Source organism: Acinetobacter sp. YH12201, from assembly GCF_013418145.1.
GTDB lineage: Bacteria > Pseudomonadota > Gammaproteobacteria > Pseudomonadales > Moraxellaceae > Acinetobacter.
This window is the reverse complement of record NZ_VPCP01000001.1, coordinates 1-57,671: the sequence shown is the minus strand read 5'-3', so window position 1 is coordinate 57,671 and position 57,671 is coordinate 1. Positions and strand designations below refer to the sequence as shown.

Here is a 57,671-nt window from a genome sequence, read left to right as displayed (position 1 = left end):
CTGATTTTACATTTTATAAAGATAATGATTGTGCGAGAGAGTGAGATGCAAGGGAAACGATATCAAGTGAAGCAGTCTGGCTTTACCCTCATTGAAGTGATGGTGGTGATTGTAATTTTAGGTGTATTGGCTGCACTGATTGTTCCTAATGTGATGGGGCGTGGTGAAAAGGCCAAGGTTGATACCACTTCCATTACCTTAAAAGGCGTTGCTGGTGCTTTAGATCAATATAAACTGGATAATGGTAAATATCCGTCTATGCAAGATGGCGGCTTGGATGCACTGGTGAATCAGCCTGCTTCGGCTAAAAACTGGATGCCGGGCGGATATGTTAAAGGTGGCTATCCCAAAGACAGCTGGGACAATGATATTCAATATGTGATTCCAGGCGCTGAAGGCCGCCCATTTGATTTATATTCTTTTGGTGCTGATGGCAAAGAGGGTGGTGAAGATACGGATGCCGATATTTATTATCAGCCTTAATTAGAAATCACTATTTATTTTAATTTATCGAATATATCACTTCACTTCATATGAATATTCAATAGAAGCTGAAGTGATAATAAATCTTAATTATAAATTATGTGTTAATTTTTTGAATTTTAACAATATTATATAATAATGACTATTTGGTGTTTATAATGATAATTATTCCCATATTTATTCATTAAAATAATTTTAAAATATGAATAAATATCGTCTTTTTATTTAATTAAAATAGAGCATAATATTCTTGAAGGCATTTTTAGCCAAGGAGAATGGAATGAAAGCATTCATAATATCGGATGAAATTAACCAGTTTCATTGGGCAATGCTCAAGTCTGTTCTTTTAGTTTTGAGCTTACTTCCCATCAGTCAGGGCATTCTAAGCTTATGGAATGCGACGGAAGGCAGTAGCCAGATTATGGTTGGCTTTTTTGCCGTCAGTTTATTCAGTGCCCTGTTTGTATTGTGCTTTTGGTCTGCATTAAACGCAACTGTATTAAACTTAAAACAAGGTCATGCTTCAACCTTAGAGCACAGTATTGTAAAAATTTATCGTTATATTCCCATGCTATTTCTAACGGGGATGATGTCTTATTTGGTGACTCAGCTATAAATTCAATTCAATAAAAAACCGAGGCATTGACCTCGGTTTTTTAGTGCCTTTTTATTCCTTCTCCCTCTGGGATGAGGAATATATTCCGCAAGAGGATGAGGGCGATTAATCATAAACAATTTACCTCTCCCTAGCCCTCTCCTAGAAGGAGAGGGAACACTTAAAGCTAACGCCGTGATTTAAATGAAACATCCACCTTACGTGGACGGAAGCGCCAACCCAGTAGTAATAGCAATAATGACACAATCAATACTGGCCAATCACTTAAGCGCATATACAAGGTTTCGCCCTGCATCGCAGGTAGTTCACCACGAAGAATCGCGGTGTGATCGGTCGGTGCCTGTTTGACAATATGTCCGTGATGATCAATAAATGCCGTCACCCCGGTATTGGTGGCACGAATAAACCAGCGTCCATTTTCCTTGGCCCGCATCTGTACCATCTGCAAATGTTGCCAAGGCCCCGCTGTACCGGTAAACCAGGCATCATTAGAAACAGTGACCAAATAATCGCTTTGACTGGCATTGCGACGGGTCAGATTAGGATAAGCCACTTCATAGCAAATGGCCGCACCCAGCGCATGATTTTTCACATTTAACGGTTTCTGGTCGCGTGCTCCGCGAGAAAAACCGCTCATAGACGGATCATTTTGTAATGCAGGCAGTACCCAGCTGAGCCAGCCAGATAAAGGTACATATTCGCCAAATGGAACCAGACGCTGTTTTTTATACAGACCATGCGACTCATCACCACTTGCCATAATGCTGTTGTAGTACATCGGACGTTGTTCAACTTGTGATTCTTTTAAATCCCAGTAGGGGATACCCGTCACCCAGGCTGTCCCAGTTTTATTGGCCTGAACTTTCATGGCATCTAAAAACGGTTCAATATCAGTCTGGAACATTGGAATGGATGATTCCGGCCAGACGATCAGATCCCGTCCCCATTCAGTCCGGCTTAAACTGGCGTAGATCATCAAGGTTTTGACCTGGTATTCGGTCAGCCATTTCAAGTCTTGCGGAATATTGCCCTGAATCAGGGAAACCGAAAGCGGTTTCTCATCTTTTTTTTCAACAAATTGAAGATAAGAAGCACCCCATGCACCCAGCAGTAAGATCGCCGAAGGCACGACCCAGAATATACGCTTATTCAGGATTTCCACCAGTGCACAGGCCAGTATAATCACCAAAAACGAAACACCGAAAATCCCGAATAAAGGCGCATAGTTATCGAGGAAACGTTCGGTAAAAGCATAACCGACAAATAGCCATGGGAAACCGGTAAATACCCAGGTTTTGGCCCATTCAAAGAATACCCACAGCGGTGCAAAAGTCAGGGGTGTTTCCGGGAAGAAGCGGCGATAGATCCAGGTTTGCAGCGCGGTAAATAGTCCCATCACCAAGGCCATAAAGGCAATCATCAGTATGCTTAAGAAAGCACTGGTATCGCCATAGACATGGATGGAGGTATACAGCCAGAAGGCACCGACAAACCACAAGCCAAAGCCATAAGCCCAGCCAATGAAAAAAGCCTGTGGAGCAGAGCGTTTACGCAGTGAAGCATAGAGCAAAGCTGGAGACAATATGGCCAGCCACCAGTAATAATAAGGTGCCAGTGCAAAACTGAATAAGGCACCTGAAAAAAGCGAAATGAAAAAGGGATAAATAAAAGGGAGCTGCTTGTGTTGTTGAGATGAATTTAACAGCTTATCAAAGTAAGTTCTCATTTACGGACAGCTCGAATCAGATGAATAGTACGTGCATCTGCTTCTAAAATGGTAAATTCCCAATTCTCAAGTTCAATTACTTGACCTTGTAAATCGCTGACTAGACCCATTTCTTGAAGCAATAAACCGCCGACAGTTTCTACTTCATCATCGGAAAAATCAGCATCTAAAACATTGTTAAAGTGTTCAATTGGTGTAAGTGCCTGAACTAGCCAGGTATTCGCCGTGTGTGGATCGTTATCGGGAATAATGTACTGGGCTTCTTCATCGACCTTGTCGTGTTCATCTTCAATTTCACCGACAATTTCTTCCAGAATGTCTTCTAAAGTGACCAGACCTGAAGTGGTGCCATATTCATCAATCACCACTGCAATATGGGTCTGGGTGTTTTTCAACATCCGCATAACCTGATCGGAACGCGCACTTTCCGGTACAAACAGCGGTTGGCGCATGAGTGCGCGGATATCTACTTTAGATGTGGGTTCGGTCAAAAAAGGCAGCAAGTCTTTGGCCAATAAAATGCCGACCACATTATCCGGTTGATCAGATGAAAAAACAGGAAAACGTGAATGGGCAGATTCCACCAGAACATGCAGAATATCGAGCAGCTGATCATCTTCTTGCAAGCTGATCATGGCGGTTCGTGGGGTCATGACCTCGCGAATTTTTGTTGCCGGAAGGTCAAGTACGCCTTCAAGCATGGCAACAGTATCGGGTTCTAAAAAACGACGTGAATCTTGTACTAATTTTAACAGTTCGTCGCGAGTTTCGGGTGCTGTACCCAGCCATTTGCGTAAGCCGCGCATGCCCCACGACGGGCCTGATTCCTCGTGCATGATCTTTCCTAAAGACGCTTAATATCTAAAAAATGTAATTTTAATCATACCGTAGAAAATACAGTTGTCTATCGCTAATCTTCATCTAAATCACAGGCAATTGAGTCAGAAAACCAGGCTATCTCCTTCATTTTACTGTATATCACCGGACCTGTATGTTTATGCTAAAATAACCGCAGCTTTTAAACCTGAGTTTTCTGATGTCTGAACCCTCTGTTACGCCAAGCATTCAATTAAATACCCGTGGACTACGTTGCCCGGAACCGGTGATGATGCTGCATCAGGCCATTCGTAAATCCAAGTCTGGTGATGTGGTGGAAGTATTCGCAACGGATAATTCAACTTCTTGGGATATTCCAAAATTCTGTATGCATTTGGGGCATGAGCTGTTATTACAAGAAGAACGTTTAGATGAAAATGGCAATAAAGAGTTTCATTATCTGGTACAGAAGGGTTAATGATTTTTTATTTAAAACACGTGATTAGAGATGTGTGATTGAAAGATTGATTCATCACTTACGACTTAAATTTTAAGTTGTTTTAATCTCTCAAAAATAAACCCGCTTTTTAGCGGGTTTATTTTTATCTTATATGAGGATTACATATTCGGGTAATTAGGACCACCGCCACCTTCTGGTGTTACCCAAGTGATGTTCTGTGAAGGATCCTTGATGTCGCAGGTCTTGCAGTGTACACAGTTGGCTGCATTGATCTGGAAGCGTTTAGAACCGTCATCATTTTCCATGATTTCGTATACACCCGCAGGGCAGTAGCGCTGCGCCGGTTCATCCCATTTTGGCAGGTTCACATTCACTGGAATTGAAGCATCGGTCAGTTTTAGGTGAGCAGGCTGGTTTTCTTCATGCACGGTGTTGGATACAAACACCGAAGACAAACGGTCAAAGGTCAGCTTGCCATCCGGTTTTGGATAGTTCGGTTTAAAGTTCACTGCATCCACGGTTTTCAAGGCACTGAAGTCTGTCACCAGGTCGTGCAGGGTAAACGGTACTTTAAATACGTTCTGGTCGATAAAGTTAAACGCACCACCGATCCACTGGCCAAACTTGTGCATCGCTGGGCCAAAGTTCCGCGAGTTATACAGCTCTTCTTTCAGCCAGCTGTTGTTGAACTTGTCGGTATAAGCAGTCAGTTCTTTGGCAAATAAATCTTCACCTTCAGTCACACGCGCAACCGCCAAGTCACCGCCTTTTGCTACACCGGCAGCAATTGCTTCAAATACCGCTTCACCACACAGCATGCCGGATTTCATCGCGGTATGTGAGCCCTTGATTTTGGCAAAGTTCAGGAAGCCGGCATCATCACCAATCAGCGATCCGCCCGGGAAGGTAAATTTCGGTAGCGAGTTAAAGCCGCCTTTGGTCACGGCACGCGCACCATAAGAAATACGTTTGCCACCTTCCAGGTACTGCTTGATTAAAGGATGGGTTTTCCAGCGCTGCATTTCCATAAACGGATACATATGCGGGTTGGTATAGGACAGATCGACAATCATGCCCAAAGTCACCTGATTGTTTTCCGCATGATACAACCACCAGCCGCCTGAAGAACCGGTTTCAGACAATGGCCAGCCGGCACCGTGCATCACCAGACCAGGCTTGTGTTTTGCTGGGTCGATTTCCCACAGCTCTTTGATCCCGATACCGTAATGTTGTGGATCTGAATCTTTATCGAGGTTGTATTTGGCAATCAGGCGTTTACCCAAGTGACCACGGCAGCCTTCAGCAAACAGGGTGTATTTGGCATGCAGTTCATAACCCGGGGTAAAGTTATGAGTTGGTTCGCCATCCTTGCCAATGCCCATGTCACCGGTTTGAATGCCTTTCACCGAACCATCGGCATGGTACAGAATTTCAGCAGCGGCAAAACCTGGGAAGATCGATACTTCCAGCTCTTCCGCTTTTTGACCCAACCAGCGCACTACGTTGCCGAGCGAGATGACATAGTTGCCATCATTATGCATGGTTTTAGGCACCATCCAGTGTGGCGCTTCTTGTGATTTTTCATCCGAGAGCAGGAAATAGGTCTTGTCTTCGGTCACTGGAACATTTAAAGGTGCACCTTCTTCCTTCCAGTTCGGGAACAGCTCATTCATGGCACGTGGTTCCAGTACCGCACCGGACAAGATGTGCGCACCGACTTCAGAGCCTTTTTCCACCACACAAACCGACAGATCGTTCAGGTTATTTTCAATTGCAAGTTGACGGATCTTGATCGCTGCAGAAAGACCGGCCGGTCCTGCACCTACGATGACGACGTCAAACTCCATCGATTCACGTTCGATGTGTTCCATGTAGGATTCCTCATATCATTAGAAGGTGGCGACCGTCATTATTCCGGTGCTGCCATGAGTGTTCTGTATGCCCAGACACAATTTTAGTATCGTGCCTTTTATATTGTGGGCTAGTATAGTTTTAAACCTTGATCTAGCCAATTGGCTGAATCATATTATTTTTCCGTCAGCAGGGTCTTTAGTCATGATTAATCAAAATAATTCACCAAATCCGACGAAAAAAGTAGCTATTGGCGATGATAAAAATTTAAAAGACATTGCACAATACTTAAAAGATGCACAGGCCGGTCACAAAAGGTCAATCCCGCCTCTGGATCAATTTAACCCAAAGCATTGTGGGACAATGGATTTAAAGGTAAAAGCCAATGGAGAATGGTGGCACGAAGGTCAATTGATCAAACGACAAGCCCTGATTGACCTGTTCTCAACCGTGCTCTGGAAAGAACAGGGCAAATTCTACTTAAAAACCCCGGTTGAGCAGGTTGAGATTGAGGTGGAAGATGAGCCTTTATTTGTCAATCAGGTCGACCAGGTCGAGATTGATGGAAAGACTTATATTCAATTCACTACGACCACCCAGGATATAGTGATTGTCGATCAGGAGCATGCAGTTTTTATGCGTGAATATGAAAGTGAATTACGTCCTTATGTACACGTGCGTTTCGGGATTAACGCCTTAATTCAACGCTCGGTTTTTTTTCATTTAATTGAAATGGGAGAGCTGCTTGAAAATGAGAAAAATGAAACCATTTTAAGCTTACAAAGTGGCGATTTTTACTTGCAATTAGGCACCTGAGGTTTAAGCTTTGATCTTCCGATTTCTTGAACTGCTGAAAGTGAAACCATGACAGCCATTCATCCTGTTTATCCTTTAATCGATCCAATGCCCAAGGCACAAGCTGATGCACCCATCGGGATTTTTGATTCTGGAATAGGTGGCTTGTCTGTAGCACAAGAAATTGCCAGACATTTACCCAAAGAACGTATTGTTTATTATGCCGATACTGCACATGTGCCGTATGGGCCGCGAAAAGATCAGGAAATTCGTGAGCTTACGGCGCATGCGATTGAATGGCTGTATCGGAAAGGATGTAAAGTCGCAGTGGTAGCCTGCAATACTGCTTCTGCATTCAGTCTGGATTATTTACGTGATCATTATGGAGAAAATTTTCCAATTATCGGTCTGGTACCAGCACTGAAACCGGCCGTTTTGCAAACTAAATCCAAAACCGTGGCGGTGCTTGCCACGCCTGCAACCTTTCGTGGTCAGCTGATTAAAGACGTCATCCAGCGTTTCGCAATTCCTGCTAATGTGAAGGTTATTCCTGTCACCTGTCTGGATTTGGTGCCCTTTGTGGAAAGTGGTGCACAGATGAGCCAGGCATGTTTAACGACCTTAAAAGAAATTTTGCAACCGGTGGTCGATCAGGGGGCCGATTATTTAGTTTTGGGGTGTACACATTATCCCTTCCTAAAACCTGCAATTCAGTCTATATTTGGTCAGAAACTGACATTAATTGACTCTGGGCTGGCAGTTGCGCGACAAACCGCCCGTATTTTGATTAAAAATCAATTGTTATTTGAGCAAGATCGAAATAATGGCTTAGCTATTGAGTGCTATGTGAGTGGCAATAATGCAGAACATTTAAAAACCGTGTTGCAGTTCCTCATTCCAGAAGATTTAACCTGGAATTTGAGCAATATGGGTGTTGAATAAGTAAAGAAATACAGCTAGTGTTCTGAAATATATTAGAAAAATATTTATATTGGGGTGTTGAATTATATTGTGATTGCTCAGAGATGAGTCTGTCAGGATATAATAAGCAATTGGAAGAGGATAACCAATGCTCGATAAGCGTTATCAGGTTTTTATTACCACTTCTGGCAGTGAAATGCAGCCGGAACGAATTGTTTTAGCTCAAACTTTAGTAGGCATGGGGTTCTTTTCCTGGGGCTTAGAACAACGGACACCTTTAAGCACCGCGTTTGCACGGCGTCAGATTGATGATTGTGACTATGTGATCCTGCTGCTGGGCAGTCAATATGGTGAACAGTCTGTGTCAGGTGTAGGTTATATGCATCTGGAATATATTTATGCAGTCACCAAACAGAAACCGATTATTGTGTTTATGCATGAAGATCCTGCCTCACGTGATGAGTCCTTGCATGACCAAAAACCTGAATTGCGCGAAAAATTTTTAGAATTCCGCAAATTATTACAGCAAGAAGTGGATCAGGTTTTTACTTACCGTAGCCTGCGTGATCTGGAAATGGCCGTGCGTTTGAACATGCCACAAATGCTGGAGCGTTATCCGGTATCGGGATGGGTTAGACCGCAAAACACCCAGGCTTTACATGATGAGATTGACCAACTGAAAGCTAAAATTGAGCAGCTTGAAACCGAAGTCGGAAAACGGGAAGTCGACCCGTTCCTGTCTTTGCCTAAAGTGTCCATGCAAGAAGTATTTTCTTTTGAATATCGTATGCATGCCTATCAAGATGGTAATTTTAAGGAACTGAAAGTTCAGAAGAAGCTCACTTGGGCTCAGCTCCTGTCTATTTTGGGCAGCATGTTTGTCAATCCAACACCAGAAGAATATTTTTCCAAATGTATCAATGATTACTTGAATGATACGGGGCTGGCCGATGCCCGGGTAGAAATGCCACGTGCCCATGCCGTTGCCCGTGCACAAATTAATATTCGTGCCTTACACAGTATTAAACTGCAAATGCGTCAAAATGACTGGATTGTCCCGTCAGGCCGTGATGACCGTCAACGGATGCTCTGGCAATTGACCCTCAAGGGACAAAAGCTACTTGAAAGTAATTTGCTTGATAATGATCGCGTTTTCCAATTTAAATCTGCATTTTAATCCATATAAAGAAAGTGCAGAAAGCTGTTAAAGTAAAGCAGTTCATTTCTATTGGAAAAAGGTCTGATGTCTTCTGCAGCTAAAACAAAAGTCACGATTATTTTGGCCAATTTGGGTACGCCGGATCAGCCCACGGCCCCTGCAGTTCGTCGTTTTTTGAAGCAGTTTCTGTCCGACCAGCGTGTCATTGAAATCCCCAAGCCAATCTGGCAAATCATTTTACGGCTGTTTATTTTACCTTTTCGTCCCAAGCGTGTGGCCCATGCCTATGAAATGGTGTGGCAGAACGATTCTCCCATGCGTGAAATCTTGTTGGACCAAGTCATTGAGGTAAAAAAAACATTAACCGAACAATATCCTGAATTTGAACTCAATGTTATTCCAGCCATGACCTATGGCAATCCGGGCATTGATTCTGCCTTGAATCGCTTGTCACAGGATATTCCAGATCACATTATTTTATTGCCTTTATTTCCACAGTATTCGGCCACCTCAACAGCACCTTTGTATGATGCGCTTGCAAAATGGATGTTGACGCAGCGTAATTTGCCCGGTCTGTCCATTATTCGTGATTATTATCAGCATCCTGCATTTATTCAGGCACTGGCACAAAGTGTCCGGGACTATCAGGCCGTACACGGCCAGCCAGAAAAACTGTTGATGTCATTCCACGGCATCCCTCAGCCTTATGCGGATAAAGGCGATCCTTATGCCGATCGTTGCCGTATCACGGCACAATTATTGGCAGATGCATTGGGCTTATCCGAGGAGCAATGGGCCATCAGTTTCCAGTCGCGTTTTGGAAAACAGGAGTGGGTGAAACCCTATACCGATGCCTTGCTGGAAGAATGGGGTAAGCAAGGGGTGAAATCGGTTCAGGTGATGAGTCCGGCTTTCTCCGCAGATTGTCTGGAAACCCTGGAAGAATTAGCGCTGCAAAATGCTGAAATGTTCCAGTCGGCAGGTGGTGGAGAATATGCTTATATTCCGGCATTAAATTGTCGTCCAGATCATATCGCCTTGCTCAGCACCCTGCTTCAGGCTAATCTTGATGGATTAAAGCATACATTCGCTCACTAATTTTTCCGAGGTTTCATTCTTATGCTGCAAGTCAAAATTGTGCCGGTCACCGCATTTCAGCAAAACTGTTCAATTGTTTGGGATGCAGAAAGCAAAGAAGCCATTTTGATTGATGCTGGTGGTGAAGCGGAAAAATTAACAGCCGAGGTGGAAGCTTTGGGGCTAAAGGTAAAGGCCTTATGGTTGACGCATGGGCATCTGGATCATGCCGGTGCAGTGGGGGCTTTAAGCAAGGCTTGGAATGTACCGGTGATTGGTCCGCACAAGGAAGATGCCTTTTGGCTCGACATGATTCAGGAAGTATCGCAACGTTATGGTTTTCCTGTTCCTGAAAAGGTAGATGTGACTCAATGGCTTGAAGGCGGAGAAGTGTTAATGCTGGGAGAGGAAAAGTTTGAAGTTCGTTTTGCTCCAGGTCATACGCCGGGTCATGTGATGTTCTATAACAAAAACTATGGCCTGCTATGGACAGGAGACGTATTGTTTAAAGGGTCCATTGGCCGTACCGATTTCCCGCGTGGTAACCACCAGCAGCTGCTTGATTCGATTCAACGTGAATGTTTTAGTTTGCCGGATGAAACCCAATTTATTTCCGGTCATGGTCCCTTAAGTACTATTGGTTTTGAAAAACAGCATAATCCTTTTGTAGCAGGTAAAGCAGGTTAATTTTTCCTGTAAAAGATTGATGAATTCATTTCATTAATCTCGATGAAAGGGTCCACTGCGCAGCTGTTTTAATTCCAAGGCAATAATAATGGCTGCAAGCATGAATAAAATGCCAATTGCAATAATAATGCCATCATAAGTATAAATTCCAAAAATCAGCCCCACAATACTGAAGCTGACAAACAGAAAAAATAGAATTTTTAAGCACCAAAGACCCATGGGGCTCTCCTTTTTATAGCTTTTAAAATTTATTGTTGTTCGTTTTTATCGTGATGAGGCTGTTATAGCCCAACTGTACTGTTTTTAAGTTTAGTTTTAAGTGTTCAATTAAGAAAAATTTTATTGCTATTCTTGTAGAAGGATTATAGTTTAAAAAGTGAGTACAGGTTATTCTTTTTATCGGTAAACGATATGAATTTAACAGTTGTAAAAAACTGTTTTTAAGTTGTTTTTGTGGGTAAATTTGAATTACGTAATGAAGAAAATAAGAAACAAATTTATAGGCACATGAACATTTCTCTATAAAAGGCTGACTTGTATCACGTGATTTATGGTTTATTATTTTGAGGGATGAATTGTGAAGCGACTATTGATAAAAATAGCCCTGTTTATATTTACTATTCTCATGTTGGCATGTTTGGGTTTGGGGATTTATAGTCAGGATTTACTCATCACGGCGATTGGTATCCTTCTGATTTTTTGTATTATTCTTTTGGTTTTAGAATATAAAAACATGCTTTCCAATCCATTTGACTAAGGTGGATCAATCCATTTTATCCACCTTTAGACGAGTTTTCCTGCGGATCACGCAAGACGATTAAAATTCATCTTGTTCGCCACTATTATCTGCTTGGGGTGCATCCTGAGTCGGCAGTTTATATTCATCACTGGCCCAGGCTCCCAGATCAATCATTTTGCAACGTTCTGAACAAAAAGGACGAAATTCATTGCCTTCCCAAGTGGATGGTTTGCCACAGCGTGGACATGGAAAAGTACGCGGCATATTCTTCTCCGAAGAAAAATAAGGATTCAATTAGGCAAATACAGTTGCTCTTGCTAGACTTGAGCGGATTTTTGTTAGTTTGATCTGATTATGCCAATTCGTCAATTTCAAGCACAGCGTATGCATGCGCCTCGTGATTTTCAAATGATTCGCCTAGATCCTGTTTGTGTGGAAATTGGTGCCGGTAAAGGTAAACATGCCTTGCTGTTTTCAGCTCAAAATCCTGAAAAAAAATTGATAGCCATTGAGCGCACACGTGAAAAATACCTGGCCATGCAGAAACAGCATGCTCTGGAAGGACAAACGAATTTACAGGCGGTTCATGCCGATGCCATGCCGTGGATTGTGCATGCCTTATTGCCTGCTCAAGTGCAGCAGTTTTTTATTCTCTATCCGAATCCGGAACCGCATAATCCGGCACAACGCTGGTTAAACATGCCATTTTTTGAGTTTCTGCTGTCACGCTTACAGCCGGGTGGTACCGTCACATTGGCCAGTAATATTCCTGAATATATTGCAGAAGCACAGCAGCAGTTAATTGAGGTCTGGAAATTGCCTTTTGTTAAAGAAGTGATTCCAGCCACATCGGCGCGTACCCATTTTGAAATTAAGTATCTGGAACGTGGTGAGTTGTGCCAGCAACTGATCATCAGCAAACCTGAAAGCTACCCGACACGTTTTGATGAGTTTATGCCTTTACAAGGACAAAATTCGGTTCAAGCGGTAGCAGCAGAAGCTGATATTAAAAGCGCTGAATGAGTTGGTTATGAAAAAGCGTGTTGCAATTATTGGAGCAGGCCCCGCCGGGTTAATGGCTGCGGAACTGTTAAGCCAATATGATTACGAAATTCATGTTTATGAACAAAAGCCGTCTGCTGCACGTAAGTTTTTGATGGCGGGTAAAACTGGGTTGAATATTTCCCATGCCGAGCCAATCGAGCAATTTATTCAGCGCTACGATCAGGCAGAATGGCTCGCCCCTTGGGTAAAAAAATGGGATGCCCACTGGATTCAGCAATGGATGAAGGGTTTGGGGATTGAATCCTATATCGGCTCATCAGGACGGGTGTTTCCGGTAGAAATGAAGGCGGCACCTTTACTTCGTGCCTGGTTGAAACGTCTGGCTGAACAGGGTGTGATATTTCATTATCGCCATCAGGTGTTGAATTTAAAGGCTCAGCAATTGTGTATCCGGGATTTAACTACCCAGCAAGACAGCGAACAGGGTTTTGATGCCATCATTATGGCTTGTGGGGCTGTATCTTGGTCGCAACTAGGCAGTGACGGTGCCTGGCAGCAATGGCTGCCCGCGCAGGACATTGAAGCCTTTCAGGCCAGTAATGCCGGTGTGGAGCGTACCTGGTCCAAGTTTATGCAGCCGGTCTTTGGCCAGCCTTTAAAACGTGTCGACGCCTGGGTAGAAGGTCAAGCCAAAAGCATGGGGGATATCGTGATTACCCATTATGGTCTGGAAAGTGGCTTGGTTTATAAGCAGGGACGGGCATTACGCCAACAAGTGAAAAATGGTCAGGCCATGCAGCTGTATCTGAATTTAATCCCCGAGCAAAGCATGGAACAATTGGCGAAAAAATTACAACTGAGTAAAAAGCAGTCCTTAAGCAATGTCTGGCGTAAGGCGGGACTGGATGTAGCCAAGGCCAATTTGGTGCGTGAACTGGTTAAAAAAGACGTATGGAACGATCCACTGGCTTTAGCTCAACAGATCAAACACCTGCCGGTTGCTTTAACAGGATTTCGTCCGATCGAAGAAGCCATTAGCTGTGCGGGTGGGGTAAAACGCGATGTGTTGTCGGAACAGTTGCAATTGAAGTTCAATCCGCATGTGTTTTGTTGTGGCGAAATGCTGGACTGGGATGCACCGACCGGAGGCTATTTGCTTACTGCGTGTTTTGCCACAGGTCGTGCTGCAGGCGAGGGTGTACATGCCTATCTGGCTGCACAAAAATAACAGTGCATTATGCGGCCGATTTTGAACTATGATTTAAAGCATGCTAAGTTGCAGATTCAATCTTTATAAAAAATGCAGCCATTATGTCTGAACAAAAGCGATATACAGGAAGTTGTTTGTGTGGCGGTTTGCGGTATGAAATTCGAGGCGAAATTGGCGACATCGTGCAATGTCATTGCCAACGTTGCCGTAAGGCCAATGGGACGGCCTTTGCCACCAACGCTCCAATTCAAAAAGCCGATTTTCTCATTGTGCAAGGTGAACATTTACTGAAAAAATTTCAGTCCACCGAAACGACCCAGCGTTGTTTCTGTAGCGATTGTGGCTCGCCGATTATCAGCATTAAAACCGATACGCCCGATCTGTATCGTTTAAGAATAGGCACGCTCGATACACCGTTGCAGCAAAAGCCGACGCAACATATTTTTGTGGCATCCAAAGCGGAGTGGGATAGCATTTGTGATGGCCTGCCACAGCATGACGAGCGGCCTTAGTCATGCTGAAGCCTGAGATTAAAAGATAAAGGGATCAAATGATCAGTGCTGTTCCATAATTTGAATTTTATTTCAGTAATGAATCAACATGATGACCTGTTATTTTTAAGTATTTGATATTTATTTTTTACAGCCTTGTCTTTTCTTTATGAGTTTAAGTCGCTTTGTGTAGGCTGAACCCTACTTTTGACAAACCAAAAGTAGGCAAAAGTCTTTATTCCCCATACACGACATCCTGTCGTGATGGGGAATGTGTGGCATCCCTGCCACACTCGCGAATCTAACACCTGGACTTTAATTATGGGACAGTAGTGATCAAATGATCCTTTTTTTATGTACCCGATTTTAGTAGCCAGATTCAGTTGTCTCGGATTTGGCTATGTCAGCTTTTTTTGTTTCGGCTTTGTTCATGTCCGGATATTGTGATTGCCAGTGTTCCAGCTGTTCCTGAGCATGTAAAAATTCACCCAGGCCTTTGGTTTGATCTGCTGAATTTTTAATCGGTTCTGCTTTTTTATCTTTGTACTCATCATAAAGTTTGGCTTGAGCTTGCCAGTATTCCGCCATCAGCCCCTGAATATAGCGTCCCTGTTGCGTTTTTAAATTCAGTTGTTTGAGCATGTTCAGGGCAGACTGGATATTGTCACGTTTACGATTGTAGGCAAATTCCTCTGTTAGTGAACCGTTCTCCTGCATTTTCACCAGCTCATCTTCCATTTCATCGCTCATTTGGGTAAAACGCGTGTCAAAGTCAGTCAGCATGGCGATATCATGCGGATCATCCGGGGTTTTTTCAAAGGCTTTCACCGGTTCAGTAATCAGCTCCTGCATCACTTTATCTTCAGATTGAACTTTATCATTTGGAGATGGAGTACCGTCACGGTCATTACAGGCCGTCATCAGTACACTTGAGCACAGTAAAACAGGAAGAGCAAAATGTTTGAATTGACGTTGCATCATGATGGTTCCTTTATTTCTGATCGAGTGTTTTAAAGTCATAGGCATAGGTCACATAGGGGAATGCGATTTCATCTTGAGGATGCTTGCCTGTATACTCTAAAACGATCTGTTCAAATTCAGCTTTTAACTGCTGCTGTTCATGTGCTGACATGGCGGCAATAAAACTGGTAGAGAGCAGGCGTTTAGACACCACCTGTTCCACAGTGCCGACATGTTGCTGCTGAAACGTTGTGGTATTTTCTAATTGAAACAGCGCTTGCTGTTCAAAGACCTTTTTCCATTGACCGTTATGATAACGTGGCGTATTGCCCTCCAACGGCTCAATACGGTCTGCCAGTGCTTTGACCCAGTCGACTTGAACATCGCGCTGATTCCAGATCAGTGCCAGATGTCCGGACGGTTTGAGCGCTTGATGAATTTGTGTTAATGATTCAAGATTGGCAAACCAGTGAAAGGATTGTGCACAGACCACAGCATCTATACTATGGGCGGTTAAAGGCAGAGATTCACTCGACGCCTGTAGCGTTTTAATGTCGGGATAGGCGTGTTGCAATTGTGTCAGCATGGCCTGAATCGGCTCAATGGCAATGATGTGTGAGGTCAGCTGTTTTAAGTAAGGTAAGAATTTGCCAGTACCTGCACCCAGATCAACCACCTGCGACTGTTCACCCAGTTGGAGCTGATCACGTAGCCAATTGACGATGTCTTGTGGATAACTCGGACGAACTTGTTGATAAAGTTCAGCGGCAGAACTGAAGCCTTTTTGAGCAGCAGGATGAAGTGATTGTGTCATATTTTGCGCTTTTTAATCTTCATGGCATCTATAAAATACCATAGTCGCTTTTCGTAAATAGGCAAGGTGTCTATTTGTAGCATTGATTCTGATAAAGGGCCGATTTGCTTCGGTGTGGAAATGGATAAACACATTATTTTTGAAGACGAACAAATTCGTGCAATCTTTCTGAAAGGCTCATCGGATGAACTGATTTTTTCTTTTGGCGATTTAATTACCCGCGCTAAAGGACTGTCGATTAATGCGGAAAAATCACTGCATAAGTATAACTTTAACGTGATTGGCATTATGCCGAAGCAGAAATCCTGGTTTCCTGAAAGTTCGATGCGCGAGATGTTTGCCCAGATTCAGGAACTGATTGCACCGTTTAAAACCCGGATTGGCTATGGTGGTTCCATGGGCGGGTATGCGGTCATCAAGTATTCCAACCTGCTGGATTTAAAGCGCGTAGTGGCGCTGGTGCCGCAGTATTCCATTAATCCTGAAGAAGTCGAAGACCCGCGCTATAACATGTTCTTTCATCCTGAACAGAATGCCCATATGCGCATTCAGCCTCAGGATGTTGCAGCGGAACGTGAATATATTGTGGTCTATGACCCTTATTGTCCGGAAGACCGTGCGCATTATTTAAAACTTGAACAGGTGCTGCCAAAAATTCAGACCCTGAACCTGCCTTTTACCGGACACGATGCCATTGCGGTACTGGCCAATTCAGAACTGCTGCATGACTTTTTATTGCATGAGTTTGATGCCAGCTATTTTTATCGCAAAATCCGTCAGGTGAAAAAGAACAGCAAGTTTTACTATCGTAAAGTCATTGAAAACCTGTTGCCCCGACACCGCAATGCCTTGGGTTCCATTCTGGTCAATAATGATTTGCAGCTGGACAGCCAGTTTTTTGATGCCAAGTTAAAGAATAATTTACTCAGGGAATTGCTGCGCAATAAACAGGTCAGTCAGCAAGATTTACTGAAATTGGGCATACAGGTCAATTTGCCGCAGGAAAATCGCAGTCAGTTACTGGACTGTTTTGGTCATGGTCTGGTATTTAATGTGATTAGCCAGAAGATTGAAAGCTATGCGGCCAGTGCCATCGCCCTGAATCATAAATTTCTGATGCCGATCTTTGCCAAGGGCAGTGGACTGGTACACATTTCAATGAATGACGAACGTTTTATCGTGGCCATGAATGACCGGCAAGTGATGAAACTGTTCAGGGAACAGGAAGCTTTAGCCGCTGGGATGCATCCCTTGGTCATTAAAAAATATAGTGATTTTTATCTGCTCAGTTATAAGCATTTAAACTTGAGCAATAACGAATATGGCAGTCATGAGTTTGTGGAAGATGCTCCTGAAACTGCACAATTTGTGACCCAGCCTGACCCGTTATCTGTGCTATAGCCTATAGATTCAGGGTTGAGCATTCACCCCAATTTGTTTTAATTTTGATCACTTGCTTTATCTTTAAATCGGTCTAAGATAGAACGGTAAGGCAAGTTCTTATGACTCAAAATTAAACAATAAATAACGGGTGCTTCAGGATGAAACGTGATTTTATACCGGCTGTACTTTTAACCCTCATCTCTATATTCATACCTTGCTATGCTTTTGCAGACAGTCTAGATCCGACTTATATCATTATGGGCGGGGGAATGCTTGTGTGGTGTTTGCCCTGGCAATTTATGTATTTTATGAAATCTACAAGTCAATTCAGCTGCATATCAACAAACCCACTAAATAGTGGGTTTTGTATTTTTCATCTCTAAATTTGGTTGAAAAAGAATGTAAAACTGGCTTTTAATGTCTGGGCAATAATTTTTAGATATTCATCAAACTCAGCCAAGGGAAGCAGCATGAAAGCCGTATTTTTAGATTATGAATCGCTGGATAAAAATGATCTGGATTTCAGTCAGCTTGAAGCTGTATTTGATGAGCTGAAACTTTTTCCAACGACGACCCAGGCACAGCTGCTCGAACGTGTACAAGAGGCAGAGGTCATTATCAGTAATAAAGTCGTGGTCGATGCTGCTACCTTGCAACAATGTCCACAGTTAAAACTGATTTTAATTTCCGCAACGGGCACCAATAATATTGATCTGGTTCAGGCACGTAAACAAGGCATTGTGGTATGCAACTGTCAGGGGTATGGCACTGCGGCAGTGGCACAGCATACTTTAAGCTTAATGCTGGCCTTAGCAACATCATTATTCAAATACGACCGTGCCGTAAAGCAAGGCGAGTGGAATAAGGCTTCACAGTTCTGCCTGCTGGATTTCCCGATTATTGAGTTGTCAGGCAAAACGCTGGGTATTGTCGGTTATGGTGAATTGGGTCAGGCTGTGGCAAAGCTGGCTGAAGCTTTTGGCATGACGGTTTTGGTCTGCTCATTGCCGAACCGTCCTGGTGATGCGAGCCGTGTACCTTTTGCCGAACTGTTGCCGCAAGTCGATTTTTTAACTTTACATTGTCCCTTAACTGACGATACCCGTGATTTAATTGATGCCCAGGCTTTCGATGCCATGAAACCAAGCGCATTTTTAATTAACTGCGCACGCGGTGGAATCGTCAATGAAGCCGCGCTTGCTGATGCCTTGCGTCAGGGCAAAATTGCTGGGGCTGCCACCGATGTGCTCATGGTTGAGCCGCCTAAACAAGGTAATGTGCTGTTAGCTGATGATATTCCCAACCTGATCATTACTCCGCATAGTGCATGGGGTAGTGTCGATGCACGGCAACGGATTGTGCAGCAAATGCAGCAGAACGTACTGGCCTTTAAAGCAGGACAGCCGATTCGGCAGGTCAATTAATTTATCTTTTCAATCAGCCTCTCACACAGAGGCTGATTGCTTATAGTCAGCTTGATTTATAAATCGGCGTTGGTTTTCCTATACAGCTTGTACTTGAGCAGCCAGTCATATGTAGGTGCAAATTAATTACTGGTTGAAGATTCACTGAGCGGATGCGAAATAATCGGTGCAGGCTGATCATTTGGACTGCCGATAATATGATCCTTAGTTTCAGTTATTTTCTGATTGACCGTGGCTGCTGCGTGTTGTGACTTTTCTTTGGCAATGGCTGATTTTTCAGTGGCAAAATCCTTGGTGTCTTCCCAGGCATTTTCGACTTTGGGTTTGACTTTGGCTACCCCTTTTTGCGCCGCGGTATCCACCTTTTCCGCTGTGTTCTGAACCTTCTGCTGGGCCTTATGGCCGAGCACTTTAAAGATATTGGGATTATCCCCATAAGGTGCAGGGTGGCTGTGTGCTGGAGCTGTGGTACTGGTTTGAGCCAAAACAGAGGTGGATGCCAAAATGGCACTTGTAATCAATACCGTTTTCATCATTTTCATTGTAAGGATAATTCCTGTTCGAGTAATGGCTGCAATCTAATTCAATTTTCTATTGGATTTTATTCTAAGAGTAAATTGAGGGGGAAATGTGAAATGTGGCGAAATTAATACAGATTCATTACATTTAAGCTCAATCTTCCGATTGTTTTATCGAAGAAAAAAAGCTCGTGAAAATGAGCTTTTTATACAGTCATTTAAAAAGATACCTTATTTTTCAATTTCCTGAGTGGGATCGGCTGAAGCTGCTTTTTCAGAATATGGATTCAGTTCCGCATGGGTTTGACCGTTAATATCCATATTGCTGGGATGTGAATGATTGCTATTTTTACTTGGAGGAGCATTTTCAGCGGCAAAGTTCTGGATGTTTTCTGGGGAGTCTGGCTTTGCAGTTCGAGTTTTACTCATCCCTTTTTGACTGCCATGCACGTGGTCAGCAGTATTTTGATCACTGTGTTTAACTTTTAGCTCTGAAGTTGCTTTGGTGTCCGGGTTAGCAAAAAGGGAAGTACAAGCTAAAAGTGCTGTGCTCATCACCATTATTCTGATTGTTTTCATAGCCCGATTTATCCTTGCATGATAAAACTCGAGTGTTTACCGAGTTATAAGAGCACCATCATAACCAGTTTAATGGAGGAGTTCGGAATCAGAGATTAAATTCACACGTTTTTGCAACACCGAATAACAATCTGACTCAATATGTGAAAATAATTTACAAATTAAATTATATAAGTTTTTGATTTTTAATATTTTATAAGAGTCATGCTGCTTTAAGCCATACACTTGGAAGTTTGGTTTCTCTATCTCTTTGACTGTATAAAGAAAGAATCACCAAGTCCCAATAGATTCAGTGATTCTGGGGGAGAGTTAGTTACATTGGGCTAAGGCATCTTTATGGAAATGATTGCGCAGGGCAAGGAAGTTTTTTTGTACTTCTGGGCTATGCAGGTCAAAATTATTGGCGGTGCTTGAACCATCTTGTGCAAAGGTGGTTGCGCCACCTGAAATCAGGGTATTGCCTTTAAATGACCAGTGTTCTATGGATTTCCCTGCTTTGAGGTTGCCAGTAAATTCAATCACGCATTTATCAATAAATTTAGTCAGTTTGGCTTTGTTATCCACTGTGTCTGGGTAGACTTCCAGATTCTGAACTTCTTGTAATACGCCGTTTTCAAGTTGTGGGATTTTAGGTGCAGTCGTACACGCCGTAACAGCAATACCCGCAAGACCAGTCAAAATAAGCATTTTCAATTTCATATGATTCTTTCTTGTTGAGTGTTGTTAGTTTGAGTATAGGGAATATATAGGGATATGCCTATAGTGTTTATTTTTATATTCCTTTTAAGTAAATAGAAAATAAATTAAAAATTTGATTAAGAAATATTTTTGAGTAAATTATGAACTAAAATGTAATAAGTTTTTGATATTTAAAAGAAGCTTTGTATTGATGGACTTATTTACTCCTATTGTTGAAGAACAAAAGCAAAATATGATTTTTAAAACTTTAAGTCATCCAAATTTATATGCTGAACGAGAGGTTCTTGATAAATGGGCTACAGGATTCACTGATAGAGATAATAAATTTGTACAAGAGTTTCAGAGCACATTTGAATCATCTTTTTGGGAGTTGTATCTGAATGCTGTCTTAAATGGAAATAATGTAAATGTTGATTATTCCTATTATGCTCCAGATTTTGTCTGTGAAAAAAATGGACTTAAGTTCTGTATAGAAGCAACAATTGCTAATCCTGAACAAGATGGATTACCTGCTTATGGATTCGATAATGCTCATCAAAACTTTGATATAGATTTTAAGGAATTTAACAGGAAGTCAATTATTAGAATTGCTAATTCAATTGTTTCAAAAAATAAAAAATTTGATAAATCATATAAAAATCATTCTCATGTAATTGGTAAGCCATTTATTCTTGGACTCAACTCATTTGATAGACCTCATGCCCACTTTATAGGACATAGAGGGATTATCGCAGTACTGTACGGTATTTACTTAAATGAGGAAAAAGCACTAAGTCAGAATTTAAATTATATTCCTAAAGATAAAATGGATTTTATTACAAAAGAAAATGGTGCGGAAATTCCGCTAGGTTTTTTTACTACTCCAGAATATGAAAATATCAGTGCTGTTATTTACAACCCTTTAGCTACTTGGGGGAAAGTTAGAGCTTTAGCACAGATAAATGATTTTAATAAAGGATGCTTTTTCACAACCTTACATACTAATGAAGACCCTGACAGTATGATTCCTGAAACTAATATGGGAATTAAAAAAGAGATTTATATGGAGTCTTTAATAGATGGCACCTATATTTTTTATAATCCTTTTGCTAAATATCCCTTAGATTATGAATTATTTGATCAAAAAGGCATTGCGCATATAACTATAAATGAAGCGGGTAATCTAGAAGAATTTATACCTAGAAGATTTCTATTAAGTAGAACCTTAATATCGACAGATGGAAATACACTTCCTAAGAAGTAATAAAAAACCCGCTCTAAAGCGGGTTTTTTATTACATCAGAACTTAGTGTTGAAGCACCGAAATATCTGCAACCTTAGTGAATAATTCACGAAGCTGAGCAAGCATACGTAAACGGTTTGCTTTCAGGTTCGCATCATCAGCCATCACCATCACGCCATCAAAGAACGCGTCCACTGGCGCACGAAGGGCAGCTAAAGCAGACAATGCAGCAGTGTAGTCTTTGGCAGCAAATAACGGCTCAACCACAGGTGTGATTTTCGCAAGTTCAGCGAATAATGCTTTTTCAGCATCTTCAACCAGGTTTGCTTCAATGACGCTTCCTTCAGGTGCAGCTTCTTTTGCAAGAATGTTGGCAACACGTTTGTTTGCAGCAGCAAGTGCAGCAGCTTCAGGCAACGCGCGGAAGTGATTTACTGCATTTACACGCTTGTCAAAATCAAGTGGAGATTTTGGCGACAATGCTTGAACAGCTTGAATCACATCAACAGCCACGCCCTGGTCTTCGTATTTCGCACGGTAACGACCTTCAAGGAATGCAACTGCATCTGCCAAAGTCTTGTCGTGATCTTTCAATACATCGCCATACGCAGCTAAAGCAAGTTTGATCAGGTCTTCAATCGACACATCAAGCTCGTTTTCAGTCACTAGACGCAAAATACCAATCGCAGAACGACGCAGTGCAAACGGGTCTTTAGAACCTGTAGGCGCTTGACCAATACCGAAAATACCGGTCAAGGTATCCAAACGGTCGGCAAGGGAAATGGTTGTACCAGTCTTGGTTTTCGGTAACACGTCACCTGCGAATTTAGGCAAGTATTGCTCACCTAAAGATTCAGCAACTTCAGCATTTTCACCTTCAAGACGTGCGTAGTAAGTACCCGCAATCCCTTGAAGTTCCGGGAATTCCCCAACAAGCTCAGAAGTTAAGTCACATTTCGCAAGCAGGGCAGCTTTTTCAGCATCCGCAGGGTTCGCACCAGTGATTGGAGCCAATGCGACAGCCAGTTTTGCAATACGTGTTGATTTGTCCCAAAGTGTGCCAAGTTCTGCCTGGAATACCATCTTGGCCAATTTCTCTTTACGCGATGCAAGCGGTTGCTTTTGATCTTGCAAGAAGAAGAATTCAGCATCCGACAAACGAGGACGAACAACTTTTTCATTACCTTCAATAATTTGAGTCGGATCTTTAGACTCAATGTTTGAAACGGTAATGAAGTACGGTTGAAGTTTGTTGTCAGCATTTACCAAACAGAAGTACTTTTGGTTGTCCTGCATGGTGGTGATCAATGCTTCTTGAGGAACAGCAAGGAAACGTTCTTCAAAGCTTGCACGAAGCGCAACAGGCCACTCAACCAATGCAGTCACTTCGTCACGAAGGTCAGCGGGAACGATTGCAATCGCATTCACTTCATCAGCAAGCGCTTTCACTTGTTGGTCGATGATGGCTTGGCGCTCTTCAAACGACGCTACAACGTGCGCTGCTTTTAATTTAGGCAGATATTCATCAGCATTGGCTAAGCTAATGGCTTCAGGCGCATGGAAACGGTGACCATAGGTCACGTTGCCTGCTTTGTGATCTTGAATGCTTGCATCAATCACATCATTGTCTTTAAGCAACACGACCCATTTAACTGGACGTACAAATTCGGTACGGCTTGCCGCAGAACGCATGCGTTTAGCAATTGGCAGGTTGTCTAAAGCAGCTTGTAAAATTTGTGGTAAAAGTACGTCTAGGCTTTGACCTTTGACATCTTTTAAGTAGCACACTTTTTCCACTTTACCGGCTTGGAAAGTCGATACCTGATCAACAGTGATGCCTTGACCGCGCATAAAGCCTTCAAGTGCTTTGGTTGGTTTGCCTTCAGCATCAAAGGCGGCTTGTTTTGCAGGACCGTCAAAACGTTTTTGTGTATCTGCTTGCGCACCGTCCACATTGATAATTTTCAATGCCAAACGGCGTGGTGCTGCATAAGCTTCAATTGAGTCGAAAGCCAGACCAGCATCTTTTAAGCCTTTTTCAGTTTCGGCCTGAAGGGCGTCACGTAATTTTTTTAAGCTTTTCGGTGGAAGTTCTTCACAGCCAAGTTCAAATAAAACAGTATGTTTAGACATTATTTGTTCTCCGCTGTTTTTTCTGCTTGAGCTGCTTCTGCTTCAACTTGTGCTTTTAACTGCGCCAATACTTCGTCACGTAGGTGTGGTTCCGCCATTGGGAAACCCAGTTTCGCACGTGCTGCCACGTAACTTTGTGCAATGGCACGCGCCAATGTACGGACACGTAAAATATAACGTTGACGTTCAGTCACGGAAATCGCACCGCGAGCATCCAGCAGGTTAAAGCTGTGAGATGCTTTAATCACCTGTTCATAGGCCGGTAATGGCAGTTCAGCTTCCATTAAGCGCGTTGCTTCAGCTTCGTAGAAATCGAACAGCTCAAACATCTTGTCGACTGGTGCATATTCAAAGTTATAAGTCGATTGCTCAACTTCGTTTTGATGGAATACGTCACCGTAAGTTACCGTACCGAACTGGCCTTTGGTCCAGACCAGATCATAAACCGAGTCTACACCTTGCAGGTACATCGCCAGACGTTCCAGACCGTAAGTGATTTCGCCTGTCACCGGGTAACATTCAACACCACCGACTTGCTGGAAGTAAGTGAACTGGGTCACTTCCATACCGTTCAACCAAACTTCCCAGCCCAAGCCCCAAGCACCGAGAGTTGGTGATTCCCAGTTATCTTCCACAAAACGGATATCGTGGGTCAGGGTATCAATACCAATGGCTTTTAACGAATCGAGATAAAGCTGCTGGATATTGTCCGGGTTGGGCTTAAGCACCACCTGGAACTGATAATAATGTTGTAAACGGTTCGGGTTTTCACCATAACGGCCATCTTTCGGACGACGTGAAGGTTGTACGTAAGCCGCGTTCCATGTTTCTGGCCCTAAAGCACGAAGGAAAGTTGCAGTGTGGAATGTCCCTGCACCCATTTCCATATCGTAAGGTTGTAACACTACACAACCTTGTTCAGCCCAGTAGTTTTGTAAGGCAAGAATTAAGCCTTGAAATGTATCAATATGCGATATGGCGCGACTCATGTAGCATCCATTAAAATTAGAGAAAAATTGGCTCTAAGTATAAGGATTTTGCAAAGGTGTGGCAAAGGTTTCAGGACAAGAAATCAGCTGTTTAAAAATGATTCACAGATTTATTGATAAATATAAGATATAAAATAAATACATCTTTAATCATTAGCATTCTATAATTTGCAACTTCTTCCCCAAAACAATAAAAGGCGTGCTGTGTTTCATTCCCGACTCGAATGGCTGAATACTCTAAAACCCAATTTCAAGATTCTTCCTCTAAAAGATCGCCTGCTGTGCGGTCTGGGTGCATTACTTGGACTGACACTTTCATCTTTCATAAGTTGGTGGGTGCTGGGAGATATCAATGCATGGTATATCGCGCCGATGGGTGCATCTTCAGTATTATTGTTTGCCGTGCCTGCCAGTCCTTTGGCACAGCCGTGGAATATGGTGATTGGAAATATCATTGCAGGAGTCATTGGGGTGACCTGTGCGGCCTATATTCCAAACCTGACAGAAGCCTTTAGTGTGGCGGTGGCATTGTCTATTTTTCTGATGATGACCACCGATTCATTGCATCCACCGAGTGGGGCAGTGGCGATTACTGCGGTTTTAGGTGGCGAAGCGGTCCATGAGCTGGGATATTATTTTATTTTTTATCCGGTTTTATTAAATTCGGTCCTGTTGATGTTTGTAGCGATTATCTTTAACCGTCTTTTAGGAAAACAGTATCCGCAAGTCGCCCAGATCAACCAGCGTTCTCAAGACCCGACACCCACGCAAAAAGTCACCATTCAACCGCAAGATATTCAGGCCACATTGGATCAGCAGACCGAGCTGCTGGATATTAGTGAATATGACCTGCAAAAAATTATTTTAGCAGCCCAAGAAAAAGCCAATGCTCGGGGCATGAGCCAGTTTAAGTGTCAGGACATCATGACCAAAGATGTGATTAGCTTGAATGAAAATGATGATATCCATTCTGCACTGGATAAATTCAAACACATGAATTTAATGAGTCTGCCTGTGATCAATGCCCAGCAGCAACTGGTTGGTACGCTGGCTTTATATGAAGTGGTGGAATGGTTTAAACGTGCAACCGATTTAAGAACCACCTGGCAGCGTCAGGTCAAGGATATTATGGTGCGCCAGGTGGTGACGGTAAAGCCGGAGCAACCGATTCAGGACCTGGTGCCTTATTTTGTCGAGCGTTCATTTAACTATATTCCTGTGGTGGAAAAACAGAAAATGGTCGGCATTATTAGCCGTGCCGATATAATTGCGGCATTGAACCAGCAGTTGAATGTAGCGGCATAAAGCAGAAATGAAGCAAAAAAAAAGCTACGACTGATTGGGGGAAAAGTCGTAGCATAAAACGAACTCAACTCATGGAGTTCAACATGATGTTAGCGATTTTGATCTGGATTTACCGTGCGGATCGGGTTGTTATAGGCTGATGCCTGACCAAACATGGTATTGGGCTGTTTAGGGATCACCAGCCACAAAATTAAATACACCAAGATTCCCGGGAATGCTGCGCTCATGACAGAAACCAGAACGAAAATAATGCGCAGTAAAGTCGCATTCCAACCAAAACGTTCAGCAATACCGCCCATTACACCTGCAATCATGTTCTGACGCTTAGAGCGATATAAACCAACATTGGCCATCTAGGTCTCCTTAATAAAAATAACAAAGCAGTTAAAACAACATGCCTGTAATAAAAAAATGGAGATGAACCCTTCTTTTTAAAGGGGCATGCCATAAAAAATAGTTAATTTATGTAAAGCTAAGGGCTTAATTGAGAGGTCGTCATTTAAGATATGTTTTGTTGAATAAGTTGATTTATATGAATAAAAATCAACAAAATATTCCCATATGTATGAGGGTAAAATGATGATCCGTGCTTTAGTCTTTATTGTGTACATCGGCAAATATGGCTATGGACAGCCAAATAAAATTTAACTCTCAGGAGGGAGAGCGGTGTTTCGAAAAGCGAATTATTGTGGTTTTTTCTTGGGGGTGATTTGTGCAGCTTTGGTGGGTTGCAATAAGCCTTTAGAAGACTCTGTCGCGCAACAAATCAAAAAAGAAACTCCAACGAATAGCGATGAGCAGGCTAGAAGCCTGACTGATGTTGCAGGGCGGGCGACTGTTCCGGTGGAACAGGCAGAATCTAGAATCAAAAAAGCCATTCCAGACTGTGCCGAGCCTTATATTGGCCGTTATCAAGCCACGATCAGTTGTGATGATCCTTTTGTCAGATGTAAAGATGGTACAGCAGATTATATTATTAATTTACAGGAGGATGGAATTGCCCATCGCACCCTGATCCATTCGGGGCAAATCAGCTTCGCTTCAAATCTGTATCATCGGCAAGATCACTGGTCGTATGATAGGCAAAATCATCAGGTGATTTTGCATCGCTCAAATGGGGTGGAATTTTTCTATGATATTGATAAAGATCAAAATCTGGTCATGGATTTGGACAAGATTGCGCATGCTTCTGTCTTAAACGAGCAATATTTTGCCGAAGGCAATCCCTTTCCACAACAGGCATATCGTTTGGTTAAAGAGAAAGTCAGTTAAAGAAAAATTGGATGGTGTTTTCATTTAACCAGACTTGCAATTCAAGAGGGGGAGAAATGCTGTAAATGTGGAGCACTTTTTATTATATGGGCGTGTGGATATAAGATGAATAATAAAAAATCTGGTGGGTTGTGAGGGGCTCGAACCCTCGACCAATAGATTAAGAGTCTACTGCTCTACCAACTGAGCTAACAACCCTGAGCAAGGATTAGTGAACTTAAAGCATCGCTTTAAGGGTTCACCCGAGTGCAAGAAAAAAAATCGAAGATTTTTTACAGATGCATTGAAGCATTGTGTTTTGCAACATCGGTCTAGCAAAATTTCGAGAATGGCGAATCAACCGAAACGGTGTGGTTTGTCTTGGTCGGAATATTGCAGGTTTCTTTTCTATTGTAGTACAGAAAGAAGCCCTAAGAAAGAATGGTGGGTCGTCCGCGATTCGAACGCGGGACCAACGGATTAAAAGTCCGCTGCTCTACCAGCTGAGCTAACGACCCATTCAGAAAATGTGCTTTAAAAGCTAAAAAAGCTTCATGTCAGAAGCCTTTGGAAAGATGGTGGGTCGTCCGCGATTCGAACGCGGGACCAACGGATTAAAAGTCCGCTGCTCTACCAGCTGAGCTAACGACCCATCTCTAGATCAATCAAAATAAGTGGTGGGTCGTCCGCGATTCGAACGCGGGACCAACGGATTAAAAGTCCGCTGCTCTACCAGCTGAGCTAACGACCCTGAACCAACATTCAGAACTTGTCCGAATGTGCAGTGCAAGAAAAGAAAGAGTTTTCTCAACACCACTTCGTTTTGATGGAGCGTATTGTAGCAAGTTATCAAACGAGCGCAAGTAAAAATTAGCAAACTTGTTGATGTTTGATTATAAATACAACAAATTTGCCTAATCTTATAAAAAAATAGCGGTTCTGCAATTAGAAACGGTATTGATAGGCTTGAATATTGCTGAAGATTTCCGCAGTTAAATCACAATATTCTGTCGCATTTGGCAGAAGGACCAGTAAACGATCCTCGGTCTTGTTGGGGTTGAAAGCCTGTTCTTTGAGGGTATTCTTTTGATATTTAAATGTGCCTGTCGTTTCAACTTGAGACTGAACACGTAAAAATACCGGAACAGCATAAGCTGGCAAACATTTTTTGAACTCGCTTGCCATTTGCTTTAAGTCTTGTGCAGTTAATTCTGCACCCGCATTCAAGGTAATGGCTGCCATACCGGCACGTCCATTGGTATGGGGAATTTCTACCCCGTAAACTACTGCCTCAGCAATTTTTTCATATTCACTGACTACATTTTCAACTTCAGTGGTAGACACATTTTCGCCTTTCCAGCGAAAAGTATCCCCGAGACGGTCTACAAACTGGGCATGACGGAAACCGATATCGCGTACTAAATCACCGGTATTAAAGAAAGCATCTCCATGTTTAAACACATCTTTCATAATGACGGATTTATTTTTTTCCGGATCGGTATAGCCGTCAAAAGGTGAACGGCGGGTAATTTTGCCCACCAGTAAGCCGACTTCACCTTTTTTCACTTTTTTACACCAGCCTTTGGCATCTCTCACCGGCTGATTACTTTCCTTATCAAATTCAATAATCGCATAAGGTGTTGGAGAGAAGCCGACCGTGTTGTCAAAGTTAAACACGTTACTAAAGCCTACATTACCCTCACTGGATGCATACAGCTCAAGTACCTCTTCAATGCCAAAGCGTTCCTTGAATTTATCCCAGATATTCGGGCGCATGCCATTACCGATCATTTTGGTGACACGGTGACCTTTTTCCAGTTCAGATGGGGGAGCATCCATTAAATAGCGGCACAGTTCACCGACATAACCGATGGCTGATGCATCAAATTTTTTGACATCTTTCCAGAAGGCAGAGGTTGAGTATTTACGGCGTAATGCAAATGTTGCACTGCTTGCAATCACGCCACACCAGCACACCACAATACCCGTGGCATGATACAGCGGCAGGGTGCAGTACATGACGTCATCAGGTTTTAAATCCAGCACGTGACCATAGGTGCCATAAGCCAAAGTCCAGCGGCTATGGGTGAAAATGACCGCTTTAGGCAGGCCGGTCGTGCCTGAGGTATAGATGTAAAATAAGCCATCTTTACCTTGAATGGTGTGCGTGGTCGGAGTATTAAATTTTGGAAATTGGTCGGCTTTTTCCGCAAGGTTGGTCCAGCCCGGAGGTGCTTTACCGGCATCCACCTGTGTGGCTTGATCGGCAAACCAGTGAAAACGGTCTGCTGCCAGTTCTAGGTCCTGACGAACGTCTTCTACAGCTGCACGGCATTCTTCACCGGCAATTACGGCAATCGGCTTCACCAGATTGATGCTGTGGGTCAGTGCTTTACCGCTTTGTGAGGTGTTGACCAAAGCAGAGGTGACGCCAATTTTTGCCAGGGCGATAACTGTGGCAATCAGTTCCGGACGGTTTTCTACCATCACCGCAATCACATCGCCTTTTTGTGCACCGAGCGATAAATAGAAGTGTCCAATTTGGTTGGCCCATTCATTCAGTTCCTGATAACTGAATTTCTGATCTTCAAATAATAAAGCCATGCCGTGCGGATTATGTTTTACCGCTTTTTCAAAGGCAATACCCAAGCCTGCTGGAGTATTGGATGTACGCAAATAGGCTTGTTTGAGACCACTCAATAAATGAGGGACTTTGCTGATGAATTTAGGTATTTTTGCTGCAACATCCGCAATACCAATAAGATCGCTCGGTGTAGTGTGGTTCATATGAATCCTATTTATTTTTTCATAATCCAATACAGTCTATTTGTTCGCAATACGCTTGCTGTGATTTGTACACTTGTCTTTTAATCGTTTCAATCTAGTGCAATCAACCTAATCCGACAAAAGTATCAAAAAAAACCTAGTCACCGGAATGACTAGGTTTTTTTATTTCACTGCACGAGAGCTAATTTAAAACAAATTACGACTCATTTGCAGGTGTTGCTTTCTTTGGTGGACGACCGCGAGGACGACGAGGACGGACAGGTTTGTCTCCATCTTCCCCTTCGGTTTTTTCAGCTTCTGCGGTTGGCTCGACCTGAGTTTGTGCGTCCTGAGCAGCTTCTACCGCCAATTCAGCTTGTACGGGTTCGGCAGCCTGTTCGGTTTCCTTTGTAGCAATTACCGTTTCAGCAGCAACAATAGTTTCTGCAATAGGTTCAGCAACTACTTCAGTCACAACAGGATCGGCCACTTCGGCTGGCGCTGTTTCTGCTTCTGTTACAGCAACAGTTTCGGCCGGCATTGCTTCAGCTGGAGTAGCTTCAGGTTGACTATGCGCCTGCTTTGCTTGCTCTAAAGCTTGTTCAGCAGCCTGTTTTGCCAAACGGCGACGTTCACGTGGATCATTTGCTACACGTTTGTCAGACACCGGTTTTGGTGGTGTCAAGTCCAGCACTGGTGCAGGTTCTGCTTCAGGTTCTGCTTTGGTGACTGCTACATCGCGTGTTACCGGCTGTGCTGGTGCTTCAGTTGTCTGAGTCGCGAGTGTTGCAGCATATTGCTCGGTAAATTTCACCAGGGCACGGTTGAACGTTGGAATTAAACCAAACTGTTCAATCAGCACTGAACAATCTTCACCATAGACATGGCGAATGAGACTGATCACGGTGTATTGACTCAAAGTTGGAACCTGAGAAGGGCTTAACTTCGGCGCCTGAGCCTGTCTTGCCTGAGCTTCACGTTTTTGGCGACGACGCATACGCGGATCGTTGCTGGCACGTTTTTCTGCAGGACGTGGCTTGTGTGGTTCATGAGTTTCAGCTGCAGCAGGTTTTTCTTCCTGCACGACCACTGGTTTCTCGATGACCGGCACTTGTGCTTCAACTGTTACAGGAGCAGCCTGAATAATTGGTGCTTCAACTGCAGCAGGTGCTGAATTTAATGCAACAATTTCGGTTTTTGCCTGATCAACATTGACCAACAATGCAGTTGGCAGAACTTCCTGACGAGGTGTATCAATCACTTCGACCTTAGGTTCCCGTTCATTTACGACTACAGCAGCTGCAGTTTGTTGCGCTGGCTGTTCGTTTAATACGCTCTGATCGCGGTGGCGATTTGGGCGTTCCGGACGTTGCTGGTTACGACGGTCACGGCGTGGCACAGCATTTTGCTCGGTTTGCTGATCAGCATGTTGTTGTTCAGCGTGTTGACGACGAGAAGGGCGCTTGTTTTCACGTGAATCCTGGCGCTGTTCCGGACGTTGTTCTTGACGTTGCTCATGACGGGAAACCTGAACAATTTCTTCATGCACTTGATTTTGCTGATTGTCGTACTGAACTTGTTCACGTTGCTCTTTAGGCTTGTTACGCTTTTTATTGTGACGTTGCGATTTTTCTTCCTTGTCAGAATATTTATCTGCAACTTCACGCTGTTCCTGTTTGTTACTGGCAGGAACATTTGGCGTTAAGTAAGCATTGCTGCTTGTTGCCGCAACAGGTGCGGTCTCGACAGCTGTTGCCATCTGACCGAATTGACCGCGGCTCACGGCACCAGCATTGACCATTTGCTCGATGGCAGCAGCGGCGTTGTTAGCAGTGCGTGCTTGATCTACAGTGGTTGCCTGTTTTTGTACAAACAGGTTTTCTAACCAGGCACATGGACTTGTAGACGGTGCAGCAGGGGCAGCGGCTTGAGTTTGTTGTTGAATAGCAGGTTGCTGCTGTTTTTTCTTGTTGTTGCGCTCTGGCTGGCTTGAGGCTTGTTGAGCAGCTTGCTGGACTTGTTGCTCTTCACCTAAATGCCATTCAGATGCTTCATAACCCAACTCTTTTTCACTTGAACGGGTTGCTTCGGTACGTTCATAGCTGGTTGGGGCAAAACCTTCAGGATTATAGGAAATTTCGTAATGTGGTGTTTCCAGGTGCGGGTGAGGCAATACGGTTACACGGACGTTCGATGTTTGTTCCAGGTAAACCAGGCTGTGACGCTTTTCATTCAATAAGAATGCGGCAATTTCAACCGGAACTTCAACCTGAACTTCACCGTGGCGTTCACGCAGTGCAATTTCTTCCACTTTACGCATAATCGACAATGATAAAGAGCGTAAGTCACGTACCATGCCTGTACCATGACAGCGTGGGCAAACGTAACCGGTTGCTTCTTCCAGCGATGGACGCAAGCGTTGACGGCTCATTTCCATTAAGCCAAAACGCGACAATTGACCGAACTGGATGCGGGCACGGTCGCTTTGGGTCGCTTCACGCAGTTTCGCTTCAACCATGCGCTGGTTGCGGTCTTTGGTCATGTCGATGAAATCGATCACCACCAAGCCACCGATATCGCGTAAACGCAGTTGACGCGCAATTTCTTCTGCTGCTTCTAAGTTGGTGTTTAAAGCAGTGTCTTCAACGTCGTGACCACGAGTCGATTTAGCCGAGTTAATATCTATCGATACCAAAGCTTCGGTCTGGTCAATCACGATTGAACCGCCAGAAGGAAGTTTTACTTCACGTTCATAAGCCGTCTGAATCTGGCTTTCAATACCGAAATGGGCAAATAAAGGCTCATTTAAAGTATAGGTTTTGAGCTTGTCGATTTGACGTGGCATTACTGCTTTCACGAAGTTATAGGCTTCGTTATAGGCTTGTTCCGAGTCAATCAGGATTTCTGCAACATCATCACGTAAATAGTCACGAATTGCGCGTGTTACCACACCGGCTTCTTGATGGACCAGCATTGGTGATGGACCAGAACTTGCGGTGTTTTGGATTTGGGCCCAAAGATCCATCAAGTGTTGCAAGTCAAGTTGCAATTCTTCTTGCGAGCGGCCAATACCTGCAGTACGCACAATCACGCTCATGCCACGCGGAATATTCAGTGAGGCCAACATTTCTTTCAGTTCTTCACGCACTGAACCGGAAATTTGACGGCTGATACCGCCACCTTTCGGGTTGTTTGGCATAAGCACCAAATAACGGCCAGCAAGCGAAATGAAGGTAGAAAGGGCAGCACCTTTATTGCCACGTTCTTCTTTTTCCACCTGGACTAAAAGTTCGGTACCTTCAGTGATCAATTCGCGGATATTTGAAGTTTGGCGAGGATCTGCCTTGTAATACGAGTTTGCGATTTCACGCATGGACAGGAAGCCTTGACGGCCTGCACCATACTCTACAAAAACAGCTTCTAAAGAAGGTTCAACGCGAGTGACGTGACCTTTATAGATATTGGATTTTTTTTGTTCACGGGTACGATTTTCTAGATCGAAATCGTAAAGACGCTGACCAGTGACAAGTGCAACGCGAATCTCTTCGGCATGTGTTGCATTAATCAACATACGTTTCATGGGTGTAACACCTAATAGTGATACACAGCAGGACATCGCTATACACGTAGCGAACATCACACATTACGGATCAACACCCAGATCTCAAAATGACGCAATTGTGGTCTGAGCTTTTTTACCGGCCTTTTTTTGGGCTGCGGTTTTTTGATTCACGTATTGAAGATGGCAATACGGCTTCAATCTTATAAACGATTAAAGTCACCTGAACGATTCACTGGCGGACAAACGGTGCATTAGATGTGAGTAACTTTCACTGTCACGTAGCTTGAAGATCGTCCCTTCATTAATTCATGATCGGGCGTCTTGATACGGAATTATCATCGTATCTTTGCTTTATGTGCAGATCCAATGCATCAACGTTGTAGCCTGAATGCGACTTCAGGGTGCGATTAATCTGATGTGTATCAGTTTACGTTTAAAAACCAACTAGGTTGGCGACATATTTTTTAGGGCAAACTGATTTATGTACGAAGTACAATTAAACGCAACAGTTTGCTTTTTTGCCGATATAATAAGCCTTCGGCGTCGGCATATTCTTTAGGGACCTTTCCGTATTTAATGTGAATGGTGAAATTTAATATTGAGCTTCAAAAAAGATTGAAGTGATTAAATTTTTTCACACTAACGGTGGTATCCGTGCGCTGACTATATCAAACCTTGCATCATCTGCCTATGGGCTAAGCTTATCTTTCTTGTGTAAAGCATAGCCCAAGTGATCAGTTTTTAATCAATTTTAGTATTTTTTGGGTCATCGTAACTGTATGAATTCTACGCAAGAATGGCAAAGTGTCACCTGGTTTGAAGTGGACGAGCATCAATTGGGTCAACGCATCGACAATTTTTTATTTTCCAGACTTAAAGGTGTACCAAAAAGTCGGATTTATCGTTTAATCCGTGAAGGACAGGTTCGGGTCAATAAAAAGCGCGTTAAGGCGGAAACCAAACTGAATATTGGTGACCAGATTCGCGTTGCACCAATTCGTTTTGAGCCTAAAGATGAAACGGCGGCACCAGTATCGGATAAAGTGGCGCAAAGCCTGCTTAGTCGAGTGGTGTATGAAGATGAAGGCCTGATGGTAATAAACAAACCTTCAGGGATTGCCGTGCATGGCGGTAGTGGTGTGGCGTATGGGCTGATTGAAGGACTGCGTGCAGCCACCGGCAAGAAATATCTGGAACTGATTCACCGTATTGACCGCGATACTTCGGGACTGGTGATGATCAGTAAAAAACGCAGTACTTTAAAAACGCTGCAAGATTTATTGCGTGAACACAAAATCAAAAAAACCTATGCCGCGATTGTCAAAGGGCAGGTGAGCCTGGATCAACAGCTGATTGATGCCCCTTTGCACCGTTATGAGCTGGCCAATGGTGAGCGCCGGGTTCGTGTCTCTAAAGAAGGTAAAGACAGTAAAACCCAGTGGAAGGTAGCAGAGCGTTTCATGCATGGCACACTGGTTTACGCTTCACCACTGTCTGGCCGTACCCATCAGATTCGTGTACATGGTTTGAGTATTGGTCATCCTTTAATTGGTGATGATAAATACGGTCATGAGACTGAATATAAGGGGCCAAAGCCGCGTCGTTTATGTTTACATGCCATGCGTCTGGAAATTCCGGGTTATCCGATCATTGAAGCACCTTTGCCTGAAGATATGCAGAGTCTGGTGGCGCAGCTCAGAGCGCAGAAGAAGGATAAGCCGGTCGTTACTTTTGATGACTAGTAAGTTTTAATCCTCTCCCTGAGCAGCATTGCTGCGCAAGTTTCCTTTCTTGCACATCGTTTAAAGCAGTGCTTTAAACTCGTTCAGGAGAGGGGACATCACGTAAAATATTCTGTCATTAACTCAGACTTCGTGTAGTCAGTATTTTGATTTAGTAAAAAATGAATGACTAAGCAAAAGGGTTTCTCTCTCCTTGTAGGAGAAGGCTAGGGGGAGGTGAATAATTAAATACTGAATCAAATACTAGGAAAGCATTTATGAACACACCTGTAAAACTGGTTATTTTCGATTGGGATGGCACTTTATTTGATTCGGTCGGTCAAATTGTGGCGAGTTTGCAGTTCGCAGCACAACAATTCCAGCAACCCTTAACAGATGAAGATGCCAAAAGTATTATCGGGCTAGGTTTACCGGAAGTCGCACAGCGTTTATTTCCGGCTGTGCCTGAGTTACATGCCGATATTTTACAGTCCTATTCAGAGCACTATGTTGCCAATTCAACTGGTGATCAATGGTTCGCTGGTGTTGCCGACATGTTAGAAGCATTGGCTCAAGCAGGGGTGAAACTGGCAGTCGCTACAGGCAAAAGCCGTAAAGGTCTGGATCGTGTTTTAAAGCAGACACAAAGCATGGAGCTGTTTGCGGCGACACGTGCAGCCAGTGAAACCCGATCTAAACCACATCCTTTAATGCTGGAAGAAATTCTGACCCAAACTGGTGTCCAGGCTGAACATGCGATCATGGTCGGTGATACTTCCTATGATCTGGAAATGGCACAAAATATTGCCATGCCGCGTATAGGGGTAAGTTATGGGGTCCATACTCCGGAAGTCCTTTCCCGCTATCATCCGCTGGCCATTGCAGATGAGGTCGCAGATTTGCATCAGCTTTTATTAAACCATGTGAATTTGAAACAGGCGGTTTGATCCAAGCTGAAGACTAAAAAGGGTGATGTAAAGTCACCTTTTTTTTGAACTTCTTTCATAAGGGTCTTTTATTTACCCCGATGGAAGAAATAAAGAGGGTCTCGGTAGTGATGAAACAAGTTTCATCTTTATTTCATTCTAAATTTTTGTAGTTCGGGTTTGTGATTGCCCCAACCCGTCCAGTAATTGGTGACGGTAACGGTTTTGTTTTGAATACTCATGATTTTATAAATTTCATTGCGTGGCGGTGAAATTTCATTGGGACGAATCACTTCAGTCATGACAAAAATTTCTGGTGCAATCCAGGTAATACGCCAGGCATCTTTATTATAGTAGCCGTGGCTGCAGTCCATTTCATTTTGCCATGCTGCAGCAGTCGCCTGGGCATTAAATTTTAAGCCTGCGCATTCAGCATCCGCTAAAACAAGGTATTTGCCTTTTAGTGACTGCTGATAATTCTGTGCGAAAGTTGAGCAGGAAAGGATGATCAGTAAAATTGTACTGAAAATGGTTTTATGGTTCATAAAGTAGCTGTAGTTTGTTGATTTTAAAAAATATAAATAACATTTTTAGGTCTGCTGAAATAGGGTTTTTGTACTCAAAATAAGCATTCAATCTAGTCTTTTAGTCGTAGATCGATGGTTATTTCATGAATCTGACAATCTGACATTAAGTTCATATGGGAAAACAGTTTTTATATTTGGTTCATATGGCTGTTTTTTTTAAATAAAACCAAGTTAATTTATAGGAATTAGCTATTGTCATAAATAAAATAAGTATTGGCATAAAAAGCGCAATTTTCCGATTCTAAAACTGTTTATACATATACGCGTTTGCCAAGATGGGCAGCAGCCCTTTGCTGATGGCTTTGATCAGTTCACAGATTTCTTCTTGTTGTTCATCGCATTTCCATCGATAACGGTATAAGTCCAATTTTTGCAGTTTAAGGAAACATTGATGTCGAATTCTGCTGTTGTTGAATCAGTTGCGCAAGCATTACGTAACGCTGAATTATCAAAAACTGCGATTGCCCCTGTTCGCCCGCAACTTGGTGGCGAAAGTGCTGACGTGGATATCGCATACGCCGTTCAGGAAGTAAATACAGAGCGCGCATTATCTGAAGGTCGTCGTTTGGTTGGCCGTAAAATTGGTTTGACCTCTAAAGTTGTGCAAGCGCAGCTGGGTGTAGACCAACCGGACTTCGGTATGTTGTTTGCTGACATGGCTTATGGTGATGGCGAAGCGATTCCAGCGGGTCTATTGATTCAACCCAAAGTTGAAGCAGAAATCGCGTTAATCATCAACAAAGATTTAACCCAAGAAAAACACACTTATGCAGACATTATCAGTGCGACTGAATATGCACTGCCTGCTGTAGAAGTAGTCGATAGCCGGATTGAAAACTGGAAAATTTCATTGATTGATACGGTTGCAGATAACGCTTCTTCTGCGGCTTATGTTTTGGGTTCACGTCCTGTGAAACTTGAAAATCTTGATCTTGTAAATTGCAAAATGACCATGAAACGCGGTGAAGAAGTCGTGTCTCAAGGCGTTGGTAAAGCATGTCTGGCTAACCCGTTAAACGCTGCGGTTTGGCTGGCGGATGAAATGGTACGTCGTGGTCGTCCTTTACTTGCAGGCGACATCATCCTGACAGGTGCATTAGGTCCTATGGTTGTCGCTAACCCGGGTGATGAATTCGTGGTTGAAATTGAAGGTTTTGGTTCTGTAACTGCTGCATTCGCTGCTGAATAAGTCCAGATTTTAAGAGCGTTTTTTAAGAGAAATTGTTCATGAAGAAGATTAAATGTGCATTGATCGGTCCAGGCAACATTGGTACTGACTTGCTATATAAATTACAACGCAGTGAATTTCTAGAGCCAGTATGGATGGTGGGTATTGACCCAACTTCTGAAGGTTTGGCACGTGCTGCGAAAATGGGTTTAAAAACCACTGCTGACGGTGTAGACGGTTTACTTCCTCACGTTCTGGAAGACGACATCAAAATTGCATTCGATGCAACTTCTGCCTACGTTCACGCTGAAAACAGCCGCAAGTTGAATGAACTTGGCGTGTTGATGATTGACTTGACGCCTGCTGCGATCGGTCCATTCTGTGTACCACCAGTAAACCTGGAAGCTTTGTTAGACGCGGGCGAAGTACCAAACGTAAACATGGTAACTTGTGGTGGTCAGGCAACGATTCCTATGGTTGCAGCAATTTCACGTGTTCAAGCAGTTGAATATGGTGAAATCATTGCTACTGTATCGACTAAATCTGTAGGTCCAGGTACACGTAAAAACATCGACGAATTCACTCGTACTACAGCCGGTGCGATTGAAAAAGTTGGTGGTGCTAAAGCGGGTAAAGCGATCATCATTATTAACCCGGCAGAGCCACCACTGATGATGCGTGATACGGTTCACTGTCTGGTTGAAGGCGAACCAGATCAGGCGGCAATCACAGAATCTGTGCATGCGATGATCAAGGAAGTTCAAAAATACGTGCCAGGTTACAAACTGGTAAACGGTCCAGTATTTGATGGTAACCGTGTATCCATCTTCCTGGAAGTTGAAGGCCTGGGCGATTACCTGCCTAAATATGCCGGTAACCTCGACATTATGACTGCAGCAGCTGCGCGTACCGCAGAAATGTTTGCAGAACGTGTTTTAAACGCAGTTGAAGCATAAGGAGCATCTTCATGTCTAAGATTATTATTAATGATATGACTTTACGTGATGGCATGCATCCTATGCGCCATCAAACTACACCTGAGCAAATGGTTGCGATTGCAACTGCTCTGGATGATGCAGGTGTCCCTTTAATTGAAGTTACACACGGTGACGGCTTGGGCGGTAACTCTGTGAACTACGGTTTTGCAGCGGCAACCGATGAAGAATATTTGAAGGCAGTGATTCCAAACCTGAAACAGGCAAAAGTATCTGCACTTTTACTGCCGGGTATTGGTACGGTTGATCACTTGCAAATGGCGCATGATGTTGGTGTTTCTACCATTCGTGTGGCAACGCATTCAACTGAAGCTGACGTTTCTGAACAGCACATTACTGCTGCACGTAAACTCGGTATGGACACTGTGGGCTTCTTGATGATGGCACACATGGCTTCTCCAGAAAAACTGTTGGAAGAAGCACAAAAAATGGTGTCTTACGGTGCAAACTGTATCTATGTAACGGATTCTGCAGGTTACATGCTTCCTCAAGACGTGACTGACCGCGTAGGTATTTTACGTGCCAACCTGGGTTCAGACATCGAAATCGGTTTCCATGGTCACCATAACTTGGGTATGGGTGTTGCAAACTCTGTATCTGCTGTGACTGCTGGTGCAACGCGTGTTGACTTGGCTTCTGCTGGTTTAGGTGCAGGTGCAGGTAATACACCACTTGAACTGTTTGTTGCGGTTGCTAACCGTATGCAAATTGAAACTGGTGTAGACTTGTTTAAGGTTCAAGACGTTGCAGAAGATCTGATCATTCCAATGATGACCCATCAGATTCGTGCTGACCGTGACGCAGCGACTTTAGGTTATGCGGGTGTTTACTCTTCATTCCTGTTGTTTGCTAAACGTGCTGAAGCGAAATATGGCGTGTCTGCGCGTGAAATCCTGATGGAACTGGGTCGCCGTGGTACTGTAGGTGGTCAGGAAGACATGATTGAAGACTTGGCATTGACCATGTCTAAAGCTAAAGAAGCTAATGCTTAATCTGCTTTAAGTTGAAGCAAAAAAAGCGTCCGAAAGGGCGCTTTTTTTATTGCTAGACTTTGATTTTACACTTGAGTTTATAGATAAAAAATATCATATCATAGGATAGTTATATTAATATAATCAATTATTTAAGTGGTTTTAGCTCTGGGTTAAACTTAAAAGCGATTAATCAATTTTTTTTTGCGGTCAAAAAGCCTAAATTCTTTTAAAATAAACACTGAAACAAAGGTTTAACAAAAATGAAATGAAAGGAAGATAAAATGACTTATTGTTTAAAGTTCTTAACGTGATTTGAATCACTAAAATAAAAAAAAGCAGAAATAGCCATAAAGGCAATAAATCTTAATACTCTGGTCGGATTTCGTTTTTTGTGATTGTTTAGCATGATGGCGTCATAGCTTAATTTGATTACTAGGGAATTCAGCCATGCGTCGTCAAAACTTATGGATAGCAATGCTTGCTGCGACAGCAACTTTAGGAACAACTGCATCGAATGCAGATTTTGTTGACGACAGTAATGTCCAATTAAAATTTAAAAACTTTTATTTAGACCGTCAGTATGCGGATCTTCCGCAAAACAACTGGGGTTCTTGGTCTCAAGGTATCACCCTGGATGCCAAATCGGGTTATCAGGATATCGGTGGCGGTATTCAGATCGGTGCGGACCTTTTGGTGCAGCATGCATTTAAATTAAATGGTCGTGATACAAAAGCAGACTGGGTTTTGCCGCATGATGGCAAAGAGTCGAAAGACAATTTTGGTAAAGTTGGCGCGACCTTAAAAGCCAAAGTTTCACAAACTGAATTAAAAGTCGGTGAATTATTACCGGTATCTCCAGTACTGGTATTCGATCCATCACGTCAGTTGTTGACGACTTATAGCGGTGCATGGCTTGAGTCTAAAGAGATTAAAGATACCAAACTGACTGTGGCTTATATTGACGGGATTAATAACCGTTATGACAACCAGTTCCGTGATTTAACCTTGTTTGCACCAGGAAAAACTTTGCCAGACGGTGTTTCAAAAGGACATTATGATTTAGGTCCTACATCTGATGGAATGTTGATTGCGGGTGTTGATCACCAGTTTACTCCGGAAATTGGCGGTAGCTACTGGTATGCAGATGTTGAAGATATTTATCAGCAGCATTATGTCGGTGCAAGCTACAAAACCAAGCTGGGTGAAAAAGCCAAGTTAGACAGCCATATCCGTTACTTTGATAACTCGGAGTCAGGTGACAAGCTGTATGGTGATATTGATAACCAGGCGTTGTCTGTAGGCGCTAAAGTCAATTATGGCGCACATACTGTTGGTTTGGGCTACCAGCAAATGTTTGGTGATTCTCCGTTCCCGACATTGGGTGGCTGGGTACCACAACCTTACTTGGTAAACTGGGGTGTCGCAACTTTTACCAATACCAATGAAAAATCATGGGGCTTCACTTATGGCTATGATTTCTCTGGGTTGGGTGCCAAAGGTTTAAATGCTACGGCAGTATACTTTATCGGTTCAGATGCTGAGGTGAAAACATCTCCAACGACTACTTTGAAAGACCAGAAATCGGATGAGCTGAATTTGATTCTGAACTACACGGTTCCAGAAGGTAAACTTAAAGGCCTAGGCTTCCAGGCGATGTATATCGATACAGATTTCGACTGGAAATCAGACTTAAAAGAGTACCGTGTAGCGACAACTTATACCTACAAGTTCTAATTCAGCAGTGTAATAAAAAAGCGACTTTTAATAAGTCGCTTTTTTTTTATGGAGAGCGCTATTTTATTATTAAATGCCTTAATAAAAATAAGGGTTTTGATTTTAATAAAATTTTAAAAAACAAATAGTTAAATTATCGTTTTTTTATAGTATTTGATCGTAAATTTGTATCAGTTTGACTGCTTTGAACAGGTAATATAAGGCAGTAAAAAAGTAAATTTCACCGAGTCAACTTGACGTTAAATTCTGAATCAAGATGGAAACGCAAGCTAAAGACTGTACGAGGAGTATGTATGAGCACTGTTCAAATCCCTGAATATACAACAGATCCATTCTTTGGCTTAGAAGACAAATGGATTGAAACTGCAGAAGGTGAGTTGACTCACTATCACGAAGTGGGTGAAGGTACACCTATCCTGTTCTTGCACGGTTCAGGTACCGGTGTATCTGCTGCGGCAAACTGGTGGTTAAACTTGCCATCAATTGGTGAGCAGGCACGTTGTATCGCTATCGACACTATTGGTTATGGTCAAACTGTAGTTGCACCAAACACAGCTTACGGTATCCGTGCCTGGGTAGACCATGCAGTTCGTACTTTAGATGCACTGGGCATTGAAAAAACCTGGTTGGTGGGTAACTCACTGGGTGGCTGGTTAGCTTTCCAATTGGCACTGGATTACCCTGAGCGTGTTCTCGGTATTGTATCTATGGGTACGGGTGGTGCAAAACAGACTGCTGCACTGAAAGCGCATGCGAATCCGGTATTGACTGAGGAAGGCATCAAGAAAACATTGTCTATGTTTGTAGTGAACAAAGACCTGATTACTGATGAGCTTGTGAAAGTACGTTTTGCTTCTGCTGCAAATGACTATGCATCGAACCGTTTGATGGACGTAGTGGGCGCACGTGACCGTGACCGTTTCGAATTCCCGTTAGACTTCGAAAAAATGAAAGACATCACTGTGCCTGTATTGTTGATTCATGGTACTCAAGACGTGGTGATTCCAGTTTCTCGTACCTGGGATATCCTGAACATTGTACCCAATGCTGATGCACACATTTTCAGCCAGTGTGGCCACTGGTCTCAAGTGGAAAAAGCTGAAGAGTTCAATACAGTGATTAAAAACTATTTAACTGCTCGTGGCGTTTAATCCCGCCGTCTAGCCAATAAAAAGGATGACTTCGGTCATCCTTTTTTATGCTCTTGCTCAAGGGCTGATAAAGTTTGCTGCCACATTGATCGTGATGGCCAGAATGGTGGTATTAAAGCCGTAGGCCAGCAGCAGGTGCAGGGTATTTAGAACCCGCATTGCGGAGTGGGTAATGGAAACATCTGCCGTTTGTGCGGAAGTACCGACGATGTAACTAAAATATAAAAAGTCGGGATAAGTCGGTCTAGGTGTTTTGGGAAACTCCAGCCCGCCTTCATTATTCTTGTCGAGTGCCAGATAAAAGTCATGCGCATAATGAATCGCAAAAATGGTATGCATTAGGAACCAGGCAGAGGTAATGGTCACCATGGATAAAATGATATGAGCGGTTTGAATGAGCGTATTGCTCGGCAAATTATTCACTTCAATAATAAGCGCAATGAAGCAGATGAATAAGGTCAGCAGGACCAGAAATAGAATCAGCCATTTACTGGCATCTTGTTCCTTCGCACGTTGCAGGATATGCGCATGATCAATGCGCCAGAGTTTTTTCAGGGTGAAAAATAAATAGGCATAGATGACCAGATTCCAGCTCATTAGTAGGCAGGTTGACCAGTTCCATGAGGTCATGAACTGAAAAGTAGCATACAGCACAGCAATAAACGGAAAGGTTAGAAAGAAATAAAGATGGTGCTGAATCCCTGTTTTTATACGGCGTAATAGATGCATGAGGGGGCAACCTTTTATCGTTATTGTTGTTTTTTAACATTTTAAAAAGTTTGTGGGAAATTTATTAGACTTAAGTTGTAATTCTCGATGATGAAATGTGATTTATAAATGGCTAAAGAAAAAGTTATGCGTTATTCCCTATAAATAGCGTGTTAATGATAAGAAAAAAACGTAAGACTTAAGTCTAATCTGGACTAAAAATACACAAATTGAAATAAAAAAAACCACCATTATTTATTAGCAAAATAATGGTGGCTTCAATCCGGTGCAAAAGCATAAAAATTTTTTTAAGTGCGGTTTATATTTAGATAGAAAACATGGGTCAGCAATTCAATAAATTTCTTCACTGCGATAGAGCTGCTGTTTTTATGGTAACTCACATACAGGTCGAGGTAAGGCAGTTCTACATCTAAAGGGCGAATCACAGTATTTTCCATGGTCAGTGGTGCAACATAGCCCGGCAGAATGGTGCAGCCTAAACCCATCCCCACAGAATTGATGTTAAACAGGATGTTATCGGCCTTTTGCACAATATTGAATTCAATGCCATTGGCATGGGAAAAATCTATAATGGCATTATGTAATGTTAAGGACTGTTCTGCAGCAGGAATAATAAAATCTATACCATTCAATTCTTTAACAGGAATTCGTTCATACTTAGCCAAGGGGTGGTCTTTCGGTAAAATAAAGATCAGTGGCTCACGTAACACAAATAGACTTTCAATTTCATCACTATTGAGATTGTGCCGGGTAAAGGTGACGTCCAGTTCCCCTTTTTTCAGCAACTTCATTTGTTCACTGTTATTTAAGCTGAGCAAATCGATTTTTAAATCAGGGTTTTGCACGCGTAGATTTGGTAGTACATAAGGGAAAATTTTCATTTCCGCCACCGGAACAAAGCCGATGCGCAGCATTTGCTGTTTGGCTTGCGAAACCTGGCGTGCCATGGCAATCGCTTTATCTGCCTGTGCTAGGGTTAAGCGCGCCTGCTCGAGAAATACGGCACCTTCTTCAGTCAGCTCAACCTTACGTTTGGTACGATAAAGCAGTTTTACCCCGACATCTTCTTCCAGATCTTTAATTTGCTGACTTAAAGAGGGCTGTGCGGTATAAAGCTTTAATGCAGCCTTACTGAAGTTAAGTTCTTCTGCAACGGTGATAAAATAGCGTAGGTGTCGTAATTCCATATAACTCGTCCAAAAGAGTAATCCAAAAAATGTCTTACTATATTTTTGTAGCAGTATAATCTATAAACAACTATTAGGTGAAGATTATTCTGCCATTTAGAAAATAAATGATCTTGTATTTTTCATTAGTGTTTAAATATATAAGCTACAGTTTTAAGTAATTCATAAAATATCTTAATTGAAACAAAAAAAATATTTCCCCAAAACTGGCTAAAAATCCATTATCGCTGAAAAGTTGAGTCTATTTACTTTGTGCCGTTACTGGTCACAGGAGAGCTTTTCATGAGTGGAAAAATTGATGTGCGCGAAATCGACGCTTTAGTCGATGCACAAAATGGACGTATCTCGCCATCTATCTATACAGACCCAGATCTATATGAACTAGAACTTGAACGCGTTTTTGGTCGTACATGGTTATTCCTTTGTCATGAAAGCCAGATTCCTAAGGCGGGTGACTTCTTCAATACCTACATGGGTGAAGATCCGATTATTGTGGCACGTCAAAAAGACGGTTCAATCAAAGCATTTTTAAACCAATGCCGTCACCGCTCTATGCGCGTAAGCTTCGCAGACTGTGGTAATACCCGTGCGTTCACTTGCCCATACCACGGCTGGTCTTACGGTATTGACGGTTCTTTAAAAGACATCCCGCTTGAAGAGCGTGCTTACCCACAGGGTGCATGTAAAGAGCAATGGGGTCTGGTAGAAGTTAACCGTGTTAAATCTTACAAAGGCCTGGTATTTGGCTGCTGGGATGAAACAACACCTGACTTAGAAGAATACATGGGTGACATCGCTTGGTACCTGGATGGTGTTCTAGATCGTCGTCCTGGCGGTACTTGCATCGTTGGTGGTGTACACAAGTGGGAAATCGAATGTAACTGGAAATTTGCTGCTGAACAGTTTGCATCTGACCAATACCATGCATTGTTCTCTCACGCATCTGCGGTACAAGTTCTTGGTGCAAAACCGGATGATGATGCATCTAAACAGTTAGGTGCGGCACAAACGGCCCGTCCAGTTTGGGAAACAGCAAAAGATGCACTTCAATACGGTCAACGTGGACATGGTTCAGGCTTCTTCTTCACTGAAAAACCAGATGCTAACGTTTGGGTAGACGGCGAAGTAGCAAACTACTTCCGTGAAACTTACGAAGAAGTAAAAGACCGTTTAGGTGAAATCCGTGCGCTACGCCTTGCTGGTCACAACACCATGTTCCCGACACTGTCTTGGTTGAACGGTACGGCAACACTTCGTGTATGGCACCCACGTGGTCCAAACAAAACTGAGGTTTGGGCATTCTGTATCTGTGATGCTGACGCACCACAAGACGTAAAAGAAGCATTTGAACGTTCTGCAACCCGTGCTTTCGGCCCTGCTGGTTTCCTTGAGCAAGATGACTCTGAAAACTGGGTAGAAATTCAAAAAGTATTACGTGGTTATAAAGCTCGTCAAAACAAACTCATTATGGAAATGGGTAAAGGTAACGAAAAAGTACGTGAAGACGGTATTCCAGGTATTACCAACTACATCTTCTCTGAAACTGCTGCACGTGGCTTATACCGCCGTTGGGCAGACCTGCTGATCCATGAAAAATGGGAAGATGTTGAGAAAGCAGCTGAAGCATATGAGAAGGAGCTTGTGAAATGAGTCAAATCAGTTTAGAACTTCATCACGAAATCAGTCAGTTCCTTTATCGTGAAGCAAAATTGCTGGATGACTGGAAATTCCGCGAATGGCTGGACGTAATGGCGGAAGATATTTCGTACACGCTACGTACCACGCCAAACGCACAAACCCGTGACCGTCGTCGTTCAGTTGAGCCACCAACAACTTGGGTGTTCAACGACAACAAACATCTGTTGGAACGCCGTGTAGCGCGTCTGGAAACGGGTATGGCTTGGGCTGAAGAGCCTCCATCACGTACCACTCACATGGTGAGCAACGTGATTGTTGAACCAACTGAAGTTGCAGGCGAATATGACGTGTACGTGACTTATCTGCTCTACCGTTCTCAAAAAGAGAAAGATATTACGATTTACTGTGGTAAACGTCACGACAAGATCCGTAAAGTTGAAGGTGGTTTAGGCTGGCAAATCTTTGACCGCAAAATCACCCTAGACCAAGTGACTTATACCTCACATAACCTGAGTGTGTTCTTCTGATGAATAAGATTTTTGTTTGCCAAGTTGACGAATTGGACGAAGGCGAAGCATTGAAAGTGGATTGCGGCGTGAACGGTATCGAAGCGCTTGCAGTTTTTAACAATGGCGGTGAGTTCTTTGCAATGAACGACCGTTGTTCACACGGTAATGCTTCTATGTCAGAAGGTTATCTTGAAGATGACGGTACTGTGGAATGTCCACTGCATTCAGCACGTTTCTGTTTGAAAACTGGTCAAGCATTATGCTTACCAGCAACTGATCCAATCCAGACTTTCCCTGTGATTGTGGAAGATGGTCAGTTATTTGTAGAGATGTCAGGAGAGTAATCATGGGTTGGCTACAAGGCGAAGTTGCACTTATTACGGGTGGTGGTTCAGGTTTAGGCTGGGCACTGGTCGAACGTTTCATGGAAGAGGGTGCACAAGTTGCTGTTCTTCAACGTTCACAGGCAAAAGTTGATGCATTGAAAGCCCATTTCGGTGATCGAGTATTAGCAATTGCCGGTGATGTAGCCAGCTATGAAGACAACGTTCGTGCCGTAAACGCAACAGTTGAGCGCTTCGGCAAGCTTGACTGTTTCGTTGGCAATGCTGGTATCTGGGATCATTATGCAGATATCGTCAATACATCGGGTGAGCAACTGGAAAAAGCCTTTGATGAAATCATGGGTATTAACACCAAGTCTTTAATTCTTGGTGCCAAAGCTGCGCTGGATGCATTGATAGCTTCTGAAGGTTCTATCATATTTACTTTGTCTAACTCTGCACTATACTCGGCAGGCGGAGGCCCTGTGTACACGGCATCCAAGCATGCTGGTGTGGGTATTATGAAAGAACTGGCTTACGAGCTTGCGCCTAAAGTACGAGTGAACGCCGTTGCACCGTCAGGTATGAATGTCAATATCAAAGGGGCAGCATCATTAGGTCAGGAAAATCTTGGTCTGCTGGATGCGCGTGATCCTGAGAAAATTGCACGTGGCATGCCACTGAACTTTTTGCCTGAACCGGAAGACATGACGGGTTCATACGTGCTGTTGGCATCTCGTCAAAATAACCGTCCTTTGACTGGTGTTCTGATCAATGCAGAATGTGGTCTGGGAATTCGCGGCTTACGTCAGCCTCGTGCCGGTTTCTTTGACGAATAAAAATCTAGTCTAAATCAAATGGACTTATCGGCAGCCTGTTCTGGCTGCCTTCCTTTTAAGGAGTCTCTCATGGCCGTTAAACTTATTTGTGCTTCGCACAGTCCGTTAATGGAATTTGCTTCACCACAAGATCAGTCTAAAGAGCAGAAAGTCCGTGCTGCTTTTGAGAAATTGTCTGCTGAAGTCAAAGCTTACGACCCAACCCTGATCATTACCTTTGGTCCAGACCATTTCAATGGTTTCTTCTATGACCTGATGCCAAGTTTCTGCGTGGGCATTCGTGCCAAAGCGGCAGGTGACTGGGATTATGGTAAAGACAATGATCATATTGATGTGCCTGAAGACAAGGCGCTGGCGCTGGTTCGCCGCGTATTGGACGAAGGTGTGGACGTTGCATACTCATACCGTATGCAGGCGGATCATGGTGTGACTCAGCCTTTACATTTCCTGTGTGAAGGTCAGCTTGATCGTTATCCAACGATTCCAGTTTTTATTAATGGCGCTGCAGCACCCATGCCAACCACCAAGCGTACCATCGCTTTAGGTCGTGCTGTAGGTCAGTTTATCAAGTCTTTAAACCTTGAAAATGAACGTGTTCTTGTACTGGGTACCGGTGGTTTGTCACACGATCCACCGACTCCGCAAATGGGTTCTGTGCCACCAGAAGTTGAAGAATTCCTGATCGCGGGCCGTAACCCAAGCCCTGAAGCACGTAATGCCCGTCAGGCCAAAGTGATTGCTGTAGGACAGAAGCTTGCTGCAGGGGATACCTCAGTTTCTGTACCATTAAGCCCGGAGTGGGATATTGCATTGCTGGAGAAATTCAAGAATGCAGATTTCGCTGCACTGGAAGCCATGACTGAAGCTGACATCCGCCGTGACGGTGGCCGTGGTGGTCAGGAAGTCCGTTCATGGATGGCTGCATTCGCTGCCCTGCATGAAATGGGTGAATATGACATGACGACACATTGCTACGAAGACATCAGTGAGTGGATCGCTGGTTTCGGCATCGTATCTGCAGAGTTAAAAGGTTAATGACATGAGCAACATCGAAACCATCGTAATTGTAGGTGCTGGACAGGCAGGTGCAAGTGCGATTTTAGAACTTCGTGCCAACAAGTACGAAGGCAAAATCATTTTGATTGGTGATGAAACGCATCTGCCTTATGAGCGTCCACCATTATCCAAGGATGTGATTCTAAAACCTGAAGAAACCAAGATTGAAATTCTGTCAGAGCAAAAACTGGCTGAACTTGGTGTAACAACTATTCGTGGCAATGGCGTGGCTAAAATCAATGCCGAGGCCCATACAGTTGAACTTCAAAACGGTGACGTTGTTGCTTATGACAAGCTATTGCTTGCAACAGGCGGTGCAGCACGTCGTTTACCAAACTTTGATGCGCTGGGTAAACATGTGTATACCCTGCGTAATCTTGAAGATTCACAAGCACTGGTACCTGTGCTTCAAGCCGGTCAACGTATTGTGTTGATTGGTGGTGGGGTGATTGGTCTTGAACTGGCATCATCTGCACGTTACAAAGAATGTGAAGTGACTGTGATTGAACAGGGTCCAATGGTGATGGGTCGTTCATCGCCACGTATCCTGAGCGAATTCTTGTTGGCGCAACAACGTCGTGCCGGTGTAGATGTGCGTCTGGAAACCAGGATTGCAGACTGCAAGCTAGACGGTGAAGAAGTTGTCGTGACCCTTGAGGGTGGTGAAGAGCTTCGTGCCGATGCGGTCATTTACGGTATTGGTATCGTACCGAATGCTCAGCTGGCGGTTGAGGCTGGCCTAGACGTTGATTTTGCGGTTAAAGTTAATGAAAACTGCCAGACTTCAAATGCTGACATTTATGCAGCAGGTGATGTCGCGACTCAGCTTCGTGAAGATGGTGAATACCGCCGTGTCGAAACCTGGGAAAATGCCAACCTTCAGGCAGGTATCTTTGCGCGTCATGTGATGGGTGTAGAGCATCCGAAAGCCAATCCGGCATGGTTCTGGACTGATCAACTCGACATTAACTACCAGTTCGTGGGCGATATGGCTGCAGCTGAATGGCATGTTCGCGGTGAAATGGATGCAGCCAAAGGTGCAGACAATTCATTCGTGATGTATGGTGTGACTGACGGTCAAATCGTTGCTGGTATTACGGTCAATGCTGCAAAAGAAATGCGTCATCTGAAAAAAATGATCAGCAAAAATACCGTTTTTGAAGCAGAAAAACATCTTGATTTAAGCCTGGATTTACGCAAAGTGGCTTAAGTTTTATTGAGATATTTTTGGACAGACCTATGTTTTGCATAGGTCTGTTTTTTTATGTCTTTGCCTTCATTGTCATGACTTCATGTGTCAGTGTGATTTAATATATTTTCGTATAGGTTATTGTTATTTTTCAAAGATGAAAAGTAACAAAAATCTTCTGTAGTGCTGAGGGGATGTCTATATCTCCCAGTACCACAGGCGGCATGCATGCTGCCATCAGTGTTGTTGATTGCGGATTTGAACATAAATTTGGTTCGCTTCTTTTTGATAAATTTTAATTGAGCAATTTATGAGTTCAAATTCATCTTCCATGATGGTCATGGCAAGTATTTACGCTTTATTGGTATTCATCTGGGCCACTACGCCACTGGCAATTGTCTGGAGCGTGCAGGAAGTCCACCCGATGTGGGTGCTGATCATCCGTTATTTCGGCGCGTCGCTGATTGCCTTGTTCCTTTTAAAGCTGATGCGTGACCCGCTACCTTTTGATCAGACTTCTTTAAAAAGTTATGTGGCGGGCAGTCTGAATTTAATTGGTGCGCAGCTGTTTATCTATCTTGCAGCCAATTATCTGACTTCCGGGTTAATGGCACTGATTTTTGGTTTTTCACCGCTGATTGCAGGCCTGATTGGACATGTGATTTTAAAAACGCAAAAACTGATCTGGCTACAATGGCTGGGTATGGCGATTGCGGTTTCCGGTCTGAGCTTTGTCTTTGCCGATTCTGCCGACAGTAAAGTCAACCCGATTGGTGTAGTGTTGATGCTGATTAGCATGGTGTCTTATATCAGCTCGATTTTCTGGGTCAAACAGATTAATGCTCCACTCAAACCGATGTCACAAGCGACCGGTTCACTGATGGTCTCAGCCGTGGGTTCACTGCTGATCATTCCGTTTATCTGGCAGCATTTTCCAACGGCACTGCCTAGTGGACGAGCCATGATTGGTTTTATCTTTACCATGATCATGTCTTCTATTGTGGCCATGCTGTGTTATTTCTGGCTGATCCGCCGTTTAAATGCCTCTACGGTTTCCCTAAGCAATGTCATGACCCCGGTGATTGCCCTGATTTTAGGTGCCACCTTGAATAACGAATATATTAGTCCGAATGCCTTTGTCGGCATTGTGGTGGTGATGTTCGGTATTGTGATGTATTTCTGGAAAGAATGGCGCCAGCAGTATTTTTCCAAGCATTAAGTAATATGTGTCGGAAAAAAAGGAGGTTTATAGTTTACTGCTGTCTCATATAAGGCTTTCACTGCCGCAATTTTTCAATAAAATTGAAAAGGTATTTGTGTAGGCGAAGTCTTACTTTTGAGAGGCCAAAAGTAAGCAAAAGCCTTTGTTACCCATACACAACGTCCATGTTGTGATGGGTAACGTGTGGCATCCCTGCCACACTCGTGTATCCAGCGCTGGCTTAAATTAAAATTAGTAGCCTATAGCTCCATTTACTCTATTTCATTTTCATTAACACAAGATCCATGCTCATCCATCAGATTTTAATTTCTTATCTGCAATTCCTTTTCAGGCTAAAAGGAATGTTCTTGTTCCACATAGAACAGTCAAATTGGTTGTATATGATGCTACTGCACAGAGAGTTGGGGTAGGGTGCATAATGATTCACCAGTTAAAGCGCACAACAATAAAAAACTAAACAATTTATGGTGGAAGATTGGTTAATATGAAATGCGATATAGAGAAAAATCAAATAGATCTATTTGATAACAACAACGCTTAACAAAAAACACCCGGGACAAATTTGAATGTCTGATTCGAATAAGATTGTGGTCTATGCAGCACTGGCAGGTAATCTGGCAATTGCACTGGTCAAGTTTGTGGCCGCCTATATCACCAACAGTTCGGCCATGTTCAGTGAAGCTATTCACTCGGTGGTAGACACACTGAACGAAATTTTGCTGCTGTATGGCATGAAAAAATCCCAGCAGCCCGCCAACTATAAGCATCCTTTTGGTTATGGTCGTGAGCTGTATTTTTGGGCTTTTATTGTGGCATTGATGGTTTTTGCACTGGGTGCGATTGTGTCGATTTATCAGGGCATACAACATGTGCTGCATCCTGAAGCAATGCTGAATCCCACCATCAACTATATTGTGTTAAGCATCGCCATTTTGTGTGAAGGCACCTCGTGGCTGGTGGCCTTAAAAGCATTCCGTAAGGTGAAAGGCAAGCAAGGTTATTTCGAGGCTTTTCGACACAGTAAAGATCCCACCACCTTTACCGTACTGTTTGAAGATACGGCTGCGTTATGTGGTCTGCTGATTGCCCTGATCGGGATATATCTGGCTCATGCCTTGAATATTCCTGAACTGGATGGCATGGCCTCAATCTTGATTGGTCTTGTACTGGCGGTTTCTGCTATTTTATTGGCGCGTGAAACCAAGGGCTTATTGCTGGGGGAAACGGCCGATCCGCAACTGCGTAATGATATCTTGCTGATTGCCCAGGAAGATGAAGCGGTACAGTCGGCCAATGGCGTGCTGACCGAACAGATGGGCGCGCATCAGGTGCTGGCATCGTTAAGCCTGGAGTTTGAAGATAATTTAAGCTCGGATGACATCGAAGATTGCGTCAATAGAATTGAAGCGAAAATCAAACAGATTCATCCGGAAATTGTGGCATTGTTTATCAAACCGCAAACTAAACAGGTGTGGTTGGAACGTATGCAAGGACGTTTAGAATAAAACGTGATATATATGCCAGTGCATTCAGAATACCGGATTTTGAATGTTGAGGTCAGACTAAGAAATTGAATCTACATGAAGCAGAAGCCTGAACAATTACACTTTCAACTCCCGACCAAAGCATGCTGGTCACATATCTGGCGTCAGCCTTCATTTCGGTTTATGCATTCCAATCATCATGATGGTGAACAGTTCTTCAATGCCTTGCCCAGTCCTGCAGGGCGTGGCCGTACCGAGCTGATCAAGTGGCTGCTTGGCCGCAAGTCATCGACCTGGAATGTTGATGTTCAAAAAGAACAAGCCGAATTTCATGCCAGCAAACGTGCCATTCCCCAGAACCGTCCAAACGCCAGTATAGATGACTGGCAAGTGTGGTTTGTCGGGCATGCTACGGTACTGTTACAAATCGGGCCTTATAATCTGCTCACCGATCCGGTTTGGTGCGAACATGTCAGTCCCCAGCAGGGCAAAGGTCCGAAACGGGTTATCCCGGCGGGAATTGCCTTGGAAGAATTACCGACCATTCATGCGGTGCTGCTCAGTCACAATCATTATGACCATATGGATCTGGCCAGCCTGGAATGGCTGCACGATAAATTTGCCATGCCGATTTATACCGGCCTGGGCAATGCGTGGTATTTGCCGAAAAGTTTTCATGTGCTGGAAATGGACTGGTGGCAATCGTCCTTATTGCAGGATTTAAAAATTATTTATACCCCGGCACAACATTTCTCCGGTCGCGGCTTACGCGATCACAACCGGGCATTGTGGGGCGGCTTTTCAGTGCGTGCCGGAAAAGACCATTGTTTCTTTGCCGGAGATAGCGGTTATTCACCGCATTTTAAAGAGATTCAAAACCGTTTGGGTGCACCGCGTATTTCATTATTACCGATTGGTTCCTACCAGCCGCGTGAGCTGATGAACTATATGCATATGAACCCGCAGGAGGCTTTTCAGGCGCATCAGGATTTACATTCCAGATGTTCGCTGGCGATTCATTACCACACTTTTCAGCTGACCGATGAAAGCCGGGAACAGCCCGAACTGGACTTAAAAGTGGCCATGAAAAATACCTCCAAATTGATGACCCCCTTTTACTGCATTCGCGAAGGGCGGCGTCTGGTGGTTTGATCTTGTTTAAGATGTTTGTTTCTTAAGATGACGCTTGGCTCAGCTTTAACAGTTGAAGGGCAAGCATTGAAAGGGAAATCATCGCCATATTCATCACCACGGGGTTAAATGCAGAAGTGAGTTGCAAGGGACTGGTGAGCGCAATCAGCAATAATAATCCGGCTAAACCTAAAATATTCAGCTGATGGATGACGGCTGCTTTTTGCCAAATAAGGAAAGTACAGCCAAACACAATTTCAATCATGCCCGACAGGGTAACCGCCATTTTTGCCAGATACAGTTCTAAACCCATGCTCTGCCAAATGGTGATTTCAGCAGCTGACTGAAACAGGATTTTCGGAACCCATCCCTGATAAATCCAGAGTGCAGCAAGCGTGATCTGAATGAGCCGCAGCGGTTTTTCTAATAGAGGCTGATGATTCACGAATGGCAGGTTCCAGAAAATACGGTCTGTTCTCAGCAATAGCGATCATGCTTGATCAACATGATGGGGGGATGTTTGCTTGTTATGGCCTCACTATAGCACATTATTTTTAATCAGAAATATTGTCCAAAATCTCAAACCTTGATTGTCTTTATCACGCCTTGATAATGTAGTTCTAAAAATTTGATCTCTTGTTGTGAGGGTTGATAAATCCTGTTTTTGATCCCGTTTTAGAATAGGCTTTTTCGATCGTTTTCATTCGTATAACTTGCTTTCTATTGTCATAAAAAACAGCTATTTTGATGATGAGTTAGAAATTTTTAACGGTTCATGACAATCGTCATTTTATGATTAATTTGGAGCTCAGATATGAATAATGATACGAAAACTGCAGGGAAATGCCCGTTCCACCAAGAAGGTGGCAATACCAATGCCGCCAGCTCAAATGCTGCTTGGTGGCCGAATGCTCTAAATCTTGACATTCTTGCTCAACACGATAAAAAAACCAATCCGATGGACCCGGATTTTGATTATGCCAAGGCATTCAATTCACTGGATTTAGAAGCAGTGAAACAGGATTTACGCGAACTGATTAATAGCAGCCAGGACTGGTGGCCATCGGACTACGGTAGCTACATTGGCATGTTCGTGCGTACTGCCTGGCACTTAGCCGGTTCTTACCGTAAACAGGACGGTCGCGGCGGTGCCAATACCGGTAACCAGCGTTTTGCACCACTCAACAGCTGGCCAGACAACGTCAACACCGATAAAGGCCGCCGTCTGCTTTGGCCGATTAAACGTAAATATGGCAATAAAATCTCTTGGGGCGATCTGATCATCCTGGCCGGTACAGTGGCGTACGAAGAAGCCGGTCTGAAAACCTTTGGTTTCGGTGGCGGTCGTCAAGACATCTGGCACCCTGAAAAAGACGTCAATTGGGGTTCTGAAAAAAAATGGCTGGATGCCACCAAAAACCGTTATGAAAATGACCAGGACCGTAAGTCATTAGACAATTCTCTTGCTGCCGTGCAGATGGGCCTCATTTACGTGAACCCTGAAGGGGTAGACGGTGTACAGGATCCGCTGCGTACTGCACAGGATATGCGTGTGACCTTCGACCGTATGGGCATGAATGACGAAGAAACTGTGGCCTTGACTGCAGGTGGTCACACCATTGGTAAAGCACACGGTAACGGCAAAGCTGAATTGCTGGGTAAAGACGTTGAAGGTGCGGATGTCGAATTCCAGGGCTTAGGCTGGCATAATCCTGAAGGTACAGGTAACGGTGCCAATACTATGGTCAGTGGCCTGGAAGGGGCATGGACCACGCATCCAACCAAATGGGACAATGAATTCTTCTATTTATTGTTTACCTATGAGTGGGAAAAAACCCTCAGCCCGGCAGGCGCGAAACAATGGGAACCGATCAACATCAAAGAGGAAGACAAACCTGTTGATGCACACAACCCGAATGTCCGCCGTAACCCGATGATGACCGATGCCGATATGGCACTGAAAATTGATCCTGAGTATCGCAAAATCTCTGAGCGTTTCTATAAAGACCCAGCTTATTTTGCTGAAGTGTTTGCGCGTGCATGGTACAAGCTGACTCACCGTGATATGGGACCAAAATCGCGTTATTTAGGTGCTGATGTTCCTGCTGAAGATCTAATCTGGCAAGACCCGATTCCATCGGTGAATTACGTGTTGTCTGAAGCAGAAGTTGAAGAACTCAAAGCGAAATTGCTGAACAGCGGTTTAAGCACAGCCGAGTTAATTAACACCGCTTGGGACAGCGCGCGTACTTTCCGTGGTTCGGACTACCGTGGTGGTGCAAACGGTGCACGTATCCGCCTGACGCCGCAAAAAGACTGGGTCGGTAACGAACCTGAACGTCTGGCAAAAGTATTGGCGAAACTTGAAGAAATTCAGGCTGGTCTTGAGAAGAAAGTCAGCATTGCCGACCTGATTGTACTTGGCGGTACGGCTGCGGTTGAAAAAGCGGCTCAGGCTGCGGGTGTGGAGATTAAAGTTCCTTTCACGCAGGGACGAGGAGACGCCACTCAAGAACAAACTGATGTCTATTCATTTGAAGACTTGTTGCCAAAACACGACGGTTTCCGTAACTGGTTGAAAGAAGACTATACTGCGCAACCTGAAGAACTGCTGTTAGACCGTGCTCAGTTACTGGGTTTAACTGCACCTGAAATGACGGTACTGATAGGTGGTATGCGTGTACTGGGTACCAACTATGCGGGTGCAAAAGAAGGCGTGTTCACAGACCGTGAAGGTGTATTAAGCAACGACTTCTTCGTGAACCTGACTGACATGGCATATAACTGGAAACCGGTCGGCAAAAACCGTTATGAGATTGTAGACCGTACAACGGGCGCAGTGAAATGGACGGCAACACGTGTGGACTTGGTGTTTGGTTCAAACTCGATTTTGCGTTCCTATGCAGAAGTGTATGCACAAGATGACAACAAAGAAAAATTCGTGAAAGACTTTGTTGCTGCTTGGACCAAAGTGATGAATGCAGACCGTTTTGATGTGAAAAAATAATTTTCATTGAGATGTAAAAAACCGCTCGAAAGGGCGGTTTTTTTATTGTCTGAATTTTTATTCGTTGTAGGACTTACGCAGTATTATTTATAGATTCTCTGTGGTAGCAGATGATTTTTATCGAGAATAAAGTCATCAATGAAGTTTTTGATCATTGGTCTAAATAATTTCTTCTGCCAACAATATACATTTTCAAAGATCTGCTCAAACTGGTTCTTTTGTATCTCCACGTAGGCCATCAAGGCTGAAAAAATATGATTCGAAATCAGTTTAGATCGTCTTACTTGAAACTTTTCAATATGACAAACCTGTTTAATCACCCGATGATATTGTTCTATTTTCCAATGACTTGAATGTAATTCATGAAAACCCTCAAAGGACAATAAATCATCTTCATCTTGATGCACAATATAAAACCTCTGCTGTTCTTTTAACTGAGTCTTAAATAATTGTACAAAGC

General features: G+C 43.4%; 53 protein-coding genes and 4 tRNA genes. 33 read left to right on the top strand and 24 right to left on the bottom strand.

The window, feature by feature from the left end; genetic code table 11:
• The first annotated feature begins 45 nt into the window (after positions 1–45).
• Complete coding sequence (gene gspG, locus FTU91_RS00285; RefSeq protein ID WP_086195245.1) at positions 46–483, top strand: type II secretion system major pseudopilin GspG; 438 nt, start codon at positions 46–48, stop codon at positions 481–483.
• Positions 484–763: 280 nt separating this feature from the next.
• The gene (locus tag FTU91_RS00280; protein ID WP_180080137.1) at positions 764–1,099 is read left to right on the top strand and encodes a hypothetical protein; all 336 of its coding nucleotides are present in this window, start codon (positions 764–766) and stop codon (positions 1,097–1,099) included.
• Positions 1,100–1,265: 166 nt separating this feature from the next.
• On the opposite strand, the gene lnt is transcribed toward FTU91_RS00280, so the two are convergent.
• Together lnt and FTU91_RS00270 are read right to left on the bottom strand one after the other, a co-directional pair.
• Positions 1,266–2,825 (bottom strand): apolipoprotein N-acyltransferase, encoded by a 1,560-nt coding sequence (lnt, locus tag FTU91_RS00275; protein WP_180080134.1) that lies wholly within the window; start codon positions 2,823–2,825, stop codon positions 1,266–1,268.
• Positions 2,822–3,661 carry an HlyC/CorC family transporter gene (locus FTU91_RS00270; RefSeq protein WP_086195248.1) on the bottom strand — a complete coding sequence of 280 codons (840 nt, stop codon included), beginning with the start codon at positions 3,659–3,661 and terminating at the stop codon, positions 2,822–2,824. Before FTU91_RS00270 ends, lnt begins: the two co-directional genes overlap by 4 nt.
• Before the next feature lie 200 nt (positions 3,662–3,861).
• Here FTU91_RS00270 and tusA point away from each other — a divergent pair, with 200 nt between their 5' ends.
• Positions 3,862–4,119 carry a sulfurtransferase TusA gene (gene tusA / locus FTU91_RS00265; protein WP_086195249.1) on the top strand — a complete coding sequence of 86 codons (258 nt, stop codon included), beginning with the start codon at positions 3,862–3,864 and terminating at the stop codon, positions 4,117–4,119.
• 140 nt (positions 4,120–4,259) lie between these two features.
• Here the strand turns inward: tusA and FTU91_RS00260 are convergent, their stop codons facing one another.
• On the bottom strand, positions 4,260–5,972 hold the full coding sequence (locus FTU91_RS00260; RefSeq protein WP_180080131.1) for an electron transfer flavoprotein-ubiquinone oxidoreductase: 1,713 nt from the start codon (positions 5,970–5,972) through the stop codon (positions 4,260–4,262).
• Between the two features lie 184 nt (positions 5,973–6,156).
• Between FTU91_RS00260 and FTU91_RS00255 the strand changes: the two genes are divergently transcribed.
• From FTU91_RS00255 to FTU91_RS00235, 5 genes are all read left to right on the top strand, one after another.
• Positions 6,157–6,768, top strand: coding sequence for a DUF1285 domain-containing protein (locus FTU91_RS00255; RefSeq protein WP_180080129.1), 612 nt, complete (start codon positions 6,157–6,159; stop codon positions 6,766–6,768).
• Between the two features lie 48 nt (positions 6,769–6,816).
• A complete protein-coding gene (gene murI / locus FTU91_RS00250; protein ID WP_086195252.1) occupies positions 6,817–7,689 on the top strand; it encodes a glutamate racemase in 873 nt (290 codons plus the stop codon).
• Positions 7,690–7,816: 127 nt separating this feature from the next.
• A complete protein-coding gene (locus FTU91_RS00245) occupies positions 7,817–8,845 on the top strand; it encodes a DUF4062 domain-containing protein (RefSeq protein WP_180080125.1) in 1,029 nt (342 codons plus the stop codon).
• A 66-nt stretch (positions 8,846–8,911) separates the two neighbouring features.
• On the top strand, positions 8,912–9,925 hold the full coding sequence (hemH, locus tag FTU91_RS00240) for a ferrochelatase (protein ID WP_180080122.1): 1,014 nt from the start codon (positions 8,912–8,914) through the stop codon (positions 9,923–9,925).
• 21 nt (positions 9,926–9,946) lie between these two features.
• Positions 9,947–10,591 carry an MBL fold metallo-hydrolase gene (locus tag FTU91_RS00235; RefSeq protein ID WP_180080119.1) on the top strand — a complete coding sequence of 215 codons (645 nt, stop codon included), beginning with the start codon at positions 9,947–9,949 and terminating at the stop codon, positions 10,589–10,591.
• A 33-nt stretch (positions 10,592–10,624) separates the two neighbouring features.
• On the opposite strand, the gene FTU91_RS00230 is transcribed toward FTU91_RS00235, so the two are convergent.
• Positions 10,625–10,810 (bottom strand): hypothetical protein, encoded by a 186-nt coding sequence (locus FTU91_RS00230; protein WP_166169465.1) that lies wholly within the window; start codon positions 10,808–10,810, stop codon positions 10,625–10,627.
• Between the two features lie 598 nt (positions 10,811–11,408).
• Positions 11,409–11,594, bottom strand: coding sequence for a DNA gyrase inhibitor YacG (locus FTU91_RS00225; protein ID WP_086195257.1), 186 nt, complete (start codon positions 11,592–11,594; stop codon positions 11,409–11,411).
• Between the two features lie 84 nt (positions 11,595–11,678).
• Here FTU91_RS00225 and FTU91_RS00220 point away from each other — a divergent pair, with 84 nt between their 5' ends.
• The 3 genes from FTU91_RS00220 (at position 11,679) to FTU91_RS00210 (ending at position 14,057) form a co-directional block, all read left to right on the top strand.
• On the top strand, positions 11,679–12,353 hold the full coding sequence (locus tag FTU91_RS00220) for an SAM-dependent methyltransferase (RefSeq protein ID WP_180080232.1): 675 nt from the start codon (positions 11,679–11,681) through the stop codon (positions 12,351–12,353).
• Between the two features lie 7 nt (positions 12,354–12,360).
• Positions 12,361–13,563 (top strand): TIGR03862 family flavoprotein, encoded by a 1,203-nt coding sequence (locus FTU91_RS00215; RefSeq protein WP_180080115.1) that lies wholly within the window; start codon positions 12,361–12,363, stop codon positions 13,561–13,563.
• 83 nt (positions 13,564–13,646) lie between these two features.
• Positions 13,647–14,057: a GFA family protein gene (locus tag FTU91_RS00210; RefSeq protein ID WP_180080112.1), complete on the top strand. Its 411-nt coding sequence runs from the start codon at positions 13,647–13,649 to the stop codon at positions 14,055–14,057.
• Between the two features lie 345 nt (positions 14,058–14,402).
• Here FTU91_RS00210 and FTU91_RS00205 read toward each other — a convergent pair whose 3' ends face one another.
• Positions 14,403–15,017: a hypothetical protein gene (locus tag FTU91_RS00205; RefSeq protein WP_257221626.1), complete on the bottom strand. Its 615-nt coding sequence runs from the start codon at positions 15,015–15,017 to the stop codon at positions 14,403–14,405.
• Between the two features lie 10 nt (positions 15,018–15,027).
• Positions 15,028–15,810, bottom strand: a complete 783-nt coding sequence (locus FTU91_RS00200) for a class I SAM-dependent methyltransferase (RefSeq protein ID WP_180080109.1) — start codon at positions 15,808–15,810, stop codon at positions 15,028–15,030.
• Between the two features lie 120 nt (positions 15,811–15,930).
• On the opposite strand from FTU91_RS00200, the gene FTU91_RS00195 reads away from it, so the two are divergent.
• A complete protein-coding gene (locus FTU91_RS00195; RefSeq protein WP_180080106.1) occupies positions 15,931–17,211 on the top strand; it encodes a hypothetical protein in 1,281 nt (426 codons plus the stop codon).
• A 452-nt stretch (positions 17,212–17,663) separates the two neighbouring features.
• On the top strand, positions 17,664–18,617 hold the full coding sequence (locus FTU91_RS00190) for a 2-hydroxyacid dehydrogenase (RefSeq protein WP_180080102.1): 954 nt from the start codon (positions 17,664–17,666) through the stop codon (positions 18,615–18,617).
• A 122-nt stretch (positions 18,618–18,739) separates the two neighbouring features.
• On the opposite strand, the gene FTU91_RS00185 is transcribed toward FTU91_RS00190, so the two are convergent.
• From FTU91_RS00185 to FTU91_RS00175, 3 genes are all read right to left on the bottom strand, one after another.
• On the bottom strand, positions 18,740–19,159 hold the full coding sequence (locus FTU91_RS00185; protein ID WP_180080099.1) for a hypothetical protein: 420 nt from the start codon (positions 19,157–19,159) through the stop codon (positions 18,740–18,742).
• A 207-nt stretch (positions 19,160–19,366) separates the two neighbouring features.
• A complete protein-coding gene (locus FTU91_RS00180) occupies positions 19,367–19,714 on the bottom strand; it encodes a hypothetical protein (protein WP_180080096.1) in 348 nt (115 codons plus the stop codon).
• A gap of 309 nt (positions 19,715–20,023) precedes the next feature.
• Complete coding sequence (locus FTU91_RS00175) at positions 20,024–20,413, bottom strand: hypothetical protein (protein WP_180080092.1); 390 nt, start codon at positions 20,411–20,413, stop codon at positions 20,024–20,026.
• A gap of 187 nt (positions 20,414–20,600) precedes the next feature.
• On the opposite strand from FTU91_RS00175, the gene FTU91_RS00170 reads away from it, so the two are divergent.
• Positions 20,601–21,656, top strand: coding sequence for a hypothetical protein (locus FTU91_RS00170; protein ID WP_180080089.1), 1,056 nt, complete (start codon positions 20,601–20,603; stop codon positions 21,654–21,656).
• 42 nt (positions 21,657–21,698) lie between these two features.
• Here the strand turns inward: FTU91_RS00170 and glyS are convergent, their stop codons facing one another.
• Positions 21,699–23,768, bottom strand: coding sequence for a glycine--tRNA ligase subunit beta (gene glyS / locus FTU91_RS00165; protein WP_180080087.1), 2,070 nt, complete (start codon positions 23,766–23,768; stop codon positions 21,699–21,701).
• Entirely contained in the window at positions 23,768–24,757 is a 990-nt protein-coding gene (gene glyQ, locus FTU91_RS00160; RefSeq protein WP_166169439.1) for a glycine--tRNA ligase subunit alpha, read from the bottom strand. Before glyQ ends, glyS begins: the two co-directional genes overlap by 1 nt.
• 204 nt (positions 24,758–24,961) lie before the next feature.
• Here glyQ and FTU91_RS00155 point away from each other — a divergent pair, with 204 nt between their 5' ends.
• Positions 24,962–26,062, top strand: coding sequence for an HPP family protein (locus FTU91_RS00155; protein ID WP_180080084.1), 1,101 nt, complete (start codon positions 24,962–24,964; stop codon positions 26,060–26,062).
• An 89-nt stretch (positions 26,063–26,151) separates the two neighbouring features.
• On the opposite strand, the gene FTU91_RS00150 is transcribed toward FTU91_RS00155, so the two are convergent.
• Positions 26,152–26,415 (bottom strand): PspC domain-containing protein, encoded by a 264-nt coding sequence (locus tag FTU91_RS00150; protein ID WP_180080081.1) that lies wholly within the window; start codon positions 26,413–26,415, stop codon positions 26,152–26,154.
• Positions 26,416–26,728: 313 nt separating this feature from the next.
• Here FTU91_RS00150 and FTU91_RS00145 point away from each other — a divergent pair, with 313 nt between their 5' ends.
• Positions 26,729–27,334, top strand: coding sequence for a hypothetical protein (locus tag FTU91_RS00145; protein ID WP_180043075.1), 606 nt, complete (start codon positions 26,729–26,731; stop codon positions 27,332–27,334).
• Positions 27,335–27,456: 122 nt separating this feature from the next.
• Here FTU91_RS00145 and FTU91_RS00140 read toward each other — a convergent pair.
• The 6 genes from FTU91_RS00140 to FTU91_RS00115 all read right to left on the bottom strand — a co-directional run bounded on the left by FTU91_RS00140 (position 27,457) and on the right by FTU91_RS00115 (position 33,659).
• Positions 27,457–27,532: transfer RNA gene (locus FTU91_RS00140), tRNA-Lys, on the bottom strand.
• A gap of 223 nt (positions 27,533–27,755) precedes the next feature.
• A tRNA-Lys gene (locus FTU91_RS00135) sits at positions 27,756–27,831 on the bottom strand.
• Positions 27,832–27,889: 58 nt separating this feature from the next.
• Positions 27,890–27,965, bottom strand: a tRNA-Lys gene (locus FTU91_RS00130).
• Between the two features lie 23 nt (positions 27,966–27,988).
• Positions 27,989–28,064 (bottom strand) — tRNA-Lys (locus FTU91_RS00125).
• A 194-nt stretch (positions 28,065–28,258) separates the two neighbouring features.
• Positions 28,259–30,100: a long-chain-acyl-CoA synthetase gene (locus FTU91_RS00120; RefSeq protein ID WP_180080078.1), complete on the bottom strand. Its 1,842-nt coding sequence runs from the start codon at positions 30,098–30,100 to the stop codon at positions 28,259–28,261.
• 196 nt (positions 30,101–30,296) lie between these two features.
• Entirely contained in the window at positions 30,297–33,659 is a 3,363-nt protein-coding gene (locus FTU91_RS00115; protein WP_180080075.1) for an Rne/Rng family ribonuclease, read from the bottom strand.
• Positions 33,660–34,420: 761 nt separating this feature from the next.
• Between FTU91_RS00115 and FTU91_RS00110 the strand changes: the two genes are divergently transcribed.
• Complete coding sequence (locus FTU91_RS00110) at positions 34,421–35,383, top strand: RluA family pseudouridine synthase (protein WP_180080072.1); 963 nt, start codon at positions 34,421–34,423, stop codon at positions 35,381–35,383.
• Positions 35,384–35,640: 257 nt separating this feature from the next.
• Positions 35,641–36,309, top strand: coding sequence for an HAD-IA family hydrolase (locus FTU91_RS00105; RefSeq protein WP_180043079.1), 669 nt, complete (start codon positions 35,641–35,643; stop codon positions 36,307–36,309).
• A gap of 128 nt (positions 36,310–36,437) precedes the next feature.
• On the opposite strand, the gene FTU91_RS00100 is transcribed toward FTU91_RS00105, so the two are convergent.
• Positions 36,438–36,833 carry a hypothetical protein gene (locus FTU91_RS00100; protein WP_180080069.1) on the bottom strand — a complete coding sequence of 132 codons (396 nt, stop codon included), beginning with the start codon at positions 36,831–36,833 and terminating at the stop codon, positions 36,438–36,440.
• A gap of 433 nt (positions 36,834–37,266) precedes the next feature.
• On the opposite strand from FTU91_RS00100, the gene mhpD reads away from it, so the two are divergent.
• The 5 genes from mhpD to FTU91_RS00075 all read left to right on the top strand — a co-directional run bounded on the left by mhpD (position 37,267) and on the right by FTU91_RS00075 (position 42,897).
• Positions 37,267–38,064 carry a 2-keto-4-pentenoate hydratase gene (mhpD, locus tag FTU91_RS00095; RefSeq protein WP_086195278.1) on the top strand — a complete coding sequence of 266 codons (798 nt, stop codon included), beginning with the start codon at positions 37,267–37,269 and terminating at the stop codon, positions 38,062–38,064.
• A 38-nt stretch (positions 38,065–38,102) separates the two neighbouring features.
• On the top strand, positions 38,103–38,999 hold the full coding sequence (locus tag FTU91_RS00090) for an acetaldehyde dehydrogenase (acetylating) (protein WP_086195279.1): 897 nt from the start codon (positions 38,103–38,105) through the stop codon (positions 38,997–38,999).
• Between the two features lie 11 nt (positions 39,000–39,010).
• Positions 39,011–40,030, top strand: coding sequence for a 4-hydroxy-2-oxovalerate aldolase (gene dmpG / locus FTU91_RS00085; protein ID WP_086195280.1), 1,020 nt, complete (start codon positions 39,011–39,013; stop codon positions 40,028–40,030).
• 429 nt (positions 40,031–40,459) lie between these two features.
• On the top strand, positions 40,460–41,746 hold the full coding sequence (locus FTU91_RS00080; protein ID WP_180080066.1) for an OprD family outer membrane porin: 1,287 nt from the start codon (positions 40,460–40,462) through the stop codon (positions 41,744–41,746).
• A 293-nt stretch (positions 41,747–42,039) separates the two neighbouring features.
• Positions 42,040–42,897 carry an alpha/beta fold hydrolase gene (locus tag FTU91_RS00075; RefSeq protein WP_180043082.1) on the top strand — a complete coding sequence of 286 codons (858 nt, stop codon included), beginning with the start codon at positions 42,040–42,042 and terminating at the stop codon, positions 42,895–42,897.
• 57 nt (positions 42,898–42,954) lie between these two features.
• On the opposite strand, the gene FTU91_RS00070 is transcribed toward FTU91_RS00075, so the two are convergent.
• Together FTU91_RS00070 and hcaR are read right to left on the bottom strand one after the other, a co-directional pair.
• Entirely contained in the window at positions 42,955–43,626 is a 672-nt protein-coding gene (locus FTU91_RS00070; RefSeq protein WP_180080062.1) for a DUF1345 domain-containing protein, read from the bottom strand.
• Positions 43,627–43,913: 287 nt separating this feature from the next.
• Positions 43,914–44,813, bottom strand: coding sequence for a DNA-binding transcriptional regulator HcaR (gene hcaR, locus FTU91_RS00065; protein ID WP_086195284.1), 900 nt, complete (start codon positions 44,811–44,813; stop codon positions 43,914–43,916).
• A gap of 282 nt (positions 44,814–45,095) precedes the next feature.
• Between hcaR and hcaE the strand changes: the two genes are divergently transcribed.
• The 9 genes from hcaE (at position 45,096) to FTU91_RS00020 (ending at position 54,225) form a co-directional block, all read left to right on the top strand.
• A complete protein-coding gene (gene hcaE / locus FTU91_RS00060; protein WP_086195285.1) occupies positions 45,096–46,463 on the top strand; it encodes a 3-phenylpropionate/cinnamic acid dioxygenase subunit alpha in 1,368 nt (455 codons plus the stop codon).
• Positions 46,460–46,978, top strand: a complete 519-nt coding sequence (gene hcaF, locus FTU91_RS00055) for a 3-phenylpropionate/cinnamic acid dioxygenase subunit beta (protein WP_086195286.1) — start codon at positions 46,460–46,462, stop codon at positions 46,976–46,978. The genes hcaE and hcaF overlap by 4 nt, the downstream gene beginning before the upstream one ends.
• Entirely contained in the window at positions 46,978–47,304 is a 327-nt protein-coding gene (gene hcaC, locus FTU91_RS00050; protein ID WP_180080059.1) for a 3-phenylpropionate/cinnamic acid dioxygenase ferredoxin subunit, read from the top strand. The genes hcaF and hcaC overlap by 1 nt, the downstream gene beginning before the upstream one ends.
• 2 nt (positions 47,305–47,306) lie before the next feature.
• Complete coding sequence (gene hcaB / locus FTU91_RS00045; protein WP_180080056.1) at positions 47,307–48,122, top strand: 3-phenylpropionate-dihydrodiol/cinnamic acid-dihydrodiol dehydrogenase; 816 nt, start codon at positions 47,307–47,309, stop codon at positions 48,120–48,122.
• A gap of 69 nt (positions 48,123–48,191) precedes the next feature.
• Positions 48,192–49,157 carry a 3-carboxyethylcatechol 2,3-dioxygenase gene (locus FTU91_RS00040; RefSeq protein ID WP_086195288.1) on the top strand — a complete coding sequence of 322 codons (966 nt, stop codon included), beginning with the start codon at positions 48,192–48,194 and terminating at the stop codon, positions 49,155–49,157.
• Between the two features lie 4 nt (positions 49,158–49,161).
• On the top strand, positions 49,162–50,388 hold the full coding sequence (gene hcaD, locus FTU91_RS00035) for a 3-phenylpropionate/cinnamic acid dioxygenase ferredoxin--NAD(+) reductase subunit (RefSeq protein WP_180080053.1): 1,227 nt from the start codon (positions 49,162–49,164) through the stop codon (positions 50,386–50,388).
• A gap of 289 nt (positions 50,389–50,677) precedes the next feature.
• Positions 50,678–51,586, top strand: a complete 909-nt coding sequence (locus FTU91_RS00030) for a DMT family transporter (RefSeq protein ID WP_180080051.1) — start codon at positions 50,678–50,680, stop codon at positions 51,584–51,586.
• A gap of 569 nt (positions 51,587–52,155) precedes the next feature.
• Complete coding sequence (locus tag FTU91_RS00025) at positions 52,156–53,094, top strand: cation diffusion facilitator family transporter (protein ID WP_180080048.1); 939 nt, start codon at positions 52,156–52,158, stop codon at positions 53,092–53,094.
• 75 nt (positions 53,095–53,169) lie between these two features.
• Complete coding sequence (locus FTU91_RS00020; protein WP_180080045.1) at positions 53,170–54,225, top strand: MBL fold metallo-hydrolase; 1,056 nt, start codon at positions 53,170–53,172, stop codon at positions 54,223–54,225.
• 22 nt (positions 54,226–54,247) lie between these two features.
• Here FTU91_RS00020 and FTU91_RS00015 read toward each other — a convergent pair whose 3' ends face one another.
• Positions 54,248–54,649 (bottom strand): DoxX-like family protein, encoded by a 402-nt coding sequence (locus FTU91_RS00015; protein WP_180080226.1) that lies wholly within the window; start codon positions 54,647–54,649, stop codon positions 54,248–54,250.
• Positions 54,650–55,018: 369 nt separating this feature from the next.
• Here FTU91_RS00015 and katG point away from each other — a divergent pair, with 369 nt between their 5' ends.
• Entirely contained in the window at positions 55,019–57,211 is a 2,193-nt protein-coding gene (gene katG / locus FTU91_RS00010; RefSeq protein WP_180080042.1) for a catalase/peroxidase HPI, read from the top strand.
• Between the two features lie 83 nt (positions 57,212–57,294).
• Here the strand turns inward: katG and FTU91_RS00005 are convergent.
• Positions 57,295–57,671 (bottom strand): transposase (locus tag FTU91_RS00005; RefSeq protein ID WP_180080039.1); only part of this gene is annotated, 377 nt, incomplete at its 5' end.

Excerpts from the sequence above, each read along its gene's own strand:
- gspG (WP_086195245.1), top strand. The coding sequence starts at position 46 with ATGCAAGGGAAACGATATCAAGTGAAGCAGTCTGGCTTTACCCTCATT.
- FTU91_RS00280 (WP_180080137.1), top strand. The coding sequence starts at position 764 with ATGAAAGCATTCATAATATCGGATGAAATTAACCAGTTTCATTGGGCA.
- lnt (WP_180080134.1), bottom strand. The coding sequence starts at position 2,825 with ATGAGAACTTACTTTGATAAGCTGTTAAATTCATCTCAACAACACAAG.
- FTU91_RS00270 (WP_086195248.1), bottom strand. The coding sequence starts at position 3,661 with ATGCACGAGGAATCAGGCCCGTCGTGGGGCATGCGCGGCTTACGCAAA.
- tusA (WP_086195249.1), top strand. The coding sequence starts at position 3,862 with ATGTCTGAACCCTCTGTTACGCCAAGCATTCAATTAAATACCCGTGGA.
- FTU91_RS00260 (WP_180080131.1), bottom strand. The coding sequence starts at position 5,972 with ATGGAACACATCGAACGTGAATCGATGGAGTTTGACGTCGTCATCGTA.
- FTU91_RS00255 (WP_180080129.1), top strand. The coding sequence starts at position 6,157 with ATGATTAATCAAAATAATTCACCAAATCCGACGAAAAAAGTAGCTATT.
- murI (WP_086195252.1), top strand. The coding sequence starts at position 6,817 with ATGACAGCCATTCATCCTGTTTATCCTTTAATCGATCCAATGCCCAAG.
- FTU91_RS00245 (WP_180080125.1), top strand. The coding sequence starts at position 7,817 with ATGCTCGATAAGCGTTATCAGGTTTTTATTACCACTTCTGGCAGTGAA.
- hemH (WP_180080122.1), top strand. The coding sequence starts at position 8,912 with ATGTCTTCTGCAGCTAAAACAAAAGTCACGATTATTTTGGCCAATTTG.
- FTU91_RS00235 (WP_180080119.1), top strand. The coding sequence starts at position 9,947 with ATGCTGCAAGTCAAAATTGTGCCGGTCACCGCATTTCAGCAAAACTGT.
- FTU91_RS00230 (WP_166169465.1), bottom strand. The coding sequence starts at position 10,810 with ATGGGTCTTTGGTGCTTAAAAATTCTATTTTTTCTGTTTGTCAGCTTC.
- FTU91_RS00225 (WP_086195257.1), bottom strand. The coding sequence starts at position 11,594 with ATGCCGCGTACTTTTCCATGTCCACGCTGTGGCAAACCATCCACTTGG.
- FTU91_RS00215 (WP_180080115.1), top strand. The coding sequence starts at position 12,361 with ATGAAAAAGCGTGTTGCAATTATTGGAGCAGGCCCCGCCGGGTTAATG.
- FTU91_RS00210 (WP_180080112.1), top strand. The coding sequence starts at position 13,647 with ATGTCTGAACAAAAGCGATATACAGGAAGTTGTTTGTGTGGCGGTTTG.
- FTU91_RS00205 (WP_257221626.1), bottom strand. The coding sequence starts at position 15,017 with ATGATGCAACGTCAATTCAAACATTTTGCTCTTCCTGTTTTACTGTGC.
- FTU91_RS00200 (WP_180080109.1), bottom strand. The coding sequence starts at position 15,810 with ATGACACAATCACTTCATCCTGCTGCTCAAAAAGGCTTCAGTTCTGCC.
- FTU91_RS00195 (WP_180080106.1), top strand. The coding sequence starts at position 15,931 with ATGGATAAACACATTATTTTTGAAGACGAACAAATTCGTGCAATCTTT.
- FTU91_RS00190 (WP_180080102.1), top strand. The coding sequence starts at position 17,664 with ATGAAAGCCGTATTTTTAGATTATGAATCGCTGGATAAAAATGATCTG.
- FTU91_RS00185 (WP_180080099.1), bottom strand. The coding sequence starts at position 19,159 with ATGAAAATGATGAAAACGGTATTGATTACAAGTGCCATTTTGGCATCC.
- FTU91_RS00180 (WP_180080096.1), bottom strand. The coding sequence starts at position 19,714 with ATGAAAACAATCAGAATAATGGTGATGAGCACAGCACTTTTAGCTTGT.
- FTU91_RS00175 (WP_180080092.1), bottom strand. The coding sequence starts at position 20,413 with ATGAAATTGAAAATGCTTATTTTGACTGGTCTTGCGGGTATTGCTGTT.
- glyS (WP_180080087.1), bottom strand. The coding sequence starts at position 23,768 with ATGTCTAAACATACTGTTTTATTTGAACTTGGCTGTGAAGAACTTCCA.
- glyQ (WP_166169439.1), bottom strand. The coding sequence starts at position 24,757 with ATGAGTCGCGCCATATCGCATATTGATACATTTCAAGGCTTAATTCTT.
- FTU91_RS00150 (WP_180080081.1), bottom strand. The coding sequence starts at position 26,415 with ATGGCCAATGTTGGTTTATATCGCTCTAAGCGTCAGAACATGATTGCA.
- FTU91_RS00120 (WP_180080078.1), bottom strand. The coding sequence starts at position 30,100 with ATGAACCACACTACACCGAGCGATCTTATTGGTATTGCGGATGTTGCA.
- FTU91_RS00115 (WP_180080075.1), bottom strand. The coding sequence starts at position 33,659 with ATGAAACGTATGTTGATTAATGCAACACATGCCGAAGAGATTCGCGTT.
- FTU91_RS00110 (WP_180080072.1), top strand. The coding sequence starts at position 34,421 with ATGAATTCTACGCAAGAATGGCAAAGTGTCACCTGGTTTGAAGTGGAC.
- FTU91_RS00105 (WP_180043079.1), top strand. The coding sequence starts at position 35,641 with ATGAACACACCTGTAAAACTGGTTATTTTCGATTGGGATGGCACTTTA.
- FTU91_RS00100 (WP_180080069.1), bottom strand. The coding sequence starts at position 36,833 with ATGAACCATAAAACCATTTTCAGTACAATTTTACTGATCATCCTTTCC.
- mhpD (WP_086195278.1), top strand. The coding sequence starts at position 37,267 with ATGTCGAATTCTGCTGTTGTTGAATCAGTTGCGCAAGCATTACGTAAC.
- FTU91_RS00090 (WP_086195279.1), top strand. The coding sequence starts at position 38,103 with ATGAAGAAGATTAAATGTGCATTGATCGGTCCAGGCAACATTGGTACT.
- dmpG (WP_086195280.1), top strand. The coding sequence starts at position 39,011 with ATGTCTAAGATTATTATTAATGATATGACTTTACGTGATGGCATGCAT.
- FTU91_RS00080 (WP_180080066.1), top strand. The coding sequence starts at position 40,460 with ATGCGTCGTCAAAACTTATGGATAGCAATGCTTGCTGCGACAGCAACT.
- FTU91_RS00075 (WP_180043082.1), top strand. The coding sequence starts at position 42,040 with ATGAGCACTGTTCAAATCCCTGAATATACAACAGATCCATTCTTTGGC.
- FTU91_RS00070 (WP_180080062.1), bottom strand. The coding sequence starts at position 43,626 with ATGCATCTATTACGCCGTATAAAAACAGGGATTCAGCACCATCTTTAT.
- hcaR (WP_086195284.1), bottom strand. The coding sequence starts at position 44,813 with ATGGAATTACGACACCTACGCTATTTTATCACCGTTGCAGAAGAACTT.
- hcaE (WP_086195285.1), top strand. The coding sequence starts at position 45,096 with ATGAGTGGAAAAATTGATGTGCGCGAAATCGACGCTTTAGTCGATGCA.
- hcaF (WP_086195286.1), top strand. The coding sequence starts at position 46,460 with ATGAGTCAAATCAGTTTAGAACTTCATCACGAAATCAGTCAGTTCCTT.
- hcaC (WP_180080059.1), top strand. The coding sequence starts at position 46,978 with ATGAATAAGATTTTTGTTTGCCAAGTTGACGAATTGGACGAAGGCGAA.
- hcaB (WP_180080056.1), top strand. The coding sequence starts at position 47,307 with ATGGGTTGGCTACAAGGCGAAGTTGCACTTATTACGGGTGGTGGTTCA.
- FTU91_RS00040 (WP_086195288.1), top strand. The coding sequence starts at position 48,192 with ATGGCCGTTAAACTTATTTGTGCTTCGCACAGTCCGTTAATGGAATTT.
- hcaD (WP_180080053.1), top strand. The coding sequence starts at position 49,162 with ATGAGCAACATCGAAACCATCGTAATTGTAGGTGCTGGACAGGCAGGT.
- FTU91_RS00030 (WP_180080051.1), top strand. The coding sequence starts at position 50,678 with ATGAGTTCAAATTCATCTTCCATGATGGTCATGGCAAGTATTTACGCT.
- FTU91_RS00025 (WP_180080048.1), top strand. The coding sequence starts at position 52,156 with ATGTCTGATTCGAATAAGATTGTGGTCTATGCAGCACTGGCAGGTAAT.
- FTU91_RS00020 (WP_180080045.1), top strand. The coding sequence starts at position 53,170 with ATGAAGCAGAAGCCTGAACAATTACACTTTCAACTCCCGACCAAAGCA.
- katG (WP_180080042.1), top strand. The coding sequence starts at position 55,019 with ATGAATAATGATACGAAAACTGCAGGGAAATGCCCGTTCCACCAAGAA.